Source organism: Prosthecobacter sp., from assembly GCF_044226605.1.
GTDB lineage: Bacteria > Verrucomicrobiota > Verrucomicrobiia > Verrucomicrobiales > Verrucomicrobiaceae > Prosthecobacter.
In genome coordinates this window covers 57,672-110,654 of sequence record NZ_JBGAGS010000025.1, presented here as the reverse complement: position 1 = coordinate 110,654, position 52,983 = coordinate 57,672, and the positions used below count along the sequence as shown (strand labels likewise).

Genomic DNA, 52,983 nt, shown 5'->3' with positions numbered 1-52,983 from the left:
TATGGAGGAATCTGCGGCAGCCACGGTCGCCTCTACTATCCGAAGGATGGAGAGGATTTTTTACGCAACTATCCATTGGAATTTGCTAACAGCAGCTTCATCCGTGCAATTATTGTCGAGTGATATCATCTCATTTTAAATAATGAAAACCTGTCACCAGTGATCTTTTCTAAACAGCTCAGAAAATCACTTCGTGTAAAGAGGGCCAATGGCCGGGACCGAACTTGTGGACAACGGTCACTCCCTGCCCGCCGATACCGGCGTGGTGGAGAAACGCTTTTGGGTCCCCTTAGAACAACAGCCAATCTCCTCTCTCAATGATGCGCGACTGCACCGCATGCTCGACAATGAGGAGCCTCCCAGAAAGTCTCTGAAGGAACATCTGGAACCAGAAGTCATCGATGGCCTCTTTGCCCGCGCCAAGGCCTTGCTGGCCCGCGGCAGCTATGGCAACTTCACCGTTGATGAAATCAACGCCCATCTGCGACCAGATCAGCAGCGCTTACGCCCCGTTGCTTTTGACGATGTTAGCCAATAAATCACATACCACCCATGAAAGTTGAAGTTTACTGCTACAACCACGATCAAAAAGACCACCGATTGTGCGAAACATGGACTTTGGACGAAAAGGGCCATGCAATTTGCACCAACGATTTCGAACAGAAGTCCATGGAAATGCATGGGTTCAGTTTTGAAGGGCGCCGCTACTACCCCAAAGATGGGAAAGATTTTCTGCGACACCTCCCTTGGGACTACGCCTTTAGCACCTTTGTGCGTGCCACCCTTGTGGAGTAAAGAGACGATACTGTGGGGCACCGTATGCTCGACAACGAGGGAGCATTCAGAAACTCTTTCGGAGAGGACTTGGAATGCCAGACATTCGATGGCCTTTTGCATGAACCAGGACCTCGCTAACTAGTGGCCCGCATGGCAAGTTGAAGATGAAGCGGCCTAAGAGCAACGGCGACCACACAAACGTTGTTCCCAAGCGGTACACTACGGAGATTCCAGCCAATAGCCCCCTGATACTATGAAAGTCGAAATTCGCAGCTACCACCATGACCCCAACGGCACGCTCCTTCGCACCTGGACGTTGGACCGCAATGGCCGCGCCGTTTGTGATAACGCAAGCGTACAGGAGGAGGCAGAGCTTGACGGCATTGTTGGCCAAGGCCGCATGTACTATCCTAAAGATGGAGAAGCTTTTCTGCGTCACCTGCCCTGTGAATACGCCAATAGCAGCTTCGTACGTGCCATGATTGTGGAGTAGCGGTCGGCAAATGCGGGGGCGGCCCCAGAGAGATCCGCGCCTTCCCCTCACGACAGGGCACATATCAGTGGCGGCCTGCAGGCCAGTGAATTCACCGGCACTACCGCCGACTTTAAAGACCGCCTCATCAGCAGCGTCGGCAAGGCGCTGCCCTCCACGGTGGCGGGAATGGTCGCCGGGGGCGGCCCCCTGGGCGGCGCAGTCCTCGGCGCATTGGAGACAGCCGGTGGCCAGTATGCCGAGACGTACGCAAACAACGTCAACAACGGCATGAATCATGAGCAGGCCTTTGCCAGTTCCGCGCCGGCGGCGGCCTTCTCCGGCGTCATGTCCGGACTCATCAGCAAGGCCGTCCCAGGCGGAGCCGCGCCGCTGAAGGCCAGCACCGTGCGCAGTGCGCTCAGCAGCGGTGCCAACCGCACCGCCATGAACAGGAGCATCTCTGACGCCATCCGCGCCTACGCCGCCTCCACCGTCGAGGGCGCGCACGCCCTGGCCAGCGGCGCGCTCAAAGAGATCCCGCAGGAGGTGTTGGACGAGGCGGTCAGCCAGGTCTCCTCCGCCTACGCGGAGAAGCGGGACATCAAAGGCGCGCTGGTCGATTTCTACAAAGGCATGCCGATGCTCCTCAGCACCGCCGGCCTCCTCGGCGCAGGCGGCGAACACATCAGCCGCTCTCATGAAAAACAGCAGATGCGGGAGGCGGCAGCGCAGCAGTCGCAGTCCCAGCAGCAAGCGACGCCGCAGGCAGCAGACACGCCGCAGACGCAGTCTCAGCAGCAGCAGCCGCCGCCGTCATCTCCGCAACGGACGCCGCAGTCCCCGCAGCAGGGGCAGGCCGGAATACCACCCTCTGGCATACCAGATTCTACCACAGATCCGTCCAAGGTCGCCTCCGCCTCAGGCCAGCTGCCGTCTTCAGCTGCCGCAGGTGTTGCTGGCGCTGCGGGTGCTGCTGTTTCCGCCGCCGGGAAGGCCGGCAGTCCTTCGCAGCCCGCCGCCGCGCCCTCCACTCCGCCCAAGGACCTCACCACGTCCAAGAAGCTCATCGAAAACGTCACCGCCATCCAGGAGCACCGGCCGCTGAACCCGGTTGAGCAGGCAGATCTGGCGCAGGCGCAGAAGGTCGTGGCGCAGGACGCGGCCACCCCTTCCCCGCCCTCCGGCCCGCCGCCCAGCCTGCCAACGGCGCAGGCACGCATCCACAACATCATGGACCGCCCGCCCGCGGCGCGGCAGCACCCCACCACGCAGGCAGACCTCGACCAAGCCCGGCATGTCGTGCAGTACCACGTGCACCAGCTGGAAAACCAGCCCGGCCCGCCCAACCAGGCCCAGCAGCAGGCACTCGCCGATGCCAAGGCCGCACTCGACCGCCTGCAGCCCAAGGACAGCGCTGCATCCGCCGCCAACAACAAAGGAGACACCGCCGCGCCTGGTGCGCAAGTCGGCAAGAAACCGCAAGCCGCCCCCTCCGCTGCGAACACCACCACGGACACCGACAGCACCTCCGATACCGCAACCGATTCACCACGCAGTGATTCCAGCTCCGACGAGACATCGCCACGTACCGACAAGCAGGCAGACGCACGCACGGACACACAGGCGGATGCTCACTCGGACTCGCGATCTGATCCGACGGCGGATGCGAAGCTGGATACCCAGTCAGACCAAAACGCAGATGCGCAGACCGATGCTCATTCGGACTCTCGATCAGACCTGCAGGCGGAGCCTCAGGCACAGACGCGTTCGAAGCCGCAGTCGGATGCACGGGCAGATGCTCCATCAGATACACGGTCAAACGCAGAGTCGGACACCCGTTCAGGCACGCAGCCAAGCCTGCGCTCAGACGCGCAACCGGATACTGGTGCGGACACGCGGCCAGACGCCCAGTCAGAGAGAGCCGCAGCGCCCGGGGTAAGGGACCCGCAGGCATCAGCCGCGGGCAACATCCGACAAGGCCTCTCTTCAAGCGCGCAGACCAATGCTGGGACTTCCTCTTCAGCCCGCCCCACCGTCGCCCCCTCCACTCCGCCCAGGAGCGTGGAGCAGTCTCAGCGGCTGCTGCAGAATGTGGCAAAGATGCCCGCCGAGGCACAGCGACACCCGCAGGTGCAGGCGGATGTGGCTCAGGCGCGGAGGGTGGTGGCGGAAAGGGTCGCAGGACAAGATAGAGCAACGCCAGCCAGCAGGCAGGATTCTCCGGGAAGGAAGGTGTCATCACAGACTTCCCAACCAGAGTTTCCACAGCCTTCCTCGCTACTCCGCAACCAGCAGATGCGAGGTGCAAGTGGAGCAGCGGCAGCGGATGAGCACATGATCCCGTGGAGCAATAACCCGGATGGCAAGAAGCGAACCATTCCCGAGGCAGTCGAAATTTTTCGCCAAAACATGAGGGATTTTTTGGCAAAAAACCCTTCAATCGGTTTAGATCTCGATCTTGTGGAGCAAATCCATTTCTCCCCATCAGAGCAACCCCTCGCAAAAGAGGGCGACCCCATAAAATGGGCTCAATACGGCCCATATTACATGGGAAGTGGAATTAACAATGAAATCACTTGGAAAGACATGTTTGATGAAGGCAAAATCAGAGTAAAAGTCGATCCTCGCGTGCTTGCCAGTGACCAGGCGATTTTGGGAATTTTTGCTCACGAACTGTATGAAATCCAAAGCATCCGTGGCAAACTTCAAACAAACCCTAATAATTCCATGCCTGACAAGGATCTTCAGGTGGCCATTGATGACTTTCACATCGCCGCAATCAGGCTGCAAAATAAGGTCGTTAAATTTATGAAAGCCAAATCAACGCAAAACTCATCGCCATGAACTCAACTCCACATTCAATAACGTCCAAGCCAGCAGCCATGCGCCATTATACAGACACCCCCGAGTACTGGTTGAATGATTACCTCAGGGGTAACATTGGCAGCAAGGCGCTCTATGCCAAACTGATGGACTTCGTGGTCTCTACCAGGAACGTCCCTATGGTCCTACGTTCCCTGCCAGAAAACCGGCTGAAGGAATTCACGGAAACCATGGAATGGGTGGCGTCCAAGCAAAGAGAGGAGGATTTTGTGGTGATCGGAGACACTGTCCGCTGGGGTGTTGCAGACGCGCGGCAGATGGTGCAATGGCTGGTAGATCATCCACATCCGCAACTTGCCCCTCCCGATGGTAAGCCGGAGCCTGATCCCAACTGGGAGCCTCCCGTCACCGAATACCAACGCCGCCAAAGGGAAGAGCGCCGGTAAATGGAGTCAGGGTGCAAATATTTGACTAACTACTCGAAGTTGCTCCGCTTTGCAGAGATTCTGGTGCATCGGCCAAACTTCCATTTTATCAGTTATTTGCGCCCTGCCCCGTTTCCCCGCGAGGCATCACAGCGAGATTGGAATCGGTCAGCCCTTTTGTTATCTTTTCACCCTGACCACATTCGCCTCTTTCATGAGAACGCTTCCCTTGACCTGCAAAGACCCCGCTGCCTGGCTGCATGACTACCAGGCAAACGGCATGCCAGCTGCAGAGTTCTTCACCTGCCTGACAGCCTGCGCTGTCACTGCCGATCCCGCCGATGTTGCAAGAGCGGTTCCCGATGAACTGAAACATGAATATCGTGAGCTCATTCGAGGGTCTTCAGTGTTCAAAACTGAGGATGATCTTGTCTTTGTAGGCAGTCCGCGAACTTTTGGCCTGAGGGAGCTGCGCCTGATGCGGGAATGGTACTTAAATCATCCGGAAGCATGATTAAATCGGGCAAATGGGTTCAGGGTCCAAATAACGGGTATATGGGATCAGGGTGCAAATAATTGACAACCCACTCGAAGTTGCTCCGCTTTGCAGAGGCTCTGGATCACCAGGCAAACTTCCCTTTTGTCAGATATTTGCACCCTGGCCCCCGTTTCCCCTGACCCCGTTTCCCCCCGGGCGCACGGATGCCGCCACGTCTCGCCCAATGGCGTCGGGATCTGGAACAACATTTCCGCGAACGAACAGCCAACGACCAGCCCGAGGCGCATGAGGATGGATATTGGTTCCTGCGCGATCATTGGATTCATGACTACTCGGGCAAGATATCGAATACGGAACCCACTCCCCAACTTCTGGCCAACCCACCAGCCATTGAGCTGGCAACCACCTACATGGAAAAGTTTGCTATTGGTGGATTAGGCCCAGCTCGATGGTCAATCATCAAAGGCGCAGACTCGACATTTAACATCGTGATGAGTATCTTAGGAGACCAAAAATGAAATTTGAACTATTCAATAAGCAGGATGAAGTGGTCGTTTCCGCTGACATTCAAGGAGTCGGCGAAAGTTGGATTCACAGTGGCCCCGTCACTTACAAAGGGGACACCAGTCTGCTAGATTGGTGTAAGACCCCTGCTCCGGGAGAAATCTTGGCGAGTATTTTTAGCAAAGCAGCTCATAAGCATGGACTGCGTTACGAGTGTGACACGGTTCAATATTACAATTGAGCAGCCGTTCGATGGCACACGGCATCAGCAGCCACGCATGCCAGCCATTTTGTAAGCGGCACTACGAACCACTGTGTGTCAATGGGGCAGTTAGAATTCCCTCGAAATCAAAAGGCTTTGGAACGAGAATTTAAAAAAATAGGTTGGCTATGAATAACGATCCCCATTTTCTTGAACGCAGCATCTCCAACAAAGAGTTGGCGGCTAAACTGGAAGCAGATTTGGCACTCGTGGACCAAGTGGAAGCAGGCATCATTACACGAGAGGCGGCTTTGGAGGAACTGATTCGACGAGGGTCTCATCCTGATCTTGCGCGCAGATTTCTACGCAACACCTTAGACCAGGATAAATTGCGCGAAGCACGTGAGCGCAGGGGGATCATTGGTAATTGACGCAATTGAGCACTTCAAACCTGATTCGTTGTAATCAGTCATGCTGCAACCAATGCCCAAGCCGGCACGGAACTGGCTGAGCGCTTTGCGCACTGCAGCCGGCTGCCTGAGATGGGAGTGCTGGACTGCAGCAAGACAAGTGCCTCCTAGAGAAACAGGTAACCGATTCACCGCGCAGTGATTCAAGTTACGACGAGACATTACCACGTGCGACCGAACGAGCAGATCCACGCACGGACACACAGGCGGATGCTCACTCGGACTCGCGATCTGATCCGACGGCGGATGCGAAGCTGGATACCCAGTCAGACCAAAACGCAGATGCGCAGACCGATGCTCATTCGGACTCTCGATCAGACCTGCACGCGGAGCCTCAGGCACAGACGCGTTCGAAGCCGCAGTCGGATGCACGGGCAGATGCGCCATCAGATACACGGTCAAACGCAGAGTCGGACACCCGTTCAGGCACGCAGCCAAGCCTGCGCTCAGACGCGCAGCCGGATACTGGTGCGGACACGCGGCCAGACGCCCAGTCAGAGAGAGCCGCAGCGCCCGGGATAAGGAACCCGCAGGCATCAGCCGCGGACAACATCCGACAAGGCCCCTCCCCAAGCGCGCAGACCAATGCTGGGACTTCCTCTTCAGCCCGCCCCACCGTCGCCCCCTCCACTCCGCCCAAGAGCGTGGAGCAGTCTCAGCGGCTCATTGAGAATGTTTCACGCATGAGTCCCGAGCAGCAGCGGCACCCGCAGGTGCAGGCGGATCTGGCTCAGGCACGGAGGGTGGTAGCCGAAACGCAGTCAAAAAGCACACGACCCGCTCCGGAAGCATCCAAACACTCTGCAAGACTACCAAAAACTGTTGTTCAACTTAGCTCTGCAAATAACAAAAAAGTCCCTGGTGCGCGAAGTAAGTCGGAATGGGAACAAAAATTTCAATCATGGCAAAAGCCCAGCCCTGTGAAAGCTCAGGATGTTATGAACTGGAGACCCTCTTACCCCTCTAAGCCCGACCTGAAACAAAAAATGATGTCTGGAGCTCAGGGCTTCCTTGACATGCTTCCTCCTGATGTAGCAAAGTCGCTCGGCAAAGTGAACATTGATCTGGCCGCCTCATTGCGAAAAGGCGTGCCCGCGCAATATTTTCCTGACACGAATACGATTACGTTCTCACACATGCAAATGGGCGGACACAACGAACTCCAGGTTAGGAAGCTCATGTGGCATGAAATGGCTCACTGGCTTTTTGACAAAGCCGGGGATGCCAACGCTGATCCTCATCTCAAAGCTTGGCGGGCAAAGGTCGAACAGCATTGGCAGGACCGGACGAAGGGACAACAAACCAGAACACATCCCGTTGAACAATGGAAATACATTCGTGACAGTTGGCTTAGTGATTACGTCGGACGTCTCTACCCTGGCGAGACTACCGGCTTAGAGCTTCCCGCCATTTACATGGAAGAAGCCGCTGTCGGACCGCTTCGGTTAGTGTGGCTGGGACAATACGATTCCTGCGCACAGGAAACTTTTGACATCATTCTTTCAATTTTCCAAAAATAAAAACATGATCATGCAACTAATCAAAGACGGGATGCCAATTTTGACTGCCCGCAGCGCTCATACAAAAAACGATGCAGGAAGTGATCTGCCGATAACCTATGAAGGAGATACAAGCCTGCTTCATGATGAAATGGAATGCATAAGCGTAGACATGCTGGAGGGATTTCTATCACGGGTAGCCCATGAAAGAGAATGGGAGCTCACCGGAGACTACCACGAAATGATTCGAAAGGGTGAGGTTGTCCTCCCTCCACCGGGACACTCTTGGTGGAACCGTTAAAGACGGCACCAGACTAAGGTAAATGGGGTCAGTAAATGGGGTCAGGCTGCAAATAATTGACAAACTACTCGAAGTTTCTCCGCTTTGCAGAGACTCTGGTTCACTGGGCAAAATCTATTTTGTCATATATTTGCACCCTTCTCTGAAAAACCACGTCAAGGTCAAAAGTGTCGTTTTACTGGGAGAGATGTAGTCCGCGGAGCTTGCGCTGCCGCTCTGATAAAGCGGTGCCGAGACATGCAGCATCAACGACCGTCGGTGCGGCGAGGCACCGGGTGTTGCGGTTCATGCTCCATGTCAGCGGTGGCGATGCTGTGATCACACTTCTCTGCGGGGCGAGCGACTTGTTTTCAATGCGCTCCCTTCCATTGCGACGAATCAGATCCCCAGCCCTCCATCCTGACCCGAGGTGCGCAGCATGAGCCGAGGCTCAGCAGCCAACCAGTGTGCAATTGGAGCGGCTGGGGAAAGTCTGTTTCGGTCTGGCGGCCTTCTTTGGCTTCGCCACCTGCGCTGGAGGTATCTTCTGGTAGTCCCTGCCTTCAGTCAAGAGCTGCCAGGCGATGCGTGCCATGCGCCGTGCCACGCACAGGATGGCGGTGTTGGCCTTCTTGCCTGCGGCACGCTTCTTCTGGTAGAGGTCGCCGAAGTAGGAGTCGCAGCCCATCGCCACCCAGGCGGCCTCCACGAAGGCCCAGCGCAGCCACTTGTTGCAGTGCCTCATGAGCTTGCCGTTGTAGGTCTTGCCGCCGCTGCTGGTGGTGCTCGGGCACAGGCCGATGTAGCCGCAGAGCTTTTGTGCGCTCTTAAAGCGGCTGATGTCATCGATCTCGTTGACAACCACTGCCGCAAGGATCGGGCCCATGCCAGGGATGGTCTGAACATGCTGCTGCGCGTCGGTGGCGCTCATCATGGCCTCCAGCGCCTTCTCGTCCTCCTTGATGCGCTGCTGCAAGCCTTTGAGCATCTCCAGCTGCTGCTTGAGCAGCAGGCCGGCGGGAGCTGGAAGCGTCAGCTTCTCCAGGAAGCTCATGCCCTTCTTGCCGAAGAGATCGCTGCACTGTGGCAGCTTGAGATCATGCTGTGCGCCGATCAGTCGGTGGATGCGGTTGCGCAGCATGGTGCGCTGGCGCACAAAGAAGCAGCGCTGGCGCAGCACCTCTTTGCGCTCACGCGTGGCTTTGCATGGGATGTGGACGCTGCTGATGAGTCCGGCGCGCAGCAGCCGAGCGAGGATGCGTGCGTCGATCTTGTCGGTCTTCACCTGGGCTTCGGCGATGATGCGAGTCTTGAAGGGGTTGGCCAGCATGATGTGCTCCGCTGGCATGGCGCTCTCAAGCACCTCGTAGAGCCAGTGCCAGTTCATGCTGGCCTCGAACACGACGCGGACACTGGGCCAGCGTTTGACCAGTGTTTTGAAGTCATGCGGTGAGTGATGCTCGATGCGTCCTTTGTCGAGTCCGTTGCCTGCGGCGTCAACGGCATGCCAGACGCTGTATTTTTTGTGATAGTCGATGCCGATGAAGGCTGCGTCTTCGGTGATGATGGCCGGTGGGGTGTGTGATTGAGTGCTCATGGTGCACTCACTCTACCAAATCGCGTTCTCCTAGGGCGAGGTGCGGGAAAAAGAGGCTTTCTCCTTCGTATTCATGTCGCCTGACCCCGTTTCCCCCAATCGAGTTCGAGAGATGGACTGATGACGACAGCTACCCCACGCAAGAATTACTGCATGCACATTTTAAGAACGTCTGGAACATGTGCTTTCCTAATGAGTTAATCGATTGAAAAGTGGCCGTTTTATTCCGCTAAATATCAGCAGGGAAATGGGGTCAGGCGCAAATAATTGACAACGCACTCAAAGCTGCCCTGCAGCGCCTCTGGTTCACCGGGCAAACTTCCATTTGGTCAGAAATTTGCACCTTGCCCCCGTTTCTGCGCTGGAGAACGTACGCCTTGCAGACTTGAAATGGAACCCTGAGGATGATACTGTCACTCATGAACCTACCGGGCGCAGGCTATCCGAAGGAGATTTTAAACAAATCGTATCGGGACTGGACCCCGGAGGAAGCGGAATTGGTGCGACGACACTTTCTCGGGCCCTTGTTGCACGACAGACGCTACTTGGAAAGAATAAACAACTCTTATACTCGCAGCCCGGGGCATCAAAAAATAGTGGATTGGATGAAGGCAGCGCAGGCGGAGGCGGCAGCGGCCGCAAACTCGCCGGCCACTTCGGCAGCGACTCAACACAGCTAGCTGGCGCGACAGCGCAGACTCTGGACACGCTTAATCAACGTGTCCCCGGTCGCTTCGGTGATCCTAACCAATAACACCTAAAGATATGAAAGTCGAAATTCGTAACTACCACAACGCCCCCGAAGGAAGAATTGACTGCACGTGGACCTTGGCGCCCAACGGGCATGCGGTCTGTGATGATGCAGACCAGCAGGAAATGCTAGAATATGGAGGAATCTGCGGCAGCCACGGTCGCCTCTACTATCCGAAGGATGGAGAGGATTTTTTACGCAACTATCCATTGGAATTTGCTAACAGCAGCTTCATCCGTGCAATTATTGTCGAGTGATATCATCTCATTTTAAAAAATGAGAACCTGTCACCAGTGATCTTTTCTACGCAGTTCAGAAAATCACTTCGTGTAAAGAGGGCCAATGGCCGGGACCGCCCTTGTGGACAACGGTCACTCCCTGCCCGCCAATACCGGCGTTGTTGAGAAGCGCTTTTGGGGTCCTCTTGAGCAGCAGCCAATCTCCTCTCTCAACGAAACGCGACTGCACCGCATGCTCGACAATGAGGAGCCTCTCAGAAAGTCTCTGAAGGAACATCTGGAACCAGAAGCCATCGATGGCCTCTTTGCCCGTGCCAAGGCCTTGCTGGCCCGCGGCAGCTATGGCAACTTCACCGTTGATGAAATCAACGCCCACCTGCGACCAGATCAGCAGCGATCCCGCCCAGTTACTTTTGACGATATCAGCCAATAAACCATCGAGCTCCCATGAAAGTTGAAGTTTACTCCTATAACCACGATCAAAAGAAACACCACTTGTGTGAAACATGGACGTTGGACGAAAAAGGTCATGCGATCTGCACGAACGACTTCGAACAGAAGTCCATGGAAATGCACGGGTTCAGTTTTGACGGGCGCCGCTACTACCCCAAGGATGGGAAAGATTTTTTGCGACATCTGCCGTGGGATTTCGTAGGCAGCAGCTTCGTCCGTGCCGTCCTTGTGGAGTAAGGAGACGATGCTGTGGGTCTGCACCGTATCAGGGTGCAAATAATTGACAAACCATACGAAGTTGCTCCGCTTTGCTGTGCCTCTGGTTCACCGGGCAAACTTCCATTTTTTCAGAAATTTGCACCTCGGCCTCGTTTCCACTGGATGAAATCAACGCCCACCTGCCATCCGAGAAGCATCGCGTTGATCCAGTTCCCTTTCACGACATCGGCCAGTAATTAACTCTTGATATGAAAGTAGAAATTCGAAGTTACCTTAACAATCCCCAAGGGACACTTTGTTGCACATGGACTTTGGACCGCAACGGCCATGCTGTCTGCGACGACCCCACGACGCAGGAAATGGTGGAATACAGTGGTATCTGCGCAAACGGAAGCCTCTACTTTCCGAAGGACGGAGAGGAATTTTTGCGCAACTATCCGTTGGAATACGCCGGCAGCAGCTTCGTGCGCGCTGTCATTGTGGAGTAACGGCTAGTAAATGGGGTCAGGCGACATGAATACGAAGGAGAAAGTCGCTTTTTCCCGGGTAAATGGCGTGCGAATAAATTGACGTACCAATCGAAGTTACTCCGCTTTGCAGAGGCTCTGGTTCACCAGGCAAACTTCCATTTTGTCAGATATTTGCACCCGGCACCCGGTTTCCCGTGGTGGGAGTGCTGCGGTACGAATTTGAGGGCGGGACGTCAGGCGGCACAGAGTTCAACGGCATCACCGACGTTCAAACGGCCTGATTTGCTCTCCTGAATGAAGTTCACACCGAAGCATACGGCGCTGCCGTCTGCGACCCGACGGAAGGTGGCGAGTGTGCGCAACGGCTCAACGCCACGGCGGCCGGAGTGCTGGTCGGTGGTGGTCATGATGCAGCGCTCACTCGGTCCGGCGGTGCGGAGACGCACGCCGCCGATGCTCAGCGCGGCCCATTCTTCCTCGGCAAAGGGTGTGTGGCTGCCTTCGATGACGAGATTGGGACGAAAGCGATCCATGGGCACGGGCTCACGATGGTTTGCGATGATGCGACGGTTCAGCTCTTCGAGCGATGAAATGCTGACAATGAGAAGAGGGGCCGCATCGGCGAAGGAGACGAGATCGCCCGCGTGCGCGGCTGCTTTGGTCACGGGGCGGCGAAATCGGCCGCCAATGCGCACGAGGCGGCAGCGCACGGCGAGCACTTGCGTGAGCCAGTCGGCGATTTCATCACCACAATCTTCGGCGAGCAGGCCGCTGGCACTCCAAACACTCACGGGAAGAAGCATGGCGTGTGGATCGCCAGCGCGCGATACCGAGACGCTGCCGCGACCCTCGGCGGAGAGGGTGAGCGATTTCTCCGTCAGTGCGGTGGAAACCGTCGCCATGGCAGGAATGGTGCGTTGCGTGAGGAAGCAGCCCTGCTCATCCACGACGAGAAAACGCCGGTCTCCGGCAAAACCCAGCGCGTCAACCTCCACGGATGTGACATCGCAACCGCGCAGTGATTTGACCGGATAAAGGTGCAGGCTGTGGATTCGCATGCGGGTGCCTACAAGACGGCACCTGAGTTTTCAAGCCCATCTCATCTCCCGCTTCCGAAGGGTGGAATCGGCAGTGGACGTCGAGAGCGGCGGAGTCAATCGAGCAGCGGGCCATGATCGTGGAAGATTTCATGAGATCTCTTGATGGAGAGCATGCGGTGAGCCATCCTGGCGAGAGGGCACGCATCATCCATCCTCCTGCGGTGTATGAAGCGCTGCTGCCCTGAGGCAGAGACTCCCCAAGAACCTGCCGCAGTCCCGGGATGCCGGCAAAAACTCACAGCGATGAACTTCTCAAGGCAGTTGAAAATGGCGTTATTAAACGGCTGCATCGGCCTGCTGGCGCTGCTGCATCTGAGCGGCTGCATCGGCTGCGTCCGTCCTGCGAGTTTTGATTCCGTCGATCTGATTTCTCCGCCCGAGGCTTTGGCTCCCTTGCAGCGGGGGGATCTGGCCGAGGCACGGCGCATTCTGGAATCCCGGCACGCCGCGAGGCCCTCCGATGCGGAGCTGAGCTATACTCTGGGCTGTGTGTGCCTGCTGCAGTCAGACACGGCTGCGGACCGCGGCAGCAGGCGCCACCTGCAAAGCCGCGGCTGGCAGCTTGTGGAGGCCGCCGCTGCTGGTCAATGCCTGTCGGCGGAGGCTCTGCTGGCGCATGCCTCCCTGCTAGGCCGCTGGGGCAAAGGGCGCAGCGCAGCCCGGCACGCCGAGCACGTGAGAAGGGTCATCGCCGTCAGCCAGGCGCTGCAGGTGCAGCCCGACATGGATGCACTGCGCCGACAGACCTGGGCCCGCCTGACGGACGAACAAATTCTCTACAATCAAGACGGCCGATTATTCCGGCAGGTGAAGCGACCCGGTGTGCCGTGAAAGCGCGTGATGCCGATGAGATGAAGTGCCGTATTCACCTGAAGCCGTTTCCCATCTGAAATTCACAGTCGTTATATGAGCTTATTTTATATTATCTTATGCACGCCGGCCTGTGATCATTCGATAAACGAGCAGCACCAGCACGGCACCGAGCACGGAGGCGAGGAAGCCCACGGGCTGCCCTTCGGTGTACCATCCGGCAGACCGACCGAGATAACCGGCCACGCTGGCGCCGACGATGCCCAGAAGAATGGTGACAAGGCAGCCACCGGGATCTTTTCCCGGGGTTACAGCCTTGGCTATGACTCCGACGATTAATCCGATGAGCAGGGTCCAAAGAAACGTCATAAGGCGAGTGTGATTGAAGTTCGAGACCTATTCGCAGCGACTTCGCGACGCGGCCTTGTCGCTCTTTTTAAATCACATGGGCAGCTTGGCAGCGGGCATGGCATGGCCAGGCAAGTGCGAGTTGGCAAGATGGGTGTGAACCCGTTTCACTGCCGCATCTCTAGAGGTCTGTGACTGGCGCTCCTGAGGGGCGGTAGGCAGACCAGCGGGGCGGGAGAAGGATGGCGGGGACGATTTTCTGAAGCTCTGCGGCTTTCTGCTGGGCGGCGGCGAGCTGGGTGGCAGTGAGATCTGCCGTGAGTTTTTCCAGGCTGTCCTTGGCCTGTCTGTGATACTGCACGGAGGCGAGGGTGAACCATGCGAAGGCCTCGGCCTTGTCCTGAGGCAGAATGACGCCCTCCTGCAGGGCAGTGGCGAGAAGATACTGCGCCTGATCCTGGCCCTGCATGGCGGCTCTCCGCAGCCAGGGGATGGCTGCGGCTTCGTCCTTGGGCATGCCGCGGCCTTCGCGGAGGGCGTTGCCTATGAGCATCTGGGCATCGGCGTCTCCCTGCACGGCAGCTTTGCGGATCCAGCGCATGGCCTCGGCCTCATCCTTGGGAACTCCCATGCCCATATCGTAGAAGATGGCCATGTGGAGCTGGGCCATCCAGTGACCTTTTTCGGCGCCCTTGCGCACCCAGCGCAGCGCCTCGGCTTCATCTTTGGGAACGCCGATACCGTTGGCATAGCAGGCGCCGAGCTTTGTGAGTGCGCCGGGGTGGCCCTGGTCTGTGGCTTTACGGAGCCAGCGCATTCCCTCGGCCTCGTCCTTGGATAGGATTTTGCCTTCGAGGCACATGATGGCCATCTCTGTCTGGGCTCCGGCATGGCCCTGGTCTGCGGCCAGGCGAAAGAGGCGGGCGGCCTGGTCGGCGTCAAAGGGGACGCCTGTCTCATCGATGCAGAAGCAGGCGAGGCGATACTGTGACTGCGCGTCTCCCTGCGCGACGGCTTTGCGGTGCCAGCTGACGGCTTCCTTCACATCTTTGGGCACACCGCTGCCGCTGAGGTAGCAGTCTCCCAGAAAGCTCTCGGCCTGCGCGTGGCCCTGAGCGGCGGCCTTGAGAAACCAGCGCGCGGCTTCGGCATCGTCCTGGGTGGCACCGATGCCGAGGTAGGTGTAGTAGCCCAGCTGAAACTGCCCCTCAGCGTTGCCTTGGTCCGCTGATTTGTGAAAGAGGCGCATCGCCTCGGCCTTGTCGTCTGGCACGCCGTAGCCGATGGCATAGCACTCGCCGAGACGTGCCTCGGCCTCGGCGCTGCCCTGCGCGATGGCTTTGCGATACCAGCGCACCGCCTCAGAATAGTCGCGCGCGGTGCCGCGGCCGTGCTGGCAGGCCAGGCCGAGGTACACCTGCGCTTGTGGATTGCCCTGCTCGGCGCTGGCACGCAGCTCTTCGAGCGGAGTGTCTGCCCTCACGTGGGCTGTTGTTGTGGGCGTTGTCGTTGCCGTCGTGGTGGTTGTCGTCTCTGCGCTTGCGGCTGTGGCGGTGCCTGCGTCGGCTGGGGCGCTGGTGCTCGTGCTGGCATCGGTGGCCGAATGATCACGCGAGGAGAAAATCGTGGTCAGCAGTACTGCCAGGCCCGCTGCACCTACGATGGCGACGATCCAGGCGACGATGGTCGCAGGCGCGGCCTTCTTTCGTGCGGGAGAACGTGGCCCGCGGGTCTGCGGTGCGCCCACGTCGGCGGGAAAACCTTCTTCAAATGCGTGAGTGCCCGCGGGAGCGTCGGTGGCGCTTTCCACCCAGAGAGAATCGTGGTCTGGCAGATCCTGGAGCAAGAGGTAGGCGGCTTCGATGTCAGCGGTCTTTGTTTGCGCCCTGGCGGCGAGCGCGGGATCTCCTTCAAAGCGGCTGGCTTTCCAAACGAAGAGCGCGTCCTGGCGTGCTGTGTCCACCTGATCTCTGGTGGTGGGTGCGGTGAGATCGAGAATGCGCAGGGCGTCTGGAATGGTCATGGCGGAAAGGTGGGTGAAGCTGAAGGTGGAAAGCCTCAAGTCAAAGCTTAGCGGCGGGTTTTACTTCGACGCATGCAGGCGCAACAATGAGGAGCGGTACAGCTGGCGTGACGACAGCCGGCACTTCAGCGCGGGCAGTGTATGCACCCGGCTCTGACTGCAAGAGAGCATCTGTGCAGGTGCAGGTGCAGGTGAAGAGGGTGCTGTGCCAGCATTGCACGCATCAAGCAGGCTCAGCAAAAAATTTTCATCTCCGTCATTGACTCTCAAAAAACGGGCCCAAGGCTTTTCACATGCCTGACCACCGCTTGATGAAGAGGATGAACCCGCGCAGCCGCTCACGGAAGGCGGGCGCCGGTCTCCGGGGACAATGCCAGCGCCTGAGACTGGGCTGACCTTTTCCGCCGCCGCCTCCTCCTTCTCCACCAGCCACCACGCTTTTTCGATACCATACCACACACAACCACATACTACCATGCCAGACGACACGATTGCCAGCCACGACTCCGCCGCAGACTTTGCGGCCCCATCCCCTGCCCTGGGCTCAGGCGCGGACGGCGACTCCTCCGCACCGACCACGCTGGAGCAGGTGCTGGAGAGCGCGGACATCACCAAGATGAGCGACGCGGAGGTGGCGGACTTTGAAAGCGGCGACCCGGATCGTGTGCACTCGGCGCTGGCAAAGCAGCTCACGCCCAACGCACGAAATGACGAAGGGCCTTCGCGCTTCTCCCTGAAGGCGCTGAAGCCCGAGGACCGCACGCGCACGGTGCAGGCGCTGGACCTCATCCGCGCCGGGCAGTCTCCGGCGGATGCATTTGCGCAGGTGTTTGGCATTTCGGCGCTGCCGCAGGCAATGGCGGCGGCGGTGTCTGAACCGGAAGCCGGGACGGCGGCGGCGGAGGAGGTGCCGGGCATCTACCCGCAGGTAGCGGAGCTGGAAAATCACCTGAGCTACCTGCAGCAGCAGTACCAGCAGGCGAAGGAGTCTTATGACCCTTCGGCCACGGACATTCTGGAGCAGATGCAGGATGTGAAGCTGGACCTGCGCGAGGCACGGCGCGAGGAGGCGGCCGCCACCCACGCATGGGAGGGCGGGCAGTCGGAAAGCCATGCGCGTGCGATGGAATCCTTCGGCGGATTGATCGCGGACGAGCGCTCCGGCTTTCTGCCTTTGTGCGATGATGAAATTTTGCTTGCAGAGGCAAAGAACGACCAAATTCTCAACCAACCTGACTGGCCCGAGAGGATCGGCCAGCGGGTGATGGACAAGTTTTTCAGCGGTGGCGCGGCGCACAGCCCGTATGCCGCAGGAGGCCTGTCCCGGGTGCCGCCTGTGCCGAGACATTCGGTGCGGCTTCCCGGCTCCCCCGTCGGCCCTGGCTTCTCCGCCGGCTCGCTGTCTCCCGAGACGGCGATGGCGGAGATCGACAAGCTGACTCCTGAGCAGCAGGACGCTTTCATTCAAAGTCTGGATCACCTGACCTCGCGGCATTCACGCCGGTAGCCAGGGCCCCATCCGTGCCACTGAATATTAGGTCCGGCTTTCTCATACCACGCTAGTTCACCTTCAAAACAAACGACAGTCATTTACAGAAAAACATCATGAGCGCATATCACGCAGAATCCATCGTATCCACACTCGCAGCCGCCGTCGCGGCTGATCCGTCCGTCGTCGCCAAGGTCTATTCCCAGCAGCTCCGCAAAGGCGCGCGTTCGGTGGATGACTTTGCGATGTTTGAGGGCGGCGAGGGCTCCGGCAAGCCCTTCATCGTACGCAAAGACCTGGCCAACGCCCATGCGGGCGACGAGGTCAAATTCACCGTCATGAGCCAGCCGCGCGGCCCCGGTGCGCGTGGCGAGCAACCCCTGCGCGGCAATGAGTCCAGCGTGGACTTCAAGACCTTTGGCTGCGTGGTGGACTTCTGGCGCGATGCCTTCAAGTTCACCAAGAAGCAGCTCAAGTTCATGGCCGGTGGCGGCGGGGTAAAGTCCGCGGTGCTGCTGGCCCTGCGCGAGAAGCTGGGCCGCCGCCGCATGAATGACATGAAGATGGCGCTCAAGCTCCAGGGCGTGGGCAACACCATCTTTCCGAACGGCCGCAAGACCCTCGCCTCCCTCAATGCGCTGGATACGCTGACGCCCTCGGGCATCACCAATGCCATCCCGCAGTGGCGCCGCCTCGGCGGCCGCAGCATTGTGGTGACGAGCAAGCACGGCAGCCCGGTTTACAAGCCGATGGTGTACATTCCTGATGCGGCGATCGCCAGCATCAAGAACTCATCGAGCTATGAGCAGGCGGCCATGCATGGCGGCGCGCGTGGCAATGAGGAAAACCCGCTCTTCTCCGGCAAGCTGCTGGACTGGAATGGCGTGGGCCTCTTTGAGCATGCGTCGGTCGATCCTGAGAACGACCAGTGCGCTGATCCGCTGGCCCCGCGTGCGATGCTCTCCGCCGGTTTCGGCGTGGACTCTGAAGCGGGCGACTGCGTGCTGAAAAGCCACGCAACCGACACCAAGACACCCTACATGGCGTGGCTGGGCGGCTACAAGTATGAGTGGTATGAAGGCCAGTCCGCAAGCAGTGCCACCACCGCCCCCGGCGGCGTGGCGTGGACGACCTTCTACAACAACATCACCAGCGCCGGCACCACCTACTATGCGTGGATCGTCAATCCGGATGGCTCGGTGGGTTTTGTGAGCTGGGCGGGCAGCACTTCCGGAACGCCGAACAACAACGGCAACCAGATCCTGCTGACGCACATCCTGAATCCCAACAACACCAACGACCAGTCCGGTCTCGGTGTGACCACGCTGGGGAACTTCGTGGCCACGGATGACACCTGGGGCCTGAACAGCGCTGGCACCAGCTACACCCGCGCCGCAGGTGGTGCTGGCAGCGCCTCGAACTGCTCTCCGGACTTTGTCTGGACCTCGCAGTTTGATGCCGGTGCCTACATCATTCCCTGCAATGCGAATGGTGCGGTAGACATGTGCAGCCTCATTCTCGGCCAGGACAGCGCCGTGCGCGCCTACGTGGGGGACGACCTCCTCGTGGGCGACAAGGACGACTACTCCTTCGTGGATGGCGGCGGATATGAGACCATCTTCGGCCAGGCCCCGTGCATTCGCACCGATGGCAAGACCAGCGGCTACTCGCTGCTGCGTCACGCTGGTCAGCACCCCGGCCTTGAGGTGCCGACGCTGAGCGCCTGATGAAACCCACGGCCCGCACGGCGCGGTGAAGTGCCGTGCGGGCCACTTAACTTTCTTTGCCGTCTTATTCTTGCTCGAATGCGAATTCGCTACCGGCACTTAGTTCAAAGTTTAAGGTTTCAAGTTTCAAGTCTCCGGCTCTTCGCTCGTAGTTCGGGCATTAGCCCGTCCGGCTCCGCTCTTCGTATTGTAGTACCGGCTTTAGCCGGTCCGGATTCCGGCCTTTCTCTCCACCACTTAACCCCATTTCTTTCCTTCCAAAGCCTTCCTTGCGGCGAGTCTTTTGTGATCCGCCCAGGAAGGAAACAAGAAGACTCCATTTCAAAACTTGAACCGCTCCAGGTTCAATAACGAAGCCAGAGCTGGCGCAGCAGGCGAAGCCAACTTCAAACTTTAAACCTTAAACTTGTAACTCTTTCCCCTTTCCATGAAACCACCCTCCACACTCCCCAACCGCGTTGATTCCTCCACGCTCGCCAAATTCATCGAAGGCGGCGAGCCTCTCGTCCTGGTAAAGCTCATCGGCGTGGGGAACACCGCGCCGTATGACTTCAGGGACAAAGGCACTCGCTCCTACATCTTCCGCTTTGATCCCGCGCTGGAGGGCCACGTGCTGCGTATCCCGCTGCACCTGTGGCAGGAAAACCGCGCGCGCCTGGCGCACGACATCATGGATCAGCGGCACATGGCGCACTCCATGGTCGTCACCCTGGAGCAGCCATCCACGCCCGCCCCGCCGGTTTCTCCAATACCACAATCTACCATTTCCGCCCAGACGGGCGCAACGGACACGCGCACAGACACCCGTATCGTGGTTGGGCCGGGTGCAGAGCCGACCGTTGCGCCCACCTCCCCTCCCGGGGAGAAGGCGGTGGATGAAACGTCCGCGACGGTTGTTGCCCCCTCCTCCGCCAAGGCTCTGGACGGCATGCCAGATGGTCTGCCGGAGCTGCAAACCGCGGATGGCAGGCCCTTGCACGAGGCTGCCTACGATCTCGCGGAGCCACCCAAGCGCCTCAAGGCCATGGCCGCTCTTCTTGGCGTGGCCGAGGCATCCGTGCGCGCCGCCATCGACCACCCGCGCTCGCGCGTTGAACTGGCCATGGCTGGCTGGGTCCGCCGCAAAAGCATCGCCCCCTCCGCACCAAAAATCGCTCCCGCGCCCACGAGTTCCCCTTAGCGCAACTCGTCCTCGATCCCACCGCTTCCTCTCCACTGAGCATTTCCGAATTCCCACCGCTGCCAACAGCACCCCATCCCGCCCATTTCACCCAATACCACAAACTACCACCCCTCCTCCGCCCCATGCACACTCCTGGAATCCACCCTCTCAGCAACCACCTCCTTCTCGATGTCACACCGCAGGAGCAGACCACCACCGCCGGCATCGTGCTGCCCACCGCAGTGCAGGGGGCGGTCACGCGCATGGAGGGCACCATCGTCTCCTGCGGGCCCACGGTTTCGCTCAATGATCTCAGCGCAGGCCAGCGCGTCCTGGTGAGCCGCTACACCAGTGGCGAAGTCCCGCGCGATGGCCGCATCTACAAGCTCGCGCAGCAGGCCGACGTCATCGCCATTCTCGACTGAGGCCGCCGCCTTCACCCCCGCCACACACTCACTGATTCAATTTCACCTTCCCACCTTTGCCATGACTCTCCGCCAAGCCATCAACGCCATGCTCCGCTACCTCCGCCCGGAGCAGCAGACCATCCCCTTCACCGGCACGCTCTACCCCGATCCCCTGCCCGATGCGCTCGATGCATGCAATGCCGCTCTGCAGCAGATCACCGCGCTCGCGCCCCTGTTTGCCGTGAAGCAGCAGCGCAGCGCCTACTTTCGTGCGCCGTCCACGCTCACCGTCAGCGGCCTCGAGCCCGGCGGCATGACCTGCACCGGACACTTCCAGCCGTGGTCCGCCGGCTGCTGGGTGCAGCTGCCCGGGGACAGCGCCATGAACCGCATCTTGTCTCTTAGCGGCAGCGGCGAAGCCACGATCGCCACGCTGCAGTTTCCGCACCTCTCCACGGACACCGAAGGCAGCGCCACCATCAATGTGGACACCGTGGAGCTCGCGCCGGACATCATCACCGTGCTCGATCCCGTGCGCTACCGTGGCAGCCTGCGCAAACTGCTTGCCGCAAACAGCCGCGAAGATCTCACCGCGCACGCGTGCAATGAACCGCGCTACTTCATCGAGTCCGCGCAAAACAACGGCCATGTGCGCCTGCGCATGATGCTCTCCGGCTACGTGCTGGCAGACACCGTCTTCGAGTTTCAGGCCCGAACCGCGCTGCGCCCGCTGACCATCGCCGACGTGAAAAACGAGGACGGCAGCGATCCCGGCACGCCCGTGCCCGTGCCCGCCGCCTTTGTGGAGTCCATCTTCCTCCCCGTGGCCACGGATCTCTTCTTCAGCAAGCCCAGCTTCACCAACTACGACACCCCCGGCCCCCACAACGCCGACGCCGTCCAGCTCGTCCGCGAGCAGGCAAAAACCGCCCTCGTCCTCCTGGAGCAAATGCGCCCGCAGGGCAGCAAGCCGGTGAGCCTCGTGCCAGGCTGGTGCCTGTCTGCGAAGGGGAGGATGGACTGGTGAGCCTTGGGTGGGGAATGAAGTTTCTGCCACCACGCATCTTGGCCCTTTTTGAATGCTGGCGCTGCATGCGCTTTGCGTTTTGGACTGCGCCGGTCCTCCGGCGCTTTCGAAAGTCTCGTGGTCCGCGCAAAGCTCCAGAGCACCGGAACTCAAGGCGGCTTGATTGCGGAACAGAGATTAACTCTCAGGTCTCACGCTGCAGGAAACCTGCTCACAGCGTGTGGCACGGGGGACGTGGCTCGGTATTCCGATACCGAGTCGGCACCGTCGCGGTATCGGAATACCGCGCTACATCCCCGCGCCTCCCCGCATTGAGTTACTCGGGAGGACTGGAGCACTCCAGGACGCTCCGCGTTCTTTCGCACTCACCTGCCAGCGACCATTCGTGGTGTTCAAACATGGCCGTGCAACACACCCGCCCCGTCCCGCTCAAACCGCCCGGCGCATTGGCTCCTGGAAGGAGCCGAGAAACTTAGCCAGTGGTGAAGCGAAACCGCGTAGCGGTGCAGCGGGAACCACCGGACCCCGTGCACAAACAATCCAACGCGCAAGGGCGCATGCCGAAGGTATGCGAGAGGCTCTCTTCCACACAGCGTTGACGAGTGGCCCCGGACCGTTCGCACCGTTCCGCCATCCTCGTAACTGATGTAACTGCGTCAACCGCCTGATCTCCATTGCAAGTTCCGAACAGGTAGATCGCATTGCGGCCAAGGATTCAAGAGATCCTGAATCAGAACAGTGTTGGAAGTGAATGAAAAACTCCTTAGATTTTAACGAATGAACCCCAAAGTGGAGGAATTTCTTGAAGCATCGTCTTGCCATTTTCGATCCGCCCCTGCCGAAGTGGACGCAGCCATCGAGCGACTGGGTGTGACGCCTCCCCGACCGTTCATCGAATTCTATCGCAGGTATCGAGGTGTCTTTGGCAGCCGCCATACGGCTTTCGAACTGGCAGAAATCGTAGGCCACGCCGAAGAACTGACCACCGTTGGTCGCACCGTTCACCATTTCCCGACCAGCATGATTGTGTTATCCGAAGAAGTGGCTGATGCGGTGCTGGTCTATGACACGAAAAAGGACGCCGTGTATGTTGTCGACTTCGAACGCAGTGATCAGGAGCTTAAAGAGGGCAAGCTAGAGCCATGCTGGCGGAGCTTTGAAGAATTTCTAGCCTTCTACTTCATAGGGGTAGGTGTTGATGAACCGATTCTGACAGTTGAGCAGGATATACCGGGCTATTTGGAAAATCCATGCGAGCCGTAGCTCAATGGTTTCGCTGCATTGACACCCAAGCCGCCGCTGCCTTATAAGCCCTTCATGCCACGCAGCCACATCACCCGGGCCTCATGAAAATCTTCTGGCTCTTCTTGTTTCTTCTGTCCCTCCCCCTTCCCGCCCAGGACCGCGCCCTCCTCCCGCTGCTCAACGGCCTCTCCCACCTGCCCAATGCTTCTCTGAAATACACCGTCCTCTACCATCAGAGCGACCTACCAGCACCTACCACGACCGATTATGCGTTCTGCCACTGCGGCGGCGCGTTTTACATCAAGCGCTACAAGCATTCCGCCAGCGTGCCGGCGTTCTCTCCGGAACTCCTCGTGGAGTGGCTTGCCTATGACGGCGAGGTCTTCCAGCTCTACCACCGCGATGCGAGGCTGATCTTGATGGGAAAAGATGCCTCGGCCCCCAGTCTGCGCCGGTTTGTGCCGTCGCTCCTGGCCTTTCATCCGTGGTTCTGCTCCAGCTGGCAGGCGTTTTATCTGGGCAGCACGGAGCTGTTTTGCCTGCCCGGCATTTCCACGGCGGAGAGTCTGCTCAAAGCCGCGCCGGATCTGGCACGCGAGACCGGCGGCACGGCGTTGCAACTGCAGCGCAGCGATTCCTACGGAAGCAAGATCCACATCACCCTGGACGCTGCGGCGCGACTGCCAGCGCGTGTTTTCACCGAAGTACTCGCGGAGAAAAAGCAGACGCTGCTGGAGGTCACGCATTGGAGCCAGCCCTGGCCGCTGAATCAGGCGCCAGCCTTCATCCATCCCCTGCACACGCGGCAGACGGTCACGCTGCTGGAGAGCGGTGTCACGAAACCCGTCTTCGAGATCCTCGTCGATCCCGCCCAGGCCACGCACGCCGACAACGTCCCTCCCGCTGAATTCACCATCCCGCAGACGCTCGCCAGACGCGTGGTCAATCTCGACACGCAAACGTCCATGGAACTCAAGTGAGAGCGCCCGTGCTGCGCCAGTCGCCATAGGCTCGCAACCTAGCGATTCTGCTTGATCCAATCTCACAAGCAGAAACTCTGAGCATGACACCGCGTTTCTTTGATGCTTCGCTGGAAGCCCTGTGCCATGAACTCTCCCAAAGACTCGCCGTTTCCTCCCTTTGACGCGACCTTCACCCAGGAGAACGCCATCGGAGCCGCGCTGCCGCCGGGACCGGCGCAGCCGCCGCCATACAAGCAGCAACGCGGCACCTGCCCGCCCTGCTACTTCCTACCATTCACTGGTGCCTCGTCCGCGCTCGTCACCGCCGCGCTGGCGCTCGGCCTCGGCGCGCCCGCAGCGGCGCTGGCGCAGGATCTGCAGCCGTCGCCGAATCCATTCCTCAAGCCGCCGCCGCCTTTCACGGGCAGCTTCGATGGCGCGCCCACGCCGCCCGCAGTGCCCGCCAGCATCGCTGCAAAGGCAGCAACCGCCCCGGCAGCAGCACCCGCCCCGGCTCCGGCCCCTGTCGCCACACCCGCAGCGCCGGCGCCCGCTGCCAAGGGCGCGCAAGGCCCCGTCACCGGGAGCTCGCCTCTCGCGCACATCCAGGCGCAGGCGAAGGCGGGGCATGCCGTGGCGCAGCGCCTCCTGGGCCAGCGCCTGCTCAGCGGAAACGGCATCGGCAAAGATCCCGCGCAGGCGGTGGAGTGGCTGCTCAAAGCGGCCGAGCAGCGCGACTCGCAGGCGCAGTTTGCCGTCGCGCTCGCCTACCTCGAAGGCACGGGCGTGACCAAAGATGCAAAGACCGCCGCCCTCTGGGCCAGCAGGGGCGATGCACAGCTGGAGGATGACCAGGCCGCCATCAGCCCCGAGGCCGTGCAGTGGCACCGCGCCGCCGCCGCGCAGGATGACCTCTCCTCCATGCGCACGCTCGCGCAGGCGTTTGCCACGGGCAAAGGCGTGCCAAAGGACGACGCCGAGGCCGCGAAGTGGCTGCGCAAAGCCGCCGAGCAGGGCGATGCCGCCTCCCAGGTGGAGCTGGCCCGCGCCTGCTTCACCGGCACCGGCCTGCCGCAGGACGACGCCGCCGGCATGAAGTGGCTGCAGTCCGCCCTCGATGAAGGCTACGCCCCCGCTTTGCATGAAATGGCACGTGCCCACCTCGAAGGCCACAGCGGCAAAAAAGACGCCGTGGAGGCCCTGAAATGGTGGCGCAAAGCCGCCGCGCAAAACGTCAAGGAAACGCAGGACAAGGCCGATGCCATCAAATGGTATCGCGCCGCCGCGGAGCAGGGCGATGCCGCCGCGCAGAAGGATCTCGGCGAGGCCTTTCTCAAAGGCCGCGGCGTGGGCAGGGACGCCGCCGAGGCTGCCGCATGGTTCCGCAAAGCCGCGGAGCAGGGCCATGCCGAGGCCCAGCTTTTTCTCGGCGGATGCTACCTCAAAGGCGAAGGCCTGGCCAAAGATGTGGGCGAAGCCCTGAAGTGGTACCACAAATCCGCCGCGCAGCATTACGCCGGCGCGCAGGGCGCTCTCGGCTGGCTCTACTTTGAGGGCGGGGAGGTGCCCCAGGACAAGGCCGAGGCCGCGCGCTGGATGCGCAAGGCCGCCGAGCAGGGCGATCCCGAAGCCCAGTGCCTCATGGGCAAGCATTTCTCCGCCACCCCGGCGGATGCCATCGCATGGTATGAAAAAGCAGCCGCTCAGGGCGATGGCGCCGGCGAGTACAGCCTCGGCGTCTGCTACTGGGAGGCGCGCGGCGTGGCCGAAGACCCCGCGCGCGCCGTGGACTACCTGCGCAAATCCGCGGACCACGGCTACTCCTGGGGAAAGCTCTGGCTCGGAGACGCCTGCCACGAAGGCTACGGCCTGCCGCAGAATGATCTCGAAGCCGTGCGCCTGTGGCGCTCCGCCGCGGAGGACGGCAACGCCGCTGCGCAGAACGCCATGGCCAGGGCCTGCCTGAACGGCATCGGCATGCAGCCGGACAAGGCCGAGGCGGAGTCCTGGGCGCGCAAAGCCGCCGCGCAGGGCCACGCCGCCGCTCATTTCACCCTCGGCAGCTATTTCATCACAGACCCCGCGCAGGCCGTGAAGGAGTGGCGCATCGCCGCGGAGAAAGGCCACGCCGCCGCCCAGTTCCGGCTTGGCCGCGCCTGCTACCAGGGCCAGGGCACCGCGCAAGATGCCGCCGAGGCCGGGAAGTGGCTGCGCAAATCCGCAGATCAGGGCAATGCCGACGCCTGCTTCTTCCTCGGCAGGCACCTCACCCCGGACAGAGCCGCCGCCTTGAAGCTCTTCAACCGCGCCGCTGACAAGGGCTTTGGCAGCGCGCAGTTTCGCAAGCTCCTGCTCCAGCCGCAGGCCCCTGGCGCTGACGCGATGGCCAAAACCTTCCGCCTCGCCGCGCAGTATGGAGACGTCTATGCGCTGCACGTTCAGGCCCTGCATTACTACCGCGGCGAAGGCGTGGAGCGGGATCTCGCCAAGGCCATCGAGCTCTTCCACGAGGCCGCCGAGCTGGGCGATGACGGCGCGCAGAACTGGCTCTCCAGCGCCTACTACAATGGCGAAGGTTTGCCCCAGGACAAAGACGCCGCCAAAAAGTGGACGCACAAAGCCGCCGCGCAGGGCAATGCCTACGCGCAGTATCAGATGGGCAAATCCTTCGCGCAGGATCCCGCCGAGGCCGTGCAGTGGTACCGCAAAGCCGCCGAGCAGGGCGAGCCCGACGCGCAGTTCTTTCTCGGCGTCTCGTACTACAAAGGCAGCGGCGTGAAGAAAGACTACACCACCGCCCTGCAGTGGTACCGCAAGTCCGCCGCGCAGGGAAACCGCCGCGCGAAGGACGCCCTCGGCATCTGCTACCAGAACGGCGAAGGCGTCAGCAGAAATGCCTACACCGCTTTCGACTATTTCTGGGAGGCCGCCCACCTGGGCTATGCCGGCTCCCAGTACAGCCTCGCCTGCTGCTACCTTTATGGCACCGGCACGGAGAAGAACGTCGCACTCTCAGCCGAATGGCTCCGCAAAGCCGCCGAGCAGGACCACCACGGCTCGCAGAACGCCCTCGGAGACGCCTATGCCAAAGGCCTCGGCGTGCCGCAGAGCGCCACCGAGGCCGTGAAGTGGTACCTCAAAGCCGCCGCACTGGGAGACGAAAACGCGCAGCTCTCCCTCGGCAAAGCCAGCCAGGCCGGCACCGGCATCGCCAAGGACCCCGTCGCCGCACTGCAGTGGTACATCCTCGCCGCCTCCGAAGGAAACGAAGACGCCGCCACCGCCGCCGAGTCCCTCTACCAAACCCTCACCCCAGAACAAACCGCCACCGCCCGCCGCCGCGCCAAAGAATTCCAGAAAGAGCACGATCTGTGACTGCGCCGAGGCTGGGCGAAGCCCTTTCAAACCGCACGCCCACAGATGCCCCGTCCCTTTTCCACCCCCACCTCTTCCCCAGCAATCTCCTCTAGACAAAAAATCCCTGCCACCGTCGCAAAGGCAAGCGGTGCGCTGCCCCCATTCCCCTCTTGCCACCGCCGGGCCCGCTTTGCCGGCACAGAAGGGAGGTACTTCTGCGCATTTAATTGGGTAGCCAATGGCATAGCAATCTAATCCTTACCCGTGACCTTTTTCCGTTGCACCCCCAAGTATTCTGATAAACCATCCTAAATACCCACCGTTTGTTAGAGACATCTCTCCCCACTACACCTCGATGAAAAAATCTCCGCGTTCATGGGTCTTGCTCTGCAGCCTGCTGCTGTGCGCCACAGGCTTTAAACACGCCGCAGCCTCCACCACCTACTTCAGTACGTTGGGTCAGACCGGCGACGGCTTTGCTTACATGGAGTATGGCGGTGTGGTAGATGTGAACGCCACGGACTTCCTCACCAGTGCCTCCGCCACCACCATTACCGGGGCCACCTTTTCCTTTTCCAACTGGGACGACATCGCCCATGTGATGACGCCCAAGATCTATACAGACAATGCCGGCCTGCCCGGCACCCTGGTCGGCACCTTCTCCACTTTCAACGTCGCCGCAGACCCCATCGGCCCTGGCAGCGGCACTTTCAGAAACTACAGCGTCAGTTCCGCAGGCATCAATCTGGCCGCCAACACCAAGTACTGGATGGCTGTGAGCGTGGATACAGCCACGGACCTGCCCTTTCCCGTCATGTGGAACACCACCGCCACCACCGCCATGGACGCCGGCAGCACCTTCTCCGAAGTCACCGCCACCCAGCTGAAGTACAGCACCGATGGCGGCAGCTCGTGGATCAATGTGGGCAATGCCAACTCGAATGGCATGTTCTCCCTCAGCGGGAACCTTGCCGCCGCACCGGAGCCCGCCCGCGCCCTCTTCCTGCTCGCAGGCGCGGGCACCCTCCTTCTGCGCCGCCGCAGGCGGGCATGAGGTGACCGTTTTTGGCCGGCCGATGCCGATGCGGGAGGTGGCTGCCCACCTCTCCCGCCAGCCATCCACCGCGCCTCCCCCGGCAGTAACTGCGGAGGAGGAGCAGAAATCGAAGAAACAGCAGAGAAACACACTGGCAGAGGACGCTGCGCACTCCCCCCATCAGCCCTTACTCTTATCAGCAGCCTTTTTGGCTGGGGTGGGCGTCTTCGCTGATGTCTTCCCCCCGCCGGCACTCTTGCGCGGGGCAGATGAGGCGGAGCTTTTGATCGTCCACTTCTGCGGCTCCTTGGCTTTGTCCTTGGCTCTTTCAGCACTTTTGCCAGATACTGTTGTCCAAGGCTTGGAGCTTGGTTTGGATGTGGGCGCTTCCTTTTTGGCCACAGGCCTCGGCGGATGCTTGGGTAACGAGGGCAGCCCGATGGGTTTCTTGGCCGGCTTGGTGCCCTGGCCCGGACGCGGCCTCGTATCGTAGGAGGGCATTAGGGTGACCTTGGGATTTCCTCGGCGACCATAAACCTCCAGCTCTTTTGCATTCAAACCTGCCATCTTGCTGAACTCTGTTTCAAAGCGCCCCTCTGGATCCAGTTTCCTCAGAACCTGCTTCCAATGCTCGAAGTCGCGCACGATGTCTCCCTTCACCTTGCCAGTCTTGATCATCTCCACCAGAGAGTTCCTCTTGGTAAATATCTGCCCCCAGTGAGGAATGGCCCCCGCATCAGAGGAGAGGGTCTCCACCTCGAGCTCAAACATGCGGTGCACCTGTTGCCGGCGTGCCGCCAGCGTCGTTACCTCCACAGAGACCGTCAGGTCCCACCTCTGCATGGAGATCAGGCCGGCGGCCTTGCGCATGAAACGGATTCCGACATATCCCAGCACAGGGTACTTTTCTTCAGCCAGCTTTCTCACGTCTTCGATGAAATCCAAAAAGTCGTCTTTGGAAGCATCAAAAAAATACTCCGCAGAGCGCGCCCCCATCAGTCCGTCCGTGTTGTAGTCATGGGTGTCCAGGATCTTGTTGGAGTCATCGCACCGCAGCGGATCGCCCACCTGAGAGGAGAAGATTTGCGCCGTCAGGACGTTGAACAAATCTCTCATGGTCTTCCCATTCTTGAGGGATTCAAACGCCTCCTTCGTGGACCACTGATTCCGGAACTCTTGCAGTTTTTTCAGCCAGTCTGTCCTATCGCTACCGGACTTTTCAGCCAGGTCTCCTTCCAGTTTGTCTCTTGTTTTGCCCAAGGCTTTCTCAGTGGCCTGGATGGCTTTTTCCAGCCAAGACCGCAATTCCGCAGGCAATTTTATTCTTTGGTCTATGAACATGCGGTGCATAACGTGCACTGCCAGCTCTCCGGCCCGTTCCTCCTCCGACTCGTAGATCTGCTCCGATTCGTAGGGCTGCTCCAAAACGTCGGGAAGCTCTTTGTTGATCATGCCGCACAGCCAGTTCGCCAGCTCGTAGTAGGGTTCAACCGCTTTTTCAATATCACCCGTGGGGATAATGTAGGACTCCTTTTCTGTAATTTCCTTCATATCAAAGGTGGAGCCTTTTGTCTGCAGCAGAACCAGCAGACGAATAACGATGTTTCGCACTGGCCCCCAAGCAATAATACCAAAACAATCTTTTTTGGTCTGCTCCTTGGCAATTTCTTGAGCCAGCTCGTGTTTCAACTCCCCGAGAAGATTCTTTGCGGGCACGGCGTGCTTCCGCAAGAATTTGGCCAAATCAGTGTCCTCGGCCTTAGGCTCCAGGTAGCTGGGAAATAGGTACCCGTCATCCTTCCACCGGCGCGTGATCCAGCACTGGTTTGGGTTGGCGAGGCTCAGCACAATGTTCAGATGGTGCAGCGGCAGACGCAGTTTCTCTTCGCCCTTCTCTTTATACGTGCACATACTCTGCACCAAGCCCTTCCAAGGCGGAGAGGCCCCCTGCTTGCCCCCGGCCTTCTCCCACTTCAGATTTCCCATGGCCTTCACCCCATCGCAACAGGACTTGTAATGGAGGTCCTGGGTGAAAATCGGCCGGGATAGCAAAGATTTGTCGTCGGGATTCTTTTTCAGCGCGGTTTTCAGTTCCCTCCAGGAGCAAGCCTCGTTGACCTCCACCAGCTGGTAGGCAGGCTCCACCTCCAGCACCACGGCATAGATGATCCCCAGCCGCCCCACGGAAGTCTGCAGCGCACGAAAAATGCCGTCATCTGACGTCGGCCAATCCTTGCCCTTGCGGGGCATGGGCACCTTGTTGCTCACCGGCACCACCCAGCTCTCCTCGCCGTTTGCCTTCACCAGATGAAAGGCCTTCACGTGGTCGCCCAAAACGCTCTCATTCAAATCCCCCCCGTGTGTTGCGGTGGAGAGCGCGCCAGCCAGTGACTGCGCCCCTCCCGCGCCCATGGTGGGCAGTGCCAGCTTTTTCTTGTGCAGGTATTCCAGGAGGTGCCTGATCTTGATGCCCGCCTCCACATACAGCAGCGTTTTTCCCGGGCTCGCTCCCGGATAGTTGTCGTTCAGCACCTTGTTGAGGCCATCCGTGTTGATGATTGAGCCTTGATTTTTCGTCGCACCACCCACCACGAAGTTGGAGTTCAGCGAGTATTTCGTGCCCACCGCACGCACTGGCGCAGCGGTCTTGCTATTTTTCATGATCGCCACCAGCTCCTTCAAATTAGCTGGCTTGTACACCTCTGTCTTAAAGGAGGGAATGTTGTTCAGGAAGTTTTGAACCGTCTCGATTTCAGCTTGGGTAGGCATGACGGCGCACTTTTCCTGTTTTCTCCCTCGATATGCAATCCTATTTTTAGAAACATGCTCTCTCATCATAAGCCATAGACTGCTTTTTTAGCCAATTGCAAAGATTAGACAATCTAACTTTTTTTCTTAAATATAACCCATCCGCTTCGTTTCATTCCCATCGATTCGCCCCCCATACGCCGTTATGCGCGCCCTCATTCATCATTCCCAAGCCGCCAATCTCCTCTAGACAAAAAATCCCCGCTACCTACATACCGCGCATGCGCGCGTGCCTCCCCTCCCTGCTGGCTCTTTTCTTAATCTGCCTGCTTCCGGGCGCCTCTCATGCAGCTCCCGCTTCGTCTCGCTTCGCGCACGGATTTGTCATCTACAAAAAAGTCCCCAGCGACCAGCCCGTGCATTACGGCGGCATGCTTTTCATCTCCTCCACTCCCGGCCCCACCTACCTGGAGTACGATGTCGGCCAGGAAAAGCCCATCTTCCTCGCGCGCGATCTCTTCGTCAGCGAGATCAATTTTGGCGCGCTGTTTGAGGCCGACTTCACCACGGACAAGCACGTGGAGTTTTGCAAAGGCATCCAGGCCCAGCTCAATGCCGCCGCCAGGCAGTCCCCCGGCATGGCCGCCTCCGCCAAGGCCGCCGTCAATGCCATCCAGGCAGAGGTGGACCGCTATGAGAAAGGCTACGTCCGCATCAGAGGCGCCTGGGTGGACCGCGCTGCGCACGATGCCAACGCCAAGGCCATGGAGCAGGCCCGCATGGCCAAGGCCGCCGCCGACAAAGCCGAGGAGGATAAAATCCGCGCCAGCATGGCCCAGCTCGCCGCCGCCAACAAAGTCCGCCAGGACAACCTCGCCTTCAACTACGCCAGCACCGCCGCCCGCTACCTCGCCACCCAGGAAAACTTCGACGCCTTCGTCGGCGATGCCGTCAACGTCGCCAAGACCGGCGGCACCCTGCCCGTCCCCATCACCCCGGACCTCCCCGGCCTCATCGAGCTCCCCCAGTATCGCGATGCCACGCCCATGCTCTGGCAGATCGGCCAGAGCAGCAGCGAGACCTCCGGCGCCATGATCTGCGCCTTCAATGACCGCTCGCAGCTCACCGCCGTGGACATCGTCTTCTACGTCATCTCAGACCCCGCCAGGCACACCCTCCTCAACGAGCAGGAGATCGAGGGCCTCAAAAAACTCCTCGGCAAGTTCGACTGGCAGTTGCTCGACGGCCTGCCCGATGTCCTCGCAGCCACCCGCATCAAAGCCGTGCTCAAAGACAAGGTCGAGTCCACCAAGCTCACCGTCACACGCCTCACTCTGCCCAAATACACCGTGGACTACAATGTGGACTTCCCCGTGGAATACATCCCCACCGGCCAGGCCCAGGACCCTTCACAGCCCAGGCAGCAGCAGTTCGTCCTCCTGCAGATCCGCCCGGCACTCTAACGCACACGCCACCTTCACCTCCTGCCCCCCTGCCCTCAGAGCTCCGAACCAAGGGAGGAAAAGCAGAAGCCGCAGGAAGACAAGCCACCACCTCACGCCCCAGCCCCATGCCCACCGCCTTTCACCACGCCAGCCGAGCCCTCGCCTCCGCCATCCTTCTGGCCCTCGCGCTACTCATCCACCTCCAGCCGCCCGCCAGCGTGCACGCCCTGGAGTCCGCGCGGGTCCCGCGCAATCCCTACGCACCTCCCCCTTCCGCACGCACCCCCACCCTCCCCACAGCCGCCGCCACCACGCCCTCCACCCTGCTCGCCAGCACCCCCGGCGCCACGCCAGATCCCCTCGGCGAATGGTACGCCGTCGGCCACCGCATGGCCCAGGAGGCCATGCCCTACTACCGCACCTTCGCCGTCGCTGAAAAAGACATCGGCAAGCGCCTCACGGAAGTGCTCAGCGCCCTCGGCATCAAGGCGGACACCCAGCTCAAGAACACCGAACTCAAGCTCCTCCAGCAAGGCTGGGACGACGCCGCAGCCGGCCGCGCCCTCGCCCTCACCTACCCTCCGGATCAGGACCGCAGCATCGTCCCCCCGGCATTGCGGGGCTTCTTCCGCTTCGGAAAAAGCAGCCCCGGCGCCGGCGTGGAAACCCTGGCCGACAAAGCCGCCGAATGGAAAAAAGCCGTCGTCAAAGTCGCCACCGGCTCCGAAAAAGGCGTCGAAGGCCACGGCACCGGCTTCATCATCGGCCCCGGCCTCGTCCTCACCAACAACCACGTCGTCGATGGTTCCACCCACTTCGCCGTCCAGCTCGAAGCCGACAACACCATCTATGACGCCACCCTCATCGCCAAGCAGGCCGTGCCAGACGTGGCCCTTCTCCGGGTCCAGCTGCCGGAGGACCACGCCGTCCTCCCCATCGGCATCTCCGCCCAGTGCCGCGAGCTCGAGGAAGTCATCATGGTCGGTTACCCCCAGTTCATCGAGCTGAGCGCCACCTATGTGAAAGGCAGCATCAGCTCCACCAACCGGGTCTTCCACGACTGCGAAGTCCTCCAGCTCGACATCCGCGCCAATCCCGGCAACAGCGGCGGCCCCGTCATCAGCACCGAGGGCAACGTCGTGGGCATTCTCACCTTCGGCTTCGGCGCCGTGGACCCCAAGCTCGCCCAGTTCACCTTCGCCATCAAGACCGACACCGTCATCCCCTTCCTCGAACAGCACGCCCGCGGCCAGTACTCCCGGCAGGTGGAGTGAAGGAGGAAAGCATTCACAAGATGGAGCGCGCGGGATCCGCATGGCATGGCATGACATGACATGGCATCGCATCGCATCGCATCGTATTGCATGCCATGGACGGGCGAGCCGTCACCACATCCATCCTACATCCCTGCATGAAGCGCCATAGCGAGGCGTAGCCGAAGAGGAAGTACGACAGGCACTCCTGCCTGTCGATCAGCGCTCACTCAGGGTGCCTCGTCAGCGAATGATCCACCACCATCGCCAAGCCACAAGCTAAAGCAATGGCGCATGCTCAGTGTGTCTGCCACACGCTGATCGACAGACAGCAACTGTGTCAGTTGGCAAGCTGGAATGTTGGATCTGCGATCAAGCGGTTGAGGACGCAGAGCATTTTGCGCATGACTGCGGTGATGGCGACTTTGAAGGGTTTGCCGCGTTTGAGCAGGCCTTGGTAAAAGGTTTTGAGGATGGGGTTGATGCTCAGGCAGCGCACTGCGGCCATGTAGAGCACGCGGCGCACCTTTTTGCGTCCACCCTGGATGTGACGCTGGCCTCGCATGGGACCACTGTCGTAGGGGTGTGGGGCGAGCCCTGCAAGGGAGGCGATGCGTGAGTCGTCGAGGCTGCCGAGTTCGGGCAGTTCGGCCATCAGTGTGGCTGCGGCCACCTGGGCAATGCCGTTCATCTGCTGGAGGCGCGCGGCCTTCTCCCGTGCGTCCTGATGGTCCAGTGCGGTCTTGATGAGCTTGTCGAGCTGCGCGATCTGCCTGCTCAGAGCCTTAATCAGGACCTTGGCCTGTGTGATGAGCTGCGGGTGGCTCAGCTGCAAAAGCTGGGTCTTTTGGATGGCGCGTGCGGTGACCAGCTGCTCGCGGCGGCCGACCAGGCTGGAAAGTTCGAGTTCCCAGTCAGGAGGCAGGGTGTCGGGCTGCGGCTTGAGCGCGGCACCGAAGGCGGCGAGCACGGCGGCGTCGATGGCGTCGGTCTTCGCCAGCTTCATGCTGGCCTTGGCGAAGTGACGCACGCGGGCGGGGTTGAGTTTGCTCACGGTTTTGCCTGCGCGCAGCAGGGCCAGCCAGAGGGCCTGCTCGTAGCCGCCGGTGGCCTCAAGGATGACGTGTGCGCCGGGCGGCAGCATGGTGATGAGCTTGCGGTGGCCGGCGGTGGTGTTGGCCAGCCTGAAGGCCTTCTTTTTGTGTGGAATGCCGTGAATGTCGAGCCATTCGGCGCAGACATCGACGCCAACATAGACAACCTCAGCAGCAGAGGTAGAATGGGTGTTCATGGATAGGATGAGTTTGAGTGTTCGACTTCTTCCTTGTGATGCGAGCTTCCGCTGCAGGCATGGCCTGTGGCAGGCTCAGTCAACTGTTCGAGTTCGAGCTTGTCCTGGCGTGCGAGCGACTGGCTGCCTGACGATCTCAAAGGATCAAGAGTGCCCCCGGTCTGTCCCACACGCGCTCAGACTGGTTGGCCGTCACCACCCAGTCTGAGTTCCAAGCTTGAGTTCAATCTCAGCCCAGAATCAGGACAACTCCACTCATACAAAGAGTGTCTGTCGTACCCCCAAACCACCCGAATGCGAGGACGTTCGCAAGGTCCAGCCTCCGCCGTATCCTCACCTCTTCCACCTCCTCCACCTCTTCCAAAACACCCGCTCCCGCCACAGCCATTGACGCCGCCCGCCATTCGGCTAGCCATCCCCGCAGTGAACACCCTTCGCCGCCTCTCCCTGCTCGCCCTGCTTCTTCTCTCGGGCCATCTCCCCCTCACCTCACGCGCGGACGACACACCCGAGTCCGTCAACGCCAGGCTCAGGGCAGGCACCGAAGTCGCATGGATCATCGAAGACACCCTCAGCGCCGATGGCGACCTCGCCGTGCTCTTCACCTCACGCCTCAAAGGCACCCCGCCCGCCGCCTTTCCCTACCTCGTCACCACGGGTCACTTCAACCCCGCAGCAACGGACGCCCCCGCCAGCCATGAAGGCGCCCAGCACGCCGCGCTGGACCCCTGCACCACCCAGAACATCATCGTCTCCCTCAAAAGCAGACGCGTCCTCGGCCGCATCCCCCCCGGCGAGGAAGATGAAAGCGACGTCCACTTCCCCGGTTATAATCACCGCAGCCTTGAGGCCCTGTGGCTGCCAGCGCAGGCACAGGCATCCCACCGCCTCGTCCTCCTCCACTACGGTGGCCGATTCTCCACCCGCGACATGCTGCTCATCGAGCTCAGCGACCAACCCCTCCGCCAGACCAGCATCGCCTCCGTGCTCGACGCCACCGCCACCGACTATCTCAAGACCGCCCTCAAAGACCGCAAAGACTTCCCCGTGGAGCGTTTTGCCATCCATTACGAACTCAAGCACGTTCTGCCCCCCGATGCCGCGCACCGCCCCGGCGGCCCCGTGAAAGTCATCATCGAGTTCACCGCCGAAGTTCCCAAGAGCGACACCGCCCCCTCCTTCGACGCCGCCATGACCGTCCAGCTCCAGGCCACCGCCGAAAAACTCAGCGCCCAAGTTCTGAGCATCAAAGCCAGCCCTGCGCCCACCGGCCGCGGTTGAGGCCTCAAGATCACGCAGGCAAATCGTCTTGCAATGCCCGGCGCTACTGCCTAAAAATATCACCCAGCCGGCGCACTTCCGCGCAGGCTTCACTTCATCACACCCTCCACACCACCCACACACCATGGCGTCGAATTTGAAAACTCAGCTCGATCACTTCCTCATGGTCAGCCGCAAAGAAACCATCGATGCCGCCAAGGCCGTGGCCAGTGGCAGCGCCGATGCGCTGAAAAACGTGATCAACAAAGTCTCCAGCTCCAAAATTGCCGTCTCCATCGGCAATGCCATCCGCTCCTCGCCCGCCAAGGCGGCGGAGTTCAAGCAGCGCCTCACCTCCAGCGTGCCCCCGCGCTTCGGCACCATGATCGCGGAGATCATTGTCCTCGGCATGGGCATCGGCCTGCTGATTTCCGGCGGCGGTCTGCTCCTCACCGTCATCGCCATCGCAGTCATCCTCTGGGCGCTCTGCCACCTCCTCCCCACCATCATGGAAGCCGCGCTGGACCGGATCACCGGTCTGGTGAAGTCCGTCATCTGATCGAAACCAGAGGCTCAAAACAGCGCAAGCATTCCAAGCTCAAGAAATCGTGGTATGATCTAATACCATCCGCAGGTCACACAGCGTCCCCGGCCAAAAACGAAACGCCCCCGCTCCCGGAGGGAGCCATGTAGCAGCGCTCCTCGTCCCCATCCCCTCTCACTCGATCCCACACGCCCTCTCCGTAGCCGCCAGATTGGCAAGCAGACACTGCCGCCGCTGCTCCAGATCTTCCCCTGGGTAGAGCGGCTCCGGATTCTCCTTCGGGAACGGCTGATCCACCAGGCGGCGCGCCTGCGCGGCGAACTTCCGGGCCAGTGGCTCGTTGCCTGCGTCCAGGCTTTGAAAAATGTAGCCCGGCCGCACGGACAGGTCCTGCCTGCCCACAATCGTCTCCGCCACCAGCATGCGATCCCGCTGCGGCATCGCGGACTCGATCACGCAGGTCACCTCATGCACCTCCTCCAAAAACGGCGTCATCCCCCATCCCTTCACAATGTCGGTCATTCTGGAATGAACCGCCCACAGGCGCTGCCGGTCCAGCGTCCCGCTCCTCAGCTCCGCCAGCGTGCCTGAGACCGACTCCTCGGCCCACTGCCGCTGCAGGTCTCTGGAAACATTCAGCCCGCGGAACTCCTCATACCGCGCCGGATACTCCCGGCACATGTGAAACCCCGAGCAGCCCATCGCCTGAAAATACCGTTTCGCGTCCTCCAGCGTCGTGATGGGTGTGTCGTAAAGAGCCATGGTCAGTCAGCGTTCCAACAAGCCGCCCGCAAAGACTCCACGCAAGCGCGACTTTCCACCACGCAACCCGTCACCTATGGCTGCTCGCATAATACCGCAGACAGTTGAAAACGAGTCTGTTTTCAGTGAGGCTGCAAGGACAAAAGCCGCTGCGCAGACGCGGGCGCGCCAGCGTTCTGGAGTGCTCCAGTCCTCTGGAGCTTTGCGCAGACCACGAGACTTCCGAAAGCGCCGGAGGTCCGGCGCATGGCCTCCCTCTGCTCGCCCTTCGGGCAACCTTCGATTGTCCACCTCCGCTAAGCTCCGGTTCCAAAACGCTCCGCGCTCGCGGCTGCGCTGTTGCTTACGACGCCGTCCCAGCAGACCTGTTTTCAACGGATCGTGGCATAATAAACTGACGCCCTTGCCTTGAAGGCCAGCGGCCTTCCGAAACACAGCCCAGGGTTGCCGACCCTCGGCGAGGCTACCCTGGGAACGTGAACCTGCAGCCAGGAAAGCAAACCCATCGCCTTCTTCCCACACCGCGTTCACCAGCAGCGTCTTCACGCCACTCCGCAGCAGCCATGCGTTCCGCACGCTCCATGCCTCCCGCCTTCAAACGTCACAGGCATTCCATTCGCGTCAGTCGATGGCGCAATCATCCATAAAAAGCAGCGCCCCCATGTGCGGGGCGCAGCTCCTTGTGTGGTAGAAAATGGCCGCGCGCAGCACATCCCATCACACCACAGCACGGCCCCTCGCCCCATCAGCACACAGCGCCCTCACTTTCGCACAAACACCGTCTTCAGCACCCGCAGCAGGTCCGCGAAGTGCATGCTTTCCGAAAGGTCTCCCATCGGGCTGTGGTCAAAGTGCCCCACATTCATCGCCTTGCGCAGAATGGCCAGCAGCCCCACCACCATGTCGAGCTCCGCCGGGTAATCCGAGAGCAGCCTGTCCTCCTGGTACGCCTGCTCCAGCAGCGCCGCACGGTCATGCTGAATCTTGAGCGCGTCCATCACGCCGGAGGCCAGCACCGCGTAGCCCACGCCGCTGGGGTGCATTCCGTCCACGCTGAAGAAGCCGCCGCGCGCCAGCTTCTCCTTCGGCAGCGGCCAGCCAAACTGCAGGCTGCCGTCAAGATAGCGGTTGTCGATCGTCGCATCGCTGTCGATCCGGATCCGCCGCGACACCTGCCGGCTGTTTTTGTAGTCCGCATCCTCCAGCAGCTGGTACGCGTTCACGATCACCAGCCGCTGGTCGGTGCCCGCGGCCTTGGCCGCCTTGAAGAGCAGGTCCTTGATCATGCCGTTCACCTTCACCACCGCCTCGTCGATCGGGGCCAGCTGCGTGCCCAGCAGGCGCGGGTGCGTGGAAAACGTCGGCTCGTAGGCCGGCGCATAGCCGTTCTTTCGCTCGTCGGAGGCCGGCATCAGATTGCCCACCGCGCCCACCTTGCCCATCTGCACCACCACGATCTGCTTCACGTCCGCCGGCAGCCTGGCCAGGCGCTCCGCCACCTTCTGCCACTGCGTCCAGTACGGTTCAAAGTTCCCCCCTTTTTGCGTGATGGAATCCACCGGATCATTCGGATTTGAAATCGAGGCGCTGAACCCCACTTCAAACAAACCGTGGTTATGCCCGATCTGCACAAACAGATTCTCCGGCAGCCGCGCCTCCACCCAGTCCAGCATGGACTTGTCCGCATGCTCCGCCTTCTTCGCCGGATTCAGCACATAGCGCCCGTTCACCGAGATGTGCAGGTCGCCCAGCTTGGAAATCTGCAGCCCCTTCATCAGATCGCCCTGCAGCGTGTCCTCGATGAACTTGTGGCTCGAAGTGGCCGTGCGCTGGTAGAGGTCCCCCACCGCCGCACCCGCCAGGGCCAGGTTGTCAAAGCACTCCTCAGCCGCAGGGCCGTCCTGCTCCCACCCCTTGATGTTCTCCAGATAGCGCCCCACGAAGCCCCCCAGGTTGAAGTCGCTCGCTGCGGCGTTCACCGGATTCAGCCGGCGGATCTCACGCTCCAGATCAAACAGCACCGGCCGCGGATGCCGCGGCGTCTGAAACGCCCAGTTCTGCTGCGCCGCCACGCGGGCGGACCAGCTCTGGGAGCACAGCGTGGCATCGACGCTCAGCGAGCGGCAGCCTTGGGCGAGCGAATCGCCGATCACCATCAGTTTGGGATGTGGACTGGGAATGGACATGGCACACAAATAGGTTGGAAGTGGAGGAGCAGCCTTCGCCTCAGCCTTCTCAAAAAGGCCTCGGCCTGCCGCAGCCTTTACATCCACACCGCCACCGAGGCAAAAAAATAGAATGGATGCAGCAGCCAGATGCCTAAGCCGTTCATCCCCGATGCACTGGCAATCATGCCCTTGCAGCCACCCGCATTATTTTTCGGCTCTAGGAGTGCCTCCGTCCGCAGCTTCACTGCGCCTCTCATGCCACATCCGTATCCCCGACAGCACCGTCCCTTTCTTCAGCACCACCGCCTTCGACTCGCACTTCCCTGCATGAATGCTTTTCTCGAAAGAAGCATCCGTCTCCTCGATATTCAGCTGCACGGTCAAAGCAGCATCCTGCCCCAGCGCATCCAGCTTCGCGCTCAGCTGCCACCAGCCGTCGCTCAGATCAAACTCATAGGTCCGTTCACGTTCAGCACCGATCTCATCAAAAAACGGTCCGTTCCTTTTAAAGCTTCTTCCAGCGGCGTGTTGGATCGTCACCTTCTCCCCGTTCGCCAAAGTCAGCGTGAAGGCAAACTCCCGCCAGCCCCAGCTCGTGCCCGGCTCCCAGATCCGCACCTTGTCCGCCGTCGGATTCCGCACCACCACCGAAACGCCCGGCCACTGCGCGGCGTCCACACGCAGCTCCAGCGGCTCCTTCGTCACCCGCAGGGGAAATTCCTGCGCCAGCTTCTCATGCAGCCGCTGTTCATAAAAATCACGCACCGTGCCATCATCATAGCGCTTTAAAAAACGCTCCACCGCCTCCCGCGCCGCCCCCCGTTTCTCCACCGCCGTGAAGGCGCAAAACGTCGTGATGCGCGAGGTGAACTCAAGAAATCTCAGCTGCGCAGCCTGCTTGTCCGCCAGATCCTTCGGCAGCCGCGCCTCCGCCGCCTTCACCAGCGCCAGCAGCACCTCCGGCGAGGGTTCCCTGGCCAGCCGCTGCACAGCGGCCACCGAGTCGCGGATGCTCTTGTCCTCATGTCCTGCCAATGCCACCAGCGAAGGCACCATGGCAGCGTCCCCCATCGCCGTCGCCATCTCGATCAGTTTGCGGATCCAGTACACCTGCCCATCCACGGGCTGCGTGCCATCCGCCACCCTGGCCAGCACCATCCGCACATCCCCCCGCACCTCCGCCCGCGCCAAATCCCCCTCCCTCACCACCTCCAGCCGCACCAGCGCATCATGCACCTCCACGTTTTTCACCTGTTTAAACGTGTCCACCGGCGGCGTGTAGTCCTGCGCCCGCCCACATGCCAGCATCCCAAAAAACAGCGCGCAGAGAGATCGAATGTTCATCACTGAGAACCTACACTCACCAAGCTCCTTTCTTCTTGGGTTGGATGCACGCCCAGACTGCTCCCACCCTTCCAGCTAGACCAGTTCTCGAAAAGATTGTCATTTTGACCGGCGAGCGCAGCGGCCCCAGTGGCAAGGCGGGAGCGCCGCCTGCTATTTGAAAATAACAGGCAAGCGACCTCGGCCAGCGTGGTTCGCTCCACATCATCCATCACGCTCAGCACCGCAGCAGCCAGCGCTAGCAACGGTGCCTCCTTCTCCATTCAATATCCAATAATAGCCATTTAACACCCTTTCCCAACCCTCCACCGAACGCCAGCGCACCCCCTCCACCCTTCATCGTCACCCTTCATCCTTCCCAAATTCCCCCTCCCCTGAAACTCCAGGCTTGGCGGCGCGTTTCCTACATGCTTCGCTGCTGCTCCCTGGTTTTATGCACTTCCACCTAGCCTCGCTGGTTCCTTCTGCTGCGCACCACCATCGACGCAAAAATAGGGAAAAAGCCCATCCCGCCACCTCCTCGGCGGCCAGCCTCTCAAGCGCCATCAGCATCACGGCTCCGCAGCCCCGCAGTCAGCGCACAAAGACGGCGCTGCTGCTGCTTCTCCTCCTCGCCACCACCACGAGCACGGCCACGGCGCAGAGGGCAAATCCCTTTGTCCCGGACAACGGTCCCATCCCCAAGCCGCTGGAGCTGCCCAGCTCCCCGCTCACCGATCTCGTCCGGCCCGCTGTGGTCGCGCCGCCGGCGGCACCGGGCAGCAGCCTCTCTCCGCCCACCGAGGTCCGGCCCACCACCTCCGCCACCCCCGTCCCCACTCCAGCCGCCCCGGTCCCCCTTTCGGCGCAGCCGAGGCGGAGCCTGCTCCTCACGCCCCTGCCGCCGCCCCCGCTGCTCAGCAGCCTTCCCGGCACAGCGCCAGACACCGCCCCGCTGGCCGCCCTCCAGGCCCTCGCAGAGAAGGGAGACGCCACCGCCCAGCGCCAGCTCGCCCTGCGCTACCTCCAGGGAAAAGGCGGCGTGCCCCAGGACCCCGCCCAGGCCATCCCCTGGCTGCGCCGTGCCGCCAATCAAGACGACACTCTCGCACAGTACTCCCTCGCCCGCGCCTCCGCCCTTGGCGAAGGCACGCCCAAGGACAAAAAAGCCGCCATTTACTGGTTCCTCGAAGCCGCGGAAAAAGGCGTCGTCCCGGCCCAGATCGCCCTTGGTTACCTCTACTTCAGCGGCAAGGAAGACCGCCAGCAGAACAGCGGCGAGGCCCTGCGCTGGTTCCGCAAAGCCGGTGCCGCCGGGGCCACGCCCGCCGCCGAGTGCCTGCATGTGGAGGCGCAGAATGGCGCCGTCTTCGCCCAGCTCGAGCTCGCCCGCGCCTGCACCTCCGGCACCGGCGTCCCGCAGGATGCCGCCGCTGCCATCGGCTGGTATCGCAAAGCCGCCGAGCAGGGCAGCGCCACCGCGCAGTTCGCCCTCAGCCACGGCTATTTCACCGGCACCGGCCTGCCCCAGAGCACCTTCGATGCCCTCCACTGGTTCTTTGAAGCCGCCAAAAACTCCGACGAAGACGACACCCCCGCCGCCCCCGAGGCCAAAGCCGCCCTGCAGGACTTCCGCAATGCCGCCGAGCAGGGCGATCTCATGGCCCAGACCCAGCTCGGCCGCGCCTGCTACCAGGGCGCCGGCATGCCCCGGGACGAAGAGGAAGGCCTCAAGTGGTTTCTCAAAGCCGCCGAGACGGGAGACGACGTCGCCCAGCTAGCCCTTGGAAACATCTACGCCCTCGGCCTCGGCGTGGAGCAGGACTACCGCGCCTCCCTGCACTGGTACCAGAAGGCCGCCGCGCAGGGAGATCCCACCACCCAGTACACCTTTGCCGTCAGCCTCTCCCCCGGCGGCGGCCTGCCCACAGACACCGCCGAGGCCGCCCTCTGGTATCGCAAAGCCGCCGAGCAGGGCCACGTGGAGGCCCAGCTCGCCCTCGCCACCGCCCTCTTTCGCGGCACCGGCGTGGCCAAGGACGATGCCGAAGCCGCCCTCTGGTTTGAAAAAGCCGCCACCCAGGGAAACCCCATCGCCCAGCTCTCCCTCGGCAGCGCCTGCCTCCAGGGCGTCGGCCTCGCCAAAGATCCCGCCGCCGCGGCCCGGTGGTACCGCAAAGCCGCCCAGCAGGGCCTCCCCTACGCCCAGTACTGCCTCGGCCGCTGCTACTCCCGCGGCCAGGGCCTCCTGCAGGATGCCAGGGAAGCCCTCTACTGGTTTCACAAAGCCGCAGCCCTGGAGGAAGACCACGCCCGTTACGAGATCGGCCGCGCCTACCTCACCGGCACCGGCGTCCCGCAGGATGCCGCCACCGCCGTCCAGTGGCTGCGCACTGCCGCCGAGCAGGGCCACCCCGGCGCCCAGTTTGCCCTCGCCCGCGCCAGCTTTGAAGGCACCGGCATGACGCAGGACACCCCGCAGGCCATCGCCTGGTATCGCAAGGCCGCCGCCCACACCTCCGACTCCTCCCAGGGCGCCGACCCCACGCAGATGGCCGATCTCCGCCAGGACCAGGCAGACGCCGTCCAGTGGCTGCGCACCGCCGCAGACCTGGGCAGCCCACCCGCCCAGTGCGAGCTCGCCCACGCCTTCTTCGACGGCCGCGGCACCGCGAAAGACCTCCCCGCCGCCATCAAGTGGTACCAGAAAGCCGCAGACCAGGGCGATGCCACCGCCCAGGCCATGCTCGGCGTCTGCTACCTGCACGGCACCGGCGTGGAAAAAAACGCCGCCACCGCTGTGCAGTGGACCCGCAAAGCCGCCGAGCAGGGCCTCGCCTCCGCGCAGTCCGAGCTCGCCGGCGCCTACTTCCGCGGCATCGGCGTACCACAGGACAGCGCCGCCTCCGAAAAGTGGACCCTCAAGGCCGCCGCGCAGGGCCACGCCCCCGCGCAGGACGCCATGGGCCGCCATTTTGCCAGAGACGCCGCCGATGCCATATCCTGGTATCAAAAAGCAGGCGCGCAGGGCCATCCCCACTCCCTCCTCGCGCTTGGCCGCGCCTGCGTCGAAGGCACCCTCCTGCCCAAGGACAACCACGCCGCCTTCAAGTTCTTCTCCCGCGCCGCCCAGCAGGGCTACGCACCAGCCCAGCTCGAGCTCGGCCACGCCTACCTGCAGGGCATCGGCACCCGCAAGGACGATGCCGCCGCCGAGCGCTGGGTACGCCGCGCCGCCGGGCAGGACCTCCCCGCCGCCCAGTTTGCCATGGGCAAGTTCTTCGCCCCGGACGCCGCCACCGCGCAGGACTGGTATCGCAAAGCCGCCGCCCAGGGCGATGCCGATGCCAGATCCGAACTCGCCGCCGCCACGACCACCGCCGCCCCCTCCGCCACTGGCACCGGCTCCGGCTCTACCGCCCCCACCTCCCCCTCCGGCGCTCCCGCCATCTCCGCCGCCGCACTCACACCCGCCTCCTCCTCAGCAGGCCCCCTTCCCGATCCCGCCGCCGACCCCGCCGCCATCGCCACCGTCAAGAAGCTCCGCCCCGCCGCCGACAAAGGAGAAGCCAGGTCCCAGTACCGCCTCGGCCTCCACTACCTGCGCGGCATCGGCATCGAAAAAAACGCCCCCGCCGCCATCTTCTGGTTCACCAAAGCCGCCGCCCAGAAAGACCCCGAGGCCCAGTACCACCTCGCCCTCTGCTACCGGGACGGCACCGGCGTGGAGGCCGACCCCGCCGCCGCCGTCAAGTGGCTCCAGCTCGCCGCCGAACAGAAACACCCCAAAGCCCAGCTCCAGCTCGCCCAGGCCTGTGAAGCCGGCACCGGCACGGCGAAAGACGCCACCGCCGCCCTCCAGTGGTACCGCAAAGCCGCAGACCAGGGAGAACCCGCCGCCCAGCTCGCCCTCTCCCGCGCCTGCATCCTCGGCACCCTCACCCCCAGAGACCTCCCCCAGGGCATCCTCTGGTTCCGCAAAACCTACTATCAGGGCCAGGTCGATCAGCAGGACTCCGAAGACACCGCCCGCTGGCTCGCCGAAGCCGCAGACAAAGGCGACCCCGTCGCCCAGACCGAGCTCGGCCGCTTTTACCAGGACGGCATCGGCGTGGAAAAAGACCCCGCCGAAGCCGTCCGCCTCTTCACCACCGCAGCAGACCACGGCCACGCCCCCGCCCAGGTCCTCCTCGGCATCTGCTGCTACAACGGCACCGGCATCCCCCCGGACCACGACACCGCCCTCCGCTGGTGGCGCAAAGCCGCCACTCAGGGCGATTCCACCGGCCAGGTCTGGCTCGGCAGCGCTTTCACCTACGGCATCGGCACCGAGCCAGATCCCGCCGCCGCCCTCACCTGGTACCGCAAAGCCGCCGCGCAGGGAGACTCCGGCGCCGAGCTCTTCCTCGGCCACGCCTACTTCTACGGCGAAGGCGTTCAGCGGGACCCCGCCGCCGGCGTCCGCTGGTGGCGCCAGTCCGCCACCCACGGAAATGCCAAGGCCCAGATCGAGCTCTCCCGCGCCCTCTACAAAGGCAGCGGCGTCAAAAAAGACCCCGTCGAAGCCGTCAAATGGATGAGCAAAGCCGCCGGGCAGGACTCCGCCATCGCCCAGTACGAACTCGGCTACTACCACACCGAAGGAAACGGCCTTCCGAAAGACCCCGCCGAGGCCGTCCGCTGGTACCGCAAAGCCGCGGAGCAGGACTTCCCCGCCGCCCAGTACGCCCTCAGCCTCGCCTGCCGCAGCGGCAGCGGCATCGCCAAAAACGAAGCCGAAGCCGCCCGCTGGTGCCGCAAAGCCGCTGAAAACGAATACGCCCCCGCGCAGGACGCCCTCGGCCTCTGCTACCTCAACGGCCTCGGCGTCCTCAAGAGCCCCTCCACCGCCGCCACCTGGTTTCACAAAGCCGCCCTCAACCGCGACCCCGCCGGCCAGTATCACCTCAGCAAATGCTACTTCGAAGGCAGCGGCACCACACAGGACCCCGACACCGGCATGGACTGGCTCCAAAAAGCCGCCGCCAGCGGCCACCGCAAAGCCCAGCTCACCCTCGCCCAGTTCCTCCAAAACGGCAGCTACACCACCCGCGACCCCGTCGCCGCCTTCAAGTGGTACCTCATCCTCGCCAGCAACCCCACCGGCAAAGAAAAGGAAACCGCCAAAGACAAAGCCGCCCTCGCCAACGGCCTCCAGACCCTCAAAAAAGAACTCACCCCCGTCCAGATGGCCCTCGCCCAAAAACTCCTCAAAGACCACCAAAAAGCCCTCGCCAATCCCTCCCCCTCCAAATGATCCCTCCGCATTGGTAGTCTCCCCAAAATCATCCTCCTCTTCGTTCTCGTCCTCCTCTTCCTCCCTTTCCGGCTCCTCATCGCCACGCACCTTCCATCTCTCCGCACATCTCGTCCTCGTCCTCCTACTCGAACTCGTCCTCGATCACGGCGCACCCTTTCCAGCTCAAAGCACCAAGTCACGAGCCACTCCGCCACTGCGCCAGCCTCTTCGCAGTGTAGTACCGGCATTAGCCGGTTCCGGAAATCTCAGCGTGCCATCCCTCTTCCCCGCACAAGCCCGCCCAGAACAAGCCATCGCATGCGGTTCATCATCTCTCAAAAACGCAGCGGCTCCCGTTTTCATCTCACCGAGCCTGTCGTTGGGTCCATGGCACAGACCGATGTAAAAAAATAAAAAGTGAGAAGGCTGGCCATGGCTTAGGTTCGCACACCTAACTTGACCATCGGCATGGGTGTAGACCACGAGTTCCGCACCAAGTCCCTGAAATGCAGCACACCCCATCTTGGTCCAGAAAGCAGAAGCTTAAGAAAGCTTCTCCGCCCACCAGTTAACGAGACGAATTCTCACAACTCCAGGGTGTCCGAGCGCGAGGCTTTCACTCAAAGATCCAAAGCTTCCTGGACGTTAAAAGGTTCGTCAGCGTCGGAGCAATAGGTTCGAAACAATCTAACCAACCACCATGACCGGTCTTTCCATTCTATTCAGTGGAATTGCGGTTCTCACCGTGGCCATCTGCACATGGATAGACTCGACTTTCTTGTCCTTGTTACTTCCGGCGCTGGTGATTCTTGTCTATGTGGGTTGTGGTTGGAACTTATGCGCAGGCAGTGCGGAAAAATTTCATCTGCTCGCGGACCAGGTCTACTTCCTGGGCTACTTATGCACCATAACCGCCTTGGGCGGACTTCTCTGGCGCAGCGCCAGCGATCAGACGATCCTCGAAAAACCTGAGCATGTCCTTCACATGGGCGGGATCGCTTTGACCAACATCGTGCTCAGCTTGACCTGCATGATGGGCCTGAAATCTCATGCCCAGTCATTGGAGGTAAACGTCGCGCTCGACGCAAAGAAGCTTGAGGCCTTTTTTGAAAAACTGCGCAATGCGATGGAGAGTTCGAATTTTATCCCGGTTGCTGGAGCGCTTGCCATCACCCTCCAAAAAACGCTGGAAAACTTCACGCAGATTGCCGCAAGATCGCAGGAGACCACCAAGGCCGTTGACAGCCTGAACAGCAGCGTGGTGAACCTGGGCAAATCCGTCTCCACACTTCACACCAGCGTGTCCGCCACAGCTCCAAAAGCCGTGGAGTTCGCAAAGAGCGTTAAAGAAGTCGATCTGGTCCTGGTGCAGTTTGTTGAACTCGTCAAACGCCAGTTGGACAAGGAGCTCGCGCGGGAGGAAACGCCATGAGCAAAAGACGGTCCAGCTTCGCAATGCTCATTTCCTTCAATGAACTGGCCATGCTTTCAGTTTTCTCGGTCTTTCTTTTTTATTCGTTCGCATCCGAAAGATCAAAGCGTGAATCCACAAGCCTCTCAGACAAACTCAGCCAGTTGAAAAACGAACTCGCGGAGGCGCAAAACTCCAAGGCCGCCCTGGCAGAGGAGCTTCGCAAACAATCCGCGTTCCGCCACACCGAGGAGGCCATGAATGAAATGCGGGAGAAACTCAGGGCAGAAAAATCCGCTGCTGATGAGAGCCGGGCCGAGGCCCTGAAGTACAAAAATCTGGCTGAATCTCTTCAAAAACAGCTGAACACCCTGATCGCAACCTCGCAGCCTGCCAGAAATCCGACTCCGGTCAAAACGCCCGCCTTCCTGCCAGCCTCCGTGTCTCGGGAGACTAACATCCGAAAAGAACTCCTGGGACTAAAAGGAGATCTGAGAAATGTGGCCCTTGTCTTTGATCAATCAGGCAGCATGCGCGGCGAGCGCTGGAAATCTGCCTGCGAACTGGTGCAGACTTGGATCGATCATCTGGACATCAATGCCTGTGTCCTCATCACCTTCAACGATACCGTGACAAAGTATCCCGAAGGCGATGACCTGTTGCAGATGAAAGACTCGGCTGGCATCCCCGACCATGACAACCGGGCGAAGCTTCGCGACAGGCTGGACACGATCCAGCCCACAGGAAACACCAACACATTGAAAGCCCTTCAGGTCGCGTACGCCTGTCCGAATATCGACACCATCATCCTCTTCACCGATGGCAAACCTGATCTCGGCGCGCAAGCGCCAGCACCCACGCCACCACCACCTCCGCCAGTCACACCCAGGAGCCGCGGCTTTTTGTCAAAGCTTCTCAACCCTGGGAGGGCGCAGGAGAAACCGCCGGAGCCACCGCAGCCGGCAAAACGCGCCGAACCCTCCCTGACGCAGGACATCTATGACCTGTGCCAGCAGCAGATGCACACCCGCACCGTGCCCGTAAACACCGTGGGTCTCGGCAACTATTTCGATGGCAAGGAATACGCCACCTTTTTGCTGACCGTCGCCAAGATCACCGGAGGTACCTTCATTGGACGCTAACATCCATAGCGGCGCGCACGTAAAGGCCCGGCTGCACCAGGTCCTGCTCTGGGGCGTGGCCCTCGCTCACAGCAGCAGCCTGCTGCGTCTGGCCTTTCTCGACTCCAGGGTGATTATCAGGTTCTCCCGGGCAGAACATTCTCGTCGTAACTCGCGGCGTGCTCACAGTGGCCTGCAGACCATCCTCTCTCCCTTGCTGCAATGCACGCGGCTCTTTGGAGCCATACCGCCTGCAGCGGCCCTCCTCCAGATGGATCCAAAGCCCGATGCTGCAAAACTTCTGGCACAGACCTTCAAGGCAGTTTCCAGCGCCGCCATGCTGCCGAACCGCGTGCTCACCACCCCGCTGGGGAGGCGCTGCCAGGCATTGACTCTGCAGCGCTGCTTCCTCCGCTTCTTCAAAATCCACACCTCGTTTCCGGAGGCAGACTCCCTTGCGTACCAAAGCAGCACGGCCAGCATCATTCTCGGATGCATCCGAAGCTCCGGCTACCCATCACTCCTTCCTTCGCATGCAGACATGAGGGCCGCCATTCGTGCCCAGATTCGTCTCGCACCCTCCGCTGAAAGACGCGTCAGAGGCCGCGAACTCATCATGTCTTCATTGCTGGAACAGGTCCGGCTGTTCCGGACTCTGTGGCCTCGCATCAAGGCACGCATGCTGCGTTCCTATTGGGGGTGGATTGACATGACAGAACGCCGCTCCGAACGGAAAAACCTTCTGCTCACCAGAAACGCGCTGCTCCGGCATGTGTTGCACGCCTCAGAAGTGTCCGCGCGCCATCAGCAAGGCTCATTGCGCATGATGCTCGCGCTCGAAATCCACAACCAGGCCGTAAAGGCCATTTGCAAGCTGAACCACGACCTCGGCGGCCTTTCCGAGACCTCATTTAAAGACTCCGTTTATGCGCTGTTTGATAACTTCAGGCAGTGCACCAACCTCAACGCAAAACCGCCAACACCATGAAAAACGACGCCCCCCAATCCATTGTGCCCTTGAATTTAACGCCTGCTCTGACGATCACCAAAACCGGATTTGACGAGTTGCTCTCGCACGCCGTCACCCAGGCCACCGGAAGACTGGGCAGTAACAAACTCAGGCGGGAGACAGTCAGGCAGCAGCTTGAACTGCTCAAGCACGCTCTTGAGACGCTGGTGGCGACAGGCAAGATGGAGGTGGACTTCGCCGCTGCGGAAATCCAGGGGCAGATGAAGGTCACGCACGACATTCGGATGACGGAAATCCAAAGCATCTATCAGGACTGGCTCAGGCGCGAGGGTTTCGCGAAAAAAATCGCAAACGTCCGGGCACTCAACGAATTTCGCCTGCAGACCGCCGAGGTGAAAAAGGAGATTCACGCCAGCGGTGGCGACGCTTTCGAAAGAGGCGTGCTGGAGGATCTCACAGGCCAATTATGGAGAGACATGGTCATCAACTTGTTCGGAGAAACAGCCGAGATGATCATCCAGAGAGCAGAAGCTCGTGCCTCTGGCGGGGAGTAAGGCCCCCGCCTGTTCTTCACTGCCATCGGTCAGTTGCCGTCCGGGCCTGCGCATCTTCCAGGCAGCACAGGCCCGCATTGCACCACCCACCTCATTCATGAATTTCTTCTGGTTCACTTTGATGGCGGTTTTTGCCGCAATGCTCGTCGCCTTCGCCTCATCCGCAACGGCCCGGGACATCCTGACCCAGCCTGCCGCGTTCCTCCTCGAGTGGCTTTCAAACTTTGTCGAGGAGCTGTCGGCAGCCTTGACCTCCCTTCTCCTTCTGGCATTGACCGCCCTCTGCTTTTGGCTGGCCTTGAAGGGTGGGCCAGATCCCCCGTTCGTGCTGACCGGCAGGGTGGTCTCCGAAGAGCGCGTCGATTCAAAGCCCACCCCCGTCGTTGGAGCATCCGTGCGCCTCGAGCAGTACGAGGCACGCACCCAGGACGACGGCTCCTTCGTGCTTGTCATGAACGAAATGCCGGAAGAGAGCACTTATCAGACCCTCACGATCACCCACCCAGATTATGTGACATCGTGCTTCCGGCACGACGATCCTCATTTCTCAGCCAGATCCGCGGAAGCGATCGAGCTGTCTCCCAAAATGCGGATCATGGTTGCGGATTTCGACGGCGGCGGCGCTGCGGACTTTGAGGCCTGCCGGCGAAATATCGAAAGCCGCCTGACACTTCGCGACCAGATCGAATTGCTCGCCCAGAAGGAAAAGGAGGCGCTCCTTGAAGAACTAAGGATCAACCAGCTGCAGCGCGGCATTTACGACGAAAAGACCCTCGTCAAAATCGGCTTGCTACATGGGGCCACCCACGGAGTTCTAGGATCCATCAAAAAACATGACGAAGGCCTTTTGATCGAGTGCAAACTGATCAGCTTTCGCACCAGGGAGATCAACGCGACCGCGGAAGTATCGATCTCATCATCCGATGATGTTGCCCTGGCCAGCGCCTACGTGGCGGACCGGTTGCTCTCCCAGCTGTGCAGGATCAAGATCCTTTCCCCAAAGTCGCCCGCCCGGTCCGGATCGGTCATCGACCTGCGCGGGTATTCCACCTTCCGCCCCAAGGACTGGACGGTCTGGATCAGCGTCCTTCCGGCTGGTATTTCCCAGCACTTTCCACAGGAAAAAGTCACGCCGCTCTCCGATGGAAAGTGGAACGCCCCCAGCGTCCATCTGGGAGACTCACAGAGTCCCGCCCAAGCCGCAACGTTTGATGTTTACGCCGTGATCACCGACCCGGAGAAAACCAGGGAAATTGAGTCCTACCTCAAGAGCCGCTCCTCCGGCCTGGACCTCGTCAGCTGGGTGAAGACCCAGCAATGCCAGATCCTCGACAGCATCCGGGTGACCCGCTTTTAACACCACCCTCCAGTCATTCCATGCGCCTGATCCGCTTTTTCCAACGGCTGTTCTCCAGGCATGTGTTTATCAGTTATTCCTCACGCGATGCGGAGATGGCTGAGAAGCTTTGCAGGAGGCTCGTCTCCGATGGTTTTCGCGTCTGGGAGGATGTTAAAAATGTTCCCACGGGCGCTGTCTCTTCTGACAGTATTTATCGTGCCATCCGTCGGTCCAGTTGCGTTCTCATCCTCGCGTCGGAAAACTCAGTCGCCTCCGCCTGGGTTCAGGAAGAAGTTCGCTACGCCATCGCGCATCGCAAACGCATCCTCATCCACAGATTAGATCCGGTGATGCTGCCCGAATGGCTGAAGGTGCTTGATACTCTCCAGCGAAGTCACCACGTCGAACAGACCCTCACATACTTGCGTCGCACACGCAGGATCGAGCATGCGAAGATGGCTGCAGCAGTGGCCGCAGCACTCTTTTTATCCATGGTAGTTTGGAACCATGGCAAAACCGAACGCGAGGTGGAAATTGGGAGTGTCCGTGTCCCGGTCGAAATCCATGCGGACGGAGCACGTCTGGCTGCGCTGGACAGCAAGGTCAGCCACCAGACCTTTCGCTTGACCACGGGCCGGCACGTTTTCCTGGCAAAAAATGAAGAGTGGCTTGCCGAAAAGCAGGTCCACATTCCCGCTGGCAGCGACACCTACGTGGTGTGGTTTGACCTTGCGGATTTTCACCACTCCAAATAGCCCTGCCATGGCGGCTGATTCACCTCAACGTCTCGCCATGAAGTACGCGCTCACAAGGCCACCAGGCGCCAAAGGCACAGATTAGCCCGCCTCGAACAAGCCATCGTCCAGCCCCTGCATGACTAGCCGACCTCCCTTTTCCACTTACGCCCGCCTCATGCCCACCTCCACAAATACCCCCACGGCCAATTAAGTTTTGCTTTAAGACATATCCATGCCAAAGGCACCCGATACCACCCAAGCCAAACGCCTTAACCCATGATCAAAAGCACACTTATCGCCTGCGAAAAATCGGGAATGCCGCTCGAGCACGCACCCTGCTTTCAGGAAGTGGCCAATTTCACCCAATGCGTCATCGCCTGCCGCTCCGTGGGCAAGGCCGCCA

Annotated in this window: 44 protein-coding genes (1 of these 44 cut by a window edge); 35 read left to right on the top strand and 9 right to left on the bottom strand. The window is 60.8% G+C overall.

Features of this window, described 5'->3' with window-relative positions:
* Positions 1-208: 208 nt before the first annotated feature.
* From ACILSO_RS27215 to ACILSO_RS27175, 9 genes are all read left to right on the top strand, one after another.
* Complete coding sequence (locus ACILSO_RS27215) at positions 209-538, top strand: hypothetical protein (RefSeq protein WP_395740641.1); 330 nt, start codon at positions 209-211, stop codon at positions 536-538.
* Between the two features lie 14 nt (positions 539-552).
* Positions 553-795, top strand: coding sequence for a hypothetical protein (locus ACILSO_RS27210; protein ID WP_395740640.1), 243 nt, complete (start codon positions 553-555; stop codon positions 793-795).
* A 235-nt stretch (positions 796-1,030) separates the two neighbouring features.
* Positions 1,031-1,270, top strand: a complete 240-nt coding sequence (locus ACILSO_RS27205) for a hypothetical protein (protein ID WP_395740639.1) — start codon at positions 1,031-1,033, stop codon at positions 1,268-1,270.
* A gap of 168 nt (positions 1,271-1,438) precedes the next feature.
* Positions 1,439-4,096: a hypothetical protein gene (locus ACILSO_RS27200; protein ID WP_395740638.1), complete on the top strand. Its 2,658-nt coding sequence runs from the start codon at positions 1,439-1,441 to the stop codon at positions 4,094-4,096.
* On the top strand, positions 4,093-4,521 hold the full coding sequence (locus tag ACILSO_RS27195) for a hypothetical protein (protein WP_395740637.1): 429 nt from the start codon (positions 4,093-4,095) through the stop codon (positions 4,519-4,521). The genes ACILSO_RS27200 and ACILSO_RS27195 overlap by 4 nt, the downstream gene beginning before the upstream one ends.
* 193 nt (positions 4,522-4,714) lie before the next feature.
* Entirely contained in the window at positions 4,715-5,014 is a 300-nt protein-coding gene (locus ACILSO_RS27190; RefSeq protein ID WP_395740636.1) for a hypothetical protein, read from the top strand.
* 188 nt (positions 5,015-5,202) lie between these two features.
* Complete coding sequence (locus tag ACILSO_RS27185) at positions 5,203-5,517, top strand: hypothetical protein (protein WP_395740635.1); 315 nt, start codon at positions 5,203-5,205, stop codon at positions 5,515-5,517.
* Between the two features lie 376 nt (positions 5,518-5,893).
* Positions 5,894-6,136 carry a hypothetical protein gene (locus ACILSO_RS27180; protein ID WP_395740634.1) on the top strand — a complete coding sequence of 81 codons (243 nt, stop codon included), beginning with the start codon at positions 5,894-5,896 and terminating at the stop codon, positions 6,134-6,136.
* Between the two features lie 722 nt (positions 6,137-6,858).
* Positions 6,859-7,695: a hypothetical protein gene (locus ACILSO_RS27175; protein WP_395740633.1), complete on the top strand. Its 837-nt coding sequence runs from the start codon at positions 6,859-6,861 to the stop codon at positions 7,693-7,695.
* Positions 7,696-8,405: 710 nt separating this feature from the next.
* Here ACILSO_RS27175 and ACILSO_RS27170 read toward each other — a convergent pair.
* Positions 8,406-9,551 carry an IS110 family transposase gene (locus tag ACILSO_RS27170; protein ID WP_395740632.1) on the bottom strand — a complete coding sequence of 382 codons (1,146 nt, stop codon included), beginning with the start codon at positions 9,549-9,551 and terminating at the stop codon, positions 8,406-8,408.
* A 765-nt stretch (positions 9,552-10,316) separates the two neighbouring features.
* Between ACILSO_RS27170 and ACILSO_RS27165 the strand changes: the two genes are divergently transcribed.
* The 4 genes from ACILSO_RS27165 (at position 10,317) to ACILSO_RS27150 (ending at position 11,701) form a co-directional block, all read left to right on the top strand.
* Positions 10,317-10,559: a hypothetical protein gene (locus ACILSO_RS27165; protein WP_395740631.1), complete on the top strand. Its 243-nt coding sequence runs from the start codon at positions 10,317-10,319 to the stop codon at positions 10,557-10,559.
* An 85-nt stretch (positions 10,560-10,644) separates the two neighbouring features.
* Positions 10,645-10,974, top strand: a complete 330-nt coding sequence (locus ACILSO_RS27160; RefSeq protein WP_395740630.1) for a hypothetical protein — start codon at positions 10,645-10,647, stop codon at positions 10,972-10,974.
* Positions 10,975-10,988: 14 nt separating this feature from the next.
* Positions 10,989-11,231: a hypothetical protein gene (locus ACILSO_RS27155; RefSeq protein ID WP_395740629.1), complete on the top strand. Its 243-nt coding sequence runs from the start codon at positions 10,989-10,991 to the stop codon at positions 11,229-11,231.
* A gap of 293 nt (positions 11,232-11,524) precedes the next feature.
* Complete coding sequence (locus ACILSO_RS27150; protein ID WP_395740628.1) at positions 11,525-11,701, top strand: hypothetical protein; 177 nt, start codon at positions 11,525-11,527, stop codon at positions 11,699-11,701.
* Between the two features lie 215 nt (positions 11,702-11,916).
* Here the strand turns inward: ACILSO_RS27150 and ACILSO_RS27145 are convergent, their stop codons facing one another.
* The gene (locus tag ACILSO_RS27145; RefSeq protein ID WP_395740627.1) at positions 11,917-12,741 is read right to left on the bottom strand and encodes an MOSC domain-containing protein; all 825 of its coding nucleotides are present in this window, start codon (positions 12,739-12,741) and stop codon (positions 11,917-11,919) included.
* A gap of 285 nt (positions 12,742-13,026) precedes the next feature.
* On the opposite strand from ACILSO_RS27145, the gene ACILSO_RS27140 reads away from it, so the two are divergent.
* Complete coding sequence (locus tag ACILSO_RS27140) at positions 13,027-13,614, top strand: hypothetical protein (protein ID WP_395740626.1); 588 nt, start codon at positions 13,027-13,029, stop codon at positions 13,612-13,614.
* 96 nt (positions 13,615-13,710) lie between these two features.
* On the opposite strand, the gene ACILSO_RS27135 is transcribed toward ACILSO_RS27140, so the two are convergent.
* The gene (locus ACILSO_RS27135; RefSeq protein ID WP_395740625.1) at positions 13,711-13,962 is read right to left on the bottom strand and encodes a GlsB/YeaQ/YmgE family stress response membrane protein; all 252 of its coding nucleotides are present in this window, start codon (positions 13,960-13,962) and stop codon (positions 13,711-13,713) included.
* 160 nt (positions 13,963-14,122) lie between these two features.
* Positions 14,123-15,964, bottom strand: coding sequence for a hypothetical protein (locus tag ACILSO_RS27130; protein ID WP_395740624.1), 1,842 nt, complete (start codon positions 15,962-15,964; stop codon positions 14,123-14,125).
* Between the two features lie 475 nt (positions 15,965-16,439).
* Here ACILSO_RS27130 and ACILSO_RS27125 point away from each other — a divergent pair, with 475 nt between their 5' ends.
* The 9 genes from ACILSO_RS27125 to ACILSO_RS27085 all read left to right on the top strand — a co-directional run bounded on the left by ACILSO_RS27125 (position 16,440) and on the right by ACILSO_RS27085 (position 28,394).
* On the top strand, positions 16,440-17,471 hold the full coding sequence (locus ACILSO_RS27125) for a hypothetical protein (protein WP_395740623.1): 1,032 nt from the start codon (positions 16,440-16,442) through the stop codon (positions 17,469-17,471).
* Positions 17,472-17,569: 98 nt separating this feature from the next.
* Complete coding sequence (locus ACILSO_RS27120; protein ID WP_395740622.1) at positions 17,570-19,180, top strand: hypothetical protein; 1,611 nt, start codon at positions 17,570-17,572, stop codon at positions 19,178-19,180.
* A 427-nt stretch (positions 19,181-19,607) separates the two neighbouring features.
* The gene (locus ACILSO_RS27115) at positions 19,608-20,360 is read left to right on the top strand and encodes a hypothetical protein (protein ID WP_395740621.1); all 753 of its coding nucleotides are present in this window, start codon (positions 19,608-19,610) and stop codon (positions 20,358-20,360) included.
* A gap of 125 nt (positions 20,361-20,485) precedes the next feature.
* A complete protein-coding gene (locus tag ACILSO_RS27110) occupies positions 20,486-20,767 on the top strand; it encodes a co-chaperone GroES family protein (RefSeq protein ID WP_395740620.1) in 282 nt (93 codons plus the stop codon).
* 61 nt (positions 20,768-20,828) lie between these two features.
* Entirely contained in the window at positions 20,829-21,776 is a 948-nt protein-coding gene (locus tag ACILSO_RS27105; protein WP_395740619.1) for a hypothetical protein, read from the top strand.
* Between the two features lie 777 nt (positions 21,777-22,553).
* Positions 22,554-23,039, top strand: coding sequence for an SMI1/KNR4 family protein (locus ACILSO_RS27100; protein WP_395740618.1), 486 nt, complete (start codon positions 22,554-22,556; stop codon positions 23,037-23,039).
* A gap of 83 nt (positions 23,040-23,122) precedes the next feature.
* A complete protein-coding gene (locus ACILSO_RS27095) occupies positions 23,123-24,001 on the top strand; it encodes a hypothetical protein (protein WP_395740617.1) in 879 nt (292 codons plus the stop codon).
* 126 nt (positions 24,002-24,127) lie between these two features.
* Complete coding sequence (locus ACILSO_RS27090) at positions 24,128-27,358, top strand: SEL1-like repeat protein (protein ID WP_395740616.1); 3,231 nt, start codon at positions 24,128-24,130, stop codon at positions 27,356-27,358.
* 337 nt (positions 27,359-27,695) lie between these two features.
* Positions 27,696-28,394 carry a choice-of-anchor R domain-containing protein gene (locus ACILSO_RS27085; protein WP_395740615.1) on the top strand — a complete coding sequence of 233 codons (699 nt, stop codon included), beginning with the start codon at positions 27,696-27,698 and terminating at the stop codon, positions 28,392-28,394.
* A 162-nt stretch (positions 28,395-28,556) separates the two neighbouring features.
* Here ACILSO_RS27085 and ACILSO_RS27080 read toward each other — a convergent pair whose 3' ends face one another.
* Positions 28,557-31,214 carry an FAD-binding protein gene (locus tag ACILSO_RS27080; protein WP_395740614.1) on the bottom strand — a complete coding sequence of 886 codons (2,658 nt, stop codon included), beginning with the start codon at positions 31,212-31,214 and terminating at the stop codon, positions 28,557-28,559.
* 191 nt (positions 31,215-31,405) lie between these two features.
* On the opposite strand from ACILSO_RS27080, the gene ACILSO_RS27075 reads away from it, so the two are divergent.
* Both ACILSO_RS27075 and ACILSO_RS27070 read left to right on the top strand, forming a co-directional pair.
* Positions 31,406-32,587, top strand: a complete 1,182-nt coding sequence (locus tag ACILSO_RS27075; RefSeq protein ID WP_395740613.1) for a hypothetical protein — start codon at positions 31,406-31,408, stop codon at positions 32,585-32,587.
* A 107-nt stretch (positions 32,588-32,694) separates the two neighbouring features.
* A complete protein-coding gene (locus tag ACILSO_RS27070) occupies positions 32,695-33,843 on the top strand; it encodes a S1C family serine protease (protein WP_395740612.1) in 1,149 nt (382 codons plus the stop codon).
* A gap of 319 nt (positions 33,844-34,162) precedes the next feature.
* Here the strand turns inward: ACILSO_RS27070 and ACILSO_RS27065 are convergent, their stop codons facing one another.
* Positions 34,163-35,113: an IS110 family transposase gene (locus ACILSO_RS27065; RefSeq protein WP_395740611.1), complete on the bottom strand. Its 951-nt coding sequence runs from the start codon at positions 35,111-35,113 to the stop codon at positions 34,163-34,165.
* 423 nt (positions 35,114-35,536) lie between these two features.
* Between ACILSO_RS27065 and ACILSO_RS27060 the strand changes: the two genes are divergently transcribed.
* Positions 35,537-36,394, top strand: a complete 858-nt coding sequence (locus tag ACILSO_RS27060) for a hypothetical protein (RefSeq protein ID WP_395740610.1) — start codon at positions 35,537-35,539, stop codon at positions 36,392-36,394.
* A gap of 124 nt (positions 36,395-36,518) precedes the next feature.
* Entirely contained in the window at positions 36,519-36,932 is a 414-nt protein-coding gene (locus ACILSO_RS27055; protein WP_395740609.1) for a hypothetical protein, read from the top strand.
* A 159-nt stretch (positions 36,933-37,091) separates the two neighbouring features.
* Here ACILSO_RS27055 and ACILSO_RS27050 read toward each other — a convergent pair whose 3' ends face one another.
* From ACILSO_RS27050 to ACILSO_RS27040, 3 genes are all read right to left on the bottom strand, one after another.
* Positions 37,092-37,679, bottom strand: a complete 588-nt coding sequence (locus tag ACILSO_RS27050; protein WP_395740608.1) for a hypothetical protein — start codon at positions 37,677-37,679, stop codon at positions 37,092-37,094.
* 761 nt (positions 37,680-38,440) lie between these two features.
* Positions 38,441-39,865 (bottom strand): hypothetical protein, encoded by a 1,425-nt coding sequence (locus tag ACILSO_RS27045; RefSeq protein ID WP_395740607.1) that lies wholly within the window; start codon positions 39,863-39,865, stop codon positions 38,441-38,443.
* A gap of 186 nt (positions 39,866-40,051) precedes the next feature.
* A complete protein-coding gene (locus ACILSO_RS27040) occupies positions 40,052-41,191 on the bottom strand; it encodes a hypothetical protein (protein ID WP_395740606.1) in 1,140 nt (379 codons plus the stop codon).
* Between the two features lie 433 nt (positions 41,192-41,624).
* Between ACILSO_RS27040 and ACILSO_RS27035 the strand changes: the two genes are divergently transcribed.
* The 8 genes from ACILSO_RS27035 to ACILSO_RS27000 all read left to right on the top strand — a co-directional run.
* Complete coding sequence (locus tag ACILSO_RS27035; protein ID WP_395740605.1) at positions 41,625-46,466, top strand: tetratricopeptide repeat protein; 4,842 nt, start codon at positions 41,625-41,627, stop codon at positions 46,464-46,466.
* 682 nt (positions 46,467-47,148) lie between these two features.
* On the top strand, positions 47,149-47,880 hold the full coding sequence (locus tag ACILSO_RS27030) for a hypothetical protein (RefSeq protein WP_395740604.1): 732 nt from the start codon (positions 47,149-47,151) through the stop codon (positions 47,878-47,880).
* 143 nt (positions 47,881-48,023) lie between these two features.
* Entirely contained in the window at positions 48,024-49,001 is a 978-nt protein-coding gene (locus tag ACILSO_RS27025) for a vWA domain-containing protein (protein WP_395740603.1), read from the top strand.
* Positions 49,002-49,521: 520 nt separating this feature from the next.
* A complete protein-coding gene (locus tag ACILSO_RS27020; RefSeq protein ID WP_395740602.1) occupies positions 49,522-49,968 on the top strand; it encodes a hypothetical protein in 447 nt (148 codons plus the stop codon).
* The gene (locus ACILSO_RS27015; RefSeq protein ID WP_395740601.1) at positions 49,965-50,504 is read left to right on the top strand and encodes a hypothetical protein; all 540 of its coding nucleotides are present in this window, start codon (positions 49,965-49,967) and stop codon (positions 50,502-50,504) included. Before ACILSO_RS27020 ends, ACILSO_RS27015 begins: the two co-directional genes overlap by 4 nt.
* A complete protein-coding gene (locus ACILSO_RS27010; protein WP_395740600.1) occupies positions 50,485-51,861 on the top strand; it encodes a hypothetical protein in 1,377 nt (458 codons plus the stop codon). The genes ACILSO_RS27015 and ACILSO_RS27010 overlap by 20 nt, the downstream gene beginning before the upstream one ends.
* Before the next feature lie 20 nt (positions 51,862-51,881).
* Positions 51,882-52,598: a toll/interleukin-1 receptor domain-containing protein gene (locus ACILSO_RS27005; protein ID WP_395740599.1), complete on the top strand. Its 717-nt coding sequence runs from the start codon at positions 51,882-51,884 to the stop codon at positions 52,596-52,598.
* A gap of 258 nt (positions 52,599-52,856) precedes the next feature.
* Positions 52,857-52,983 carry the start of an anthrax toxin-like adenylyl cyclase domain-containing protein gene (locus tag ACILSO_RS27000; protein ID WP_395740598.1) on the top strand. 968 nt of this gene lie beyond the right edge of the window, so the window shows 127 of its 1,095 coding nt (coding positions 1-127); its start codon is at positions 52,857-52,859; the stop codon falls past the right edge of the window.

What these genes read in the sequence shown, in the direction of transcription:
- ACILSO_RS27005 (WP_395740599.1), top strand. Translation starts at nt 51,882, where the DNA reads ATGCGCCTGATCCGCTTTTTCCAACGGCTGTTCTCCAGGCATGTGTTT.
- ACILSO_RS27105 (WP_395740619.1), top strand. Translation starts at nt 20,829, where the DNA reads ATGACTCTCCGCCAAGCCATCAACGCCATGCTCCGCTACCTCCGCCCG.
- ACILSO_RS27135 (WP_395740625.1), bottom strand. Translation starts at nt 13,962, where the DNA reads ATGACGTTTCTTTGGACCCTGCTCATCGGATTAATCGTCGGAGTCATA.
- ACILSO_RS27030 (WP_395740604.1), top strand. Translation starts at nt 47,149, where the DNA reads ATGACCGGTCTTTCCATTCTATTCAGTGGAATTGCGGTTCTCACCGTG.
- ACILSO_RS27080 (WP_395740614.1), bottom strand. Translation starts at nt 31,214, where the DNA reads ATGATGAGAGAGCATGTTTCTAAAAATAGGATTGCATATCGAGGGAGA.
- ACILSO_RS27130 (WP_395740624.1), bottom strand. Translation starts at nt 15,964, where the DNA reads ATGACCATTCCAGACGCCCTGCGCATTCTCGATCTCACCGCACCCACC.
- ACILSO_RS27110 (WP_395740620.1), top strand. Translation starts at nt 20,486, where the DNA reads ATGCACACTCCTGGAATCCACCCTCTCAGCAACCACCTCCTTCTCGAT.
- ACILSO_RS27195 (WP_395740637.1), top strand. Translation starts at nt 4,093, where the DNA reads ATGAACTCAACTCCACATTCAATAACGTCCAAGCCAGCAGCCATGCGC.
- ACILSO_RS27165 (WP_395740631.1), top strand. Translation starts at nt 10,317, where the DNA reads ATGAAAGTCGAAATTCGTAACTACCACAACGCCCCCGAAGGAAGAATT.
- ACILSO_RS27045 (WP_395740607.1), bottom strand. Translation starts at nt 39,865, where the DNA reads ATGTCCATTCCCAGTCCACATCCCAAACTGATGGTGATCGGCGATTCG.
- ACILSO_RS27180 (WP_395740634.1), top strand. Translation starts at nt 5,894, where the DNA reads ATGAATAACGATCCCCATTTTCTTGAACGCAGCATCTCCAACAAAGAG.
- ACILSO_RS27170 (WP_395740632.1), bottom strand. Translation starts at nt 9,551, where the DNA reads ATGAGCACTCAATCACACACCCCACCGGCCATCATCACCGAAGACGCA.
- ACILSO_RS27075 (WP_395740613.1), top strand. Translation starts at nt 31,406, where the DNA reads ATGCGCGCGTGCCTCCCCTCCCTGCTGGCTCTTTTCTTAATCTGCCTG.
- ACILSO_RS27040 (WP_395740606.1), bottom strand. Translation starts at nt 41,191, where the DNA reads ATGAACATTCGATCTCTCTGCGCGCTGTTTTTTGGGATGCTGGCATGT.
- ACILSO_RS27070 (WP_395740612.1), top strand. Translation starts at nt 32,695, where the DNA reads ATGCCCACCGCCTTTCACCACGCCAGCCGAGCCCTCGCCTCCGCCATC.
- ACILSO_RS27155 (WP_395740629.1), top strand. Translation starts at nt 10,989, where the DNA reads ATGAAAGTTGAAGTTTACTCCTATAACCACGATCAAAAGAAACACCAC.
- ACILSO_RS27190 (WP_395740636.1), top strand. Translation starts at nt 4,715, where the DNA reads ATGAGAACGCTTCCCTTGACCTGCAAAGACCCCGCTGCCTGGCTGCAT.
- ACILSO_RS27100 (WP_395740618.1), top strand. Translation starts at nt 22,554, where the DNA reads ATGAACCCCAAAGTGGAGGAATTTCTTGAAGCATCGTCTTGCCATTTT.
- ACILSO_RS27095 (WP_395740617.1), top strand. Translation starts at nt 23,123, where the DNA reads ATGAAAATCTTCTGGCTCTTCTTGTTTCTTCTGTCCCTCCCCCTTCCC.
- ACILSO_RS27160 (WP_395740630.1), top strand. Translation starts at nt 10,645, where the DNA reads ATGGCCGGGACCGCCCTTGTGGACAACGGTCACTCCCTGCCCGCCAAT.
- ACILSO_RS27215 (WP_395740641.1), top strand. Translation starts at nt 209, where the DNA reads ATGGCCGGGACCGAACTTGTGGACAACGGTCACTCCCTGCCCGCCGAT.
- ACILSO_RS27210 (WP_395740640.1), top strand. Translation starts at nt 553, where the DNA reads ATGAAAGTTGAAGTTTACTGCTACAACCACGATCAAAAAGACCACCGA.
- ACILSO_RS27200 (WP_395740638.1), top strand. Translation starts at nt 1,439, where the DNA reads ATGGTCGCCGGGGGCGGCCCCCTGGGCGGCGCAGTCCTCGGCGCATTG.
- ACILSO_RS27065 (WP_395740611.1), bottom strand. Translation starts at nt 35,113, where the DNA reads ATGAACACCCATTCTACCTCTGCTGCTGAGGTTGTCTATGTTGGCGTC.
- ACILSO_RS27145 (WP_395740627.1), bottom strand. Translation starts at nt 12,741, where the DNA reads ATGCGAATCCACAGCCTGCACCTTTATCCGGTCAAATCACTGCGCGGT.
- ACILSO_RS27020 (WP_395740602.1), top strand. Translation starts at nt 49,522, where the DNA reads ATGAGGGCCGCCATTCGTGCCCAGATTCGTCTCGCACCCTCCGCTGAA.
- ACILSO_RS27125 (WP_395740623.1), top strand. Translation starts at nt 16,440, where the DNA reads ATGCCAGACGACACGATTGCCAGCCACGACTCCGCCGCAGACTTTGCG.
- ACILSO_RS27185 (WP_395740635.1), top strand. Translation starts at nt 5,203, where the DNA reads ATGCCGCCACGTCTCGCCCAATGGCGTCGGGATCTGGAACAACATTTC.
- ACILSO_RS27175 (WP_395740633.1), top strand. Translation starts at nt 6,859, where the DNA reads ATGAGTCCCGAGCAGCAGCGGCACCCGCAGGTGCAGGCGGATCTGGCT.
- ACILSO_RS27205 (WP_395740639.1), top strand. Translation starts at nt 1,031, where the DNA reads ATGAAAGTCGAAATTCGCAGCTACCACCATGACCCCAACGGCACGCTC.
- ACILSO_RS27085 (WP_395740615.1), top strand. Translation starts at nt 27,696, where the DNA reads ATGAAAAAATCTCCGCGTTCATGGGTCTTGCTCTGCAGCCTGCTGCTG.
- ACILSO_RS27050 (WP_395740608.1), bottom strand. Translation starts at nt 37,679, where the DNA reads ATGGCTCTTTACGACACACCCATCACGACGCTGGAGGACGCGAAACGG.
- ACILSO_RS27120 (WP_395740622.1), top strand. Translation starts at nt 17,570, where the DNA reads ATGAGCGCATATCACGCAGAATCCATCGTATCCACACTCGCAGCCGCC.
- ACILSO_RS27090 (WP_395740616.1), top strand. Translation starts at nt 24,128, where the DNA reads ATGAACTCTCCCAAAGACTCGCCGTTTCCTCCCTTTGACGCGACCTTC.
- ACILSO_RS27140 (WP_395740626.1), top strand. Translation starts at nt 13,027, where the DNA reads ATGAACTTCTCAAGGCAGTTGAAAATGGCGTTATTAAACGGCTGCATC.
- ACILSO_RS27015 (WP_395740601.1), top strand. Translation starts at nt 49,965, where the DNA reads ATGAAAAACGACGCCCCCCAATCCATTGTGCCCTTGAATTTAACGCCT.
- ACILSO_RS27115 (WP_395740621.1), top strand. Translation starts at nt 19,608, where the DNA reads ATGAAACCACCCTCCACACTCCCCAACCGCGTTGATTCCTCCACGCTC.
- ACILSO_RS27055 (WP_395740609.1), top strand. Translation starts at nt 36,519, where the DNA reads ATGGCGTCGAATTTGAAAACTCAGCTCGATCACTTCCTCATGGTCAGC.
- ACILSO_RS27035 (WP_395740605.1), top strand. Translation starts at nt 41,625, where the DNA reads ATGCACTTCCACCTAGCCTCGCTGGTTCCTTCTGCTGCGCACCACCAT.